The following is a 57,671-nucleotide window of genomic DNA, read 5'->3' on the forward strand; positions in this document are numbered from 1 at the left end:
TTTATCAAAAAAAATCAGAAAATCTTTTAAGATTTCTAATTGTTCTAAGGCGGTTGTAAAATTGTTGTAAATAATTTTAAACTGCTCAAATAAAGATTCAATAGGATTCCTCTGATTTTTATATGTACCTATGAAGTCATAAATCTTATCAATAACATTAGTAATAGGAATGAAATTTAAAAATTTATGAAAATCTATATGCAAAAGACCAACGCATAAGATATTTATTAAAAAGCCTATGTGGGTTTTCTTTTTTAAATCAGTTTTGTTGAAATAAAATTTTAATACCTTGTTTAAGTGCTCATAATGGGTGTAATTAGATGAACCCATGTTTAGCCTAATATTCATAAACTGGGGGACTTTATCCATAATAAATTCACCTGTCTCATTAGAATCATTTCGGGCCCAATTAAAAAGCTTGACAATACGAAATAGTTCTGTTGCTGCGAAAGAATATACATGTTCATTATAGGTATATTCCTTTTTATCATCATTGGAAAGTGTCTTTACATCATTTGTTAGTAAATAGTTTGTAGAAAGATTTTTAGAATATCCATATTCATTTTTGGTAGGGTCTATGGAATAAAGAGGGGTAGGATCAAAATGGTTAGATATAAATATCAAATAGTATGAAGTTTTATAACTTCTTAAATCTATTTGTGAATCAATTCTTTCAATTTTGCCTTCTATTTCTAAATTTCCTCCATATTTATAATAATAAATAATAGATTCTTTAGAATATATAAAAAAACTATCCTTGTTTAGATCCTCCTCCGCGGTCCCATCAGATAAATAATCGATTATATATCTTAATATGGTTGTTTTTCCGGTTCCATTTTTTCCAATTAATCCAGTAAGATTGGAAATATTATCAGCAAAAAAATCAGCTGTATAATTCGGAGTCTCCTTAAAAGTTAGTGTATTTGTATCCTTTTTATAATTAAAACGATACTTATTGCTAAGGTTTACGCCAATTTGTGAAATGCCTTTATAATTTTCAATCCAAATGTATAGTAACTCCATAAACATCATTTTAATGTGGTGGAAAACATAGAGTTAAAGAAGCGTAGAATTATATAATCCCTTTAAATAATATTTTTATTAAACATATTGAAGATTTTTATTAAAAACAATTGGAATGAATAGAACTTTTACTTTTCTATGATGAAAGATTATGTTTATACATCTCATGCGAAAGCAAAACAATATTTGGAACGGGTGCTTACGCAAAGGGTTTCTAGTGTGCCACACAGCCACGGGATATATTAAAGCCAAAAATCCCTCAAAAACTTTCTTACAAGTCTTTGAGGGATTTTTACTGAATTGTGGCTCCGGCGGGAATCGAACCCGCATCTAACGTTTAGGAAACGTCTATTCTATCCATTGAACTACGATGCCGGAAAGTTCTTACATTTAAATAAAGAAATATAAGAATTTTCACAAAAGTCTGAAAAAGTAACCTAATTTGCAATATTCAATTAATTACAAATGAATACTTTAGTCAGGAAAATCAGTTTTTAACATTTTCTGAGTCATTTTGATCTCAGATTTTTTCCTTATTCTGAAAGAAATTCGTCATCATTTACAGAATAATCCTCTGTATTAAGCCAGTTTGGAAATATCTGAAAATGCTTTTCTTTTACCTGAGCCAGTAAAGCGTCTCTCAATTCACCCAGATTCTCACGATATTCTGCCGAAATGAATACTGATTTTGGTTTCGGTGTATCCAGATAAGAATTTTTTAAGAAATCCGTAACTCTTTCCAGCCGGGTTTTTACTTTTTCTCCTTCCGTTTCAATCTGCCATTCTTCCAGTTCAATTTCTTCGTCAGAAAAAAGGTCAATTTTATTGAAAACCAGAATCGTTGGTTTATTCCCTGCCCCGATTTCTGCCAGAATAGTATTTACCACCTCAATTTGTTCTTCAAAAGAAGGATGTGAGATGTCTACCACATGCAATAAAATATCGGCCTCTCTTACTTCGTCTAACGTGGATTTGAAAGATTCGATCAACATCGTTGGTAGTTTTCTGATAAAACCAACCGTATCTGTCAGAAGGAATGGAATACTGTCCACAGTCACTTTACGAACCGTTGAATCAACGGTGGCAAATAGCTTATTTTCAGCAAAAACATCGGTTTTAGCCAGTTTTCTCATAAGGGTTGATTTCCCGACGTTGGTATAACCTACGAGTGAAACCCTCACCATTCTGTCACGGTTTTTTCTTTGGGTAATAGCCTGCTTTTCAATAGTGCTGAGCTTTTCCTTCAGCAAAGAAATCCGGTCTCTGGCCGTACGACGGTCAGTTTCCAATTCTTTTTCACCCGGACCACGCATCCCCACACCACCACGCTGCTTGGTAAGGTGCGTCCACATGCGGGTCATACGCGGTAACATGTATTGATACTGAGCCAGTTCCACCTGTGTTTTTGCCTGAAGCGTTTGAGCTCTCTGTGCAAAAATATTCAGGATCATTAAACTACGGTCAAGAATTTTAACTTCCTTTTGTCTTGATTCAAATTCTGATTCAAGGTTACGAACCTGAGTAGGGGACAGGTCATCATCAAAAACGATCATATCTACCGCATTATCAATGACATATGCGATAATATCTTCTAATTTACCTTTTCCGACGAAAGTTCTCGTATCCGGACGGTCTAATTTTTGTGTGAAAGTCTGAAGTGTTTTTACGCCTGATGTCTCGGCTAAGAAAGCCAGTTCATCTAAATACTCCTGCGTTTTTTCTGCCGGTTGTTTTTGAGTAGTAACTGCCACCAGCACGGCAGTTTCCTGATCTTCTTGAGTGCTATACAACTTATTTCTTTTTTATTTTTCCAGAAGTTTTTGATATTCTGCCAGATGGAGATAGTTTTCTTCTTTGATAATCAATAGGTTACCAAATTCTCTGGCAATGGTAACCACCTCTTCAGGAGTAAGGTTACCTTTGGCATTCAATGCCTTTGCGAGTGTTAATAAATAATCATTATTTTGAATTAAAAGTTCACGTATTTCTTCCGTACAGGTTCTGATCATTTTTTCTATGCTCCAGTCGGTCAGACTGGTATCCATTCCAAATACTCCGGAACTTCCGTAAAATGCCTGAAAATTATGATCGAATCCATATCGTCTGACGTAGTCGGCCGCCATGTTTGTGGCATCTTCCAGGTCGGTTGAACAGCTTGGGGTCATATTTTCCTCTCCGAAAACTAACGCTTCGGCCACACCTCCTGCCAGAAAGACTTTAATCTTATCTGTAATATTGCCTTTGGTCAGGTGGATCTGATGAGAAAAAGTAAAACCTCCTGCATAACTTGCCGCAATTTTAGACCTTAATTGTAAAGGAGCCAAACCGAATAGCAAGCCATAAGCTATGGCATGTCCTGATTCATGGACAGAAACATTGGCTACAATATCCGGGAGATTTCCCTGTCTGATCCTGTCAACTTTGCCAATATAGTTAATTTCATGGACTTCAGGGTTTTTACCGAGCATACCGATGATTTTGCCTTTTTCAAAATCGTAATCCATTTCAATTTCAGTTTGCTCTTTTATGAGAGCTTCAAACATGAATTTTGAAAGATTAGACTCAATTATATCGGTAATACTGGAAAACACAGGTCTTACTCCCTGCACGGGAAACACGCCGTTCTGATAAACTAATTGATTGATTTTCTCTGAAATACTTACCGTTATGCCAAAGTGTTCATGATTTTTATGTATTATTTTGTGAATTTCCTGTTGAATTAATTGCTCAAAGTCTCTCTTTCTCAGAGACTTGTAAATTAAATGGATATTCCCGAAACGTGCTACCTGTTCAGGTTTAAATTTACGGGACAAAGCATTTTTTATATCTACAAGCGTAATCTTTTCTGTATAAGCCCTGAAAATATCTGCGTCCAGATCTGTTTCGGCCGTTTCATTCGCCATGCTGTACGCCTCGTCAAGATTCCCGCTGATAATGATGAGCATTTTCGAATGATCAATTGGCTCATAAACCTTTTTCTTTTCCTTTTTAGCCTGTAAAACACCAAGCAATTGCTCTTCCGTCATATCTGCCAGCGTATTGATTTCTCCGTCGAGGTCAAAAATCTTTTTCAGATTTCTGGCCTGCCAGATTCCCACGCCAAATTCTTCCTCCTGTTCCTCCTCTTCAGTATTTTTTTCCTGCCTTTTTCGCTTTTGAATGGAGGAATACAGGAAGTTCTGCAAATAATTATCAATCTCTTCCTTTACATCTCTTTTGGCCAGTTTTCCATCGGAAAGCAATTCCCAAAAATCCTGATAACGAGTACCGGGAACAGGTTTACCTTCAATATCTATGGTGTAAAAACGTTGAATTTCGTCAAATAAAACAATAGACGGTTCATCCGTGGCGATCCCGTTGCTTTCAAAAGTTCTGGCTACAGAGGAACCCCAGGAACTTTCATTATTACTTAGTTCAATTTCAGCAAAACGATCCTGAAATTCTAATTTAGTAACTAATTTCCTGACCAGATCCGTTTTCCCGACCCCTGTCATTCCCCAAAGGTTAATGATAATGGGACGGGTAAGAATTTCCGGCATTAAATACCAGATCCGGAGATAATCAATCAATTCTTCAATAATGTAATCAATGCCAATAAATTCTTGTTTTAACTCCGCCCGGATTTCCTCCAGACGTTGTTTTTTGAAATTAATAGCTTGTAAATCAATGTTTATTTTCGACATATATTGAAATTATAAATACTCTCGATTCAGGGAATTTCAGAGGTTTTTAATCATTTTTAAAGCTCTAGCCCAAATAAAAAGCCTACCCCAAAGAGTAGGCTTTCGGGAATATTTTGCAAAAATAACTATTTCAATGAAGCAATCAATTTTTCATTAAGTGCAACGTAGTCATCATTTTTAGCTTCTTTAGCATACTCAATTGATTTTAAAGCAGTAGCTTTTGCCCCCGCTTTGTCATTAAGTTTCGCCTGAATTTTAGCTTTAAGGTGATAAATCCAGAATGCCTTAGCATTTTGTTCGATTGCTTTATCAGCCCATCCAAGTGCTTTATTCAAATCTTTTCCTGCTTCAAAATAATAAGAAGCTGCCTGAAAATACGGTTTTGAATCAACATTCAGTGCTTTGTCAATCTGGCTCATAATTTTGCCGTCTATATCAGCAGTTACCGGAAACGATACAAGGGTTTTATCCCATAAAATATGAAGGTCAGTAGCTGCCGGCTGAACATTTTCAAACTGCATCGTGAAAGTTTCAACCGTAAAAGGCAATGCAATTGGCTTAACTTTAAATCTTGCAACATCCTGTTCTGTTTTATAACCGTCAACTCCCCAGTTTTCAAGGCCTTTATTCAAAACGATTTCCCACTCATCTTTGTTTGGTATGGTATAAAGCACATAAGTTCCGGCTTTTACCTGAATACCTCCGACTTTTACATCTTCACCAAATGTTAATTTAGTAGCAGCATTGGCTCCTGTTCTCCATACTTTTCCAAAAGGTACTAAATCACCGAAAATCGTTCTGCCTTTAATGTTTGGTCTTGAATAGGTTAATTCAATCGAAGAAAGTGCAAATTCCTGTTTGATGGTTTGTGTAGTACTGGGTGACGGAGTTTTGATGCCTTGTGCTGAAACGCCAAAGCTTGCCAGAAATGCTCCTGCAAGTGCATAGATTAATTTTTTCATTTTTTTAATAAATTAAAGTTTGTTTTGAGAATTTGAAATTGTAAAGGTTTTTTTAAAAACTGAACGGGTAATATTTCAGGGGAAAAATGAATCAGAATATCCGCAAATTTAGGCTACAAAAAGGAGAAAAAAAATCACAGTTTCTTTTTATAGGAAAGCACCCGGCATACACTTACAGGAAATAGTGCCTGAGATGTTAATTTCGAAGTTAAATTATTTTATAAGTCATGAAACCTCAGCTTCAGAAACTCCCTTTACCCTTCGATTCATCCTTTGTACTGGTTGATTTTGAAGTACCCTATTTTGAAACACCCTGGCATTTTCACCCTGAATATGAAATTGTTCTGGTAACAGAAAGTGTAGGACAAAGATTTATCGGAGAACATATGCAGGATTTCAAAGCAGGTGATTTGTGCTTTATCGGACCGAATGTGCCTCATTTGTACCGCAACACCGAAGACTATTACAAGCAGAATGCAGATTTAAAGGCTAAATCGATTGTGATACATTTCAACGAGGATTTTTTGGGAAAGGATTTTTTCAACATTCCTGAAATGCAGCATGTTAAGGTATTGTTTGAGAAATCACTGAAAGTGCTGGATATTTTCGGTGAAACAAATGCTTTTATTGCTGCCAGACTGAAAGAAATGTTTCATGAGAATGCTACAAAGAGGCTATTGTCTTTGCTTGAAATTCTCGATTTTCTGGGTAAATCTAATGAATATCAATTGCTTACTTCCGGTGACAGCTTTGGTACAAATATTAAAGACGCAGAAAGAGTGAATCGCGTTTTTGAATATGTAATGAAAAATTTCCGGAATGAAATCCGGCTGGATGAAGCGGCAGATCTGGTGGCAATGAGTGAGACGTCCTTTTCAAGGTATTTCAAAAGCAGGACCAACAAGAGCTTCTCAGATTTTGTTTCACAAATCCGGATCGCTCATGCCTGTAAATTACTGATTGATTGTAAAATGACTGTTTCCGAAATCGCATTTGAGTCGGGCTTTAATAACCTTTCCAATTTCAACCGGCAGTTTAAAGAACAGATGAATATTACACCGTCGTCCTATCAAAAACAAATTCTGCAAAAATGATGGGATAAAAAAAGCATTTTCTTGTACTAAAAGATGCTGGAATCTTTTAATAATGATTTGATAACCTATTGGTAAACAGTTGTTTAAAGTTGATGCTTAGTTTTGTTACATAAAAATCAGTACTACATGAAACAAAGCTGGAACATATTCAACAAACATGATTGGCGTAATTTTAGAGCAAAAAAACAGGCACATAAAAGATACCTTCATTCACATAGCCTCTCATTAAACGTTAAGTCGACAAGTATAGAAGTTGTATCATTCGACTGGATTATTGACTAACATTTTCCGTTAAACTCTCTGAACCTTTTTTAAGGTCTTACCTCCAATTTCTTCAAGGCTTATTCAGGAAAAATCAGAAAAGCCCTCCTTTTCTACTTCCTTCTGTATTTGAGTACCCTCCTGGTTTTCTCCTGAATAAAAGCCTCTGAGATTTAAGCCTTTGTCGATAAATAACTCTCAATTGTCTCATTTAAGGACTGATTTTCAGACTGTCTGCATAAATATGATTTAAATTATGCAAATTTATGTTGATTTCTCAACTCATCTTTTTCGCATAATAATTTTATGAACCGTAGAATTTTCCTTCAGAATTCGGCTCTCACTTTTGGAGCTATTGCTTTGCTGCCGCATCAGGAACTGATGGCAGGAGTATTTTCAGAAAACCCGTATAAGATCAAAGAACTGAGGGGAGGAGTAAGCGTTTTCACGGAAAAAGGAGGAACAATTGCCTTTTTACAGGGTAATGATGGTTTGGTTGTGGTTGACTCTCAATTTCCGGAGCAAGCCGGGCATTTAATTGAAGAGCTGAAAAAATCCTCAGAAAAACCTTTCCGATATCTGATTAATACCCACCATCACGGTGATCATACAGGAGGGAATATTGCATTTAAGGGCCTTGCGGAGCATGTTGCAGGACATAAAAATTGCCTGATTAATCAGCAGAATTCGGCGCAAAAGCAAAAAACAGAAGATAGACAACTTTATGCTGATCTGACTTTTGATGATACCTGGAAGCAGAAAGTAGGAAAAGAACATATCAAGGCGCATTATTTCGGAGCAGGTCATACCAATGGAGATGCAGTCATTCATTTTGAGAATGCCAATATTGCACATATGGGTGATTTGGTTTTTAACCGCCGCTATCCTTTTGTTGACAGAAGTGCCGGAGCGAATATTAAAAGCTGGATTTCTGTATTGGATAAAACCCTGAAGACATTTGATAAAGAAACTATTTTTGTTTTCGGTCATGCGTTTGATCCTGAAAAAATTACCGGTAACAAAGAGGATTTGAAAGCCTTTCAGGATTATCTGGCAAAACTGCTTGTTTTCGTGGAATCTGAGATAAAATCAGGAAAAAGCAAAGAGGACGTTTTAAAAGCAACCTCCGTGCCTGGTGTAACAGAATGGAAAGGAGACGGCATTCAAAGAAGTTTACAAGCTGCTTATGAAGAACTGACAGAAGTTAAGTAATCATAAGTGCTCAAGATACCTGTAAACCTATGATTAAGCATAAAAATAATCCTGAAAATCTTTTTTCAGGATTATTTTTTTTATAAATTTTCTTGAATTGGTAATAAAAATCACTTTTTGAACTGATTTTTCCTCACATTTTGTTACCGGGTTAATACCAATATTTGCAGTGCAGAACATCTCATCAACTAAATGAAAATCATATGGAAATCTCCTTTCATGGCGCCGCTCAGACAGTTACCGGAAGTAAACATTTACTGACTCTTAAAGATGGGACCAAAATATTACTCGATTGCGGGATGTTTCAGGGTAGGGGAAAGGAAACCGATTCTCTCAACCGGGAATGGGGTTTTAAGCCTGAAGAAATAAATTTTATGATTTTGACCCATGCGCATATCGACCATTCCGGCCTGATACCTAAACTGGTAAAAGAGGGTTTTAAGGGGAAAATTTATTGTACTGGCCCTACCAAAGACCTTGCCCAGATTCTGTTGCTGGACTCTGCCCATATTCAGGAAAATGATGTAAAATTTATCAATAAGAAAAGAGTAGAACAGGAGAAAAACCAACTGGCACCCTTATATGATACGCAGGATGCCATGCGCTGTCTGATGCGGTTTACAACGCTGAAATTGGATGAATGGTACACACTTACGGAAGATGTTCAGCTGAAATTTACGGAAGCCGGACATATTCTGGGAGCAGCAGTGGTAAATCTGAGAATAAAAGAAGATAGTAAAACTACTAAAATTACATTTACCGGAGATATTGGCCGGTACAATGATTCCATTCTGAAATCCCCTGCGGTTTTTCCTCAGGCAGATGTAATTATCTGTGAATCAACTTACGGAGATTCCCTGCATGATGATATGAAGATTTCTGAGGAAAAATTTGTGGAAATCATCATGAAAACCTGCTTTGAAAAAAGAGGTAAACTAATCATTCCGGCGTTTAGTGTGGGTCGTACACAGGAGCTTGTTTACACTTTGAACAGATTATTCAATGAAGGAAAAATTCCTCCGATTGAAACTTTTGTGGACAGTCCTTTGTCGACAGAAGCAACACGGGTTACTTACAACCATCCGGAATGTTTCAACAAAAAGCTGTTGAAATACATGGAAATTGATGAAAATCCATTCGATTTTGATGATCTGGCATATATCACAGACAAGAAAGCCTCTCAATCTTTGAATGAGCGAAAAGAGCCATGTATTATCATTTCTGCTTCAGGAATGGCGGAGGCCGGAAGGGTAAAACACCATATTGCAAATAGTATTCAGAACAAAAGAAATACAATTCTGCTGGTAGGATACTGCGAGCCCAATTCTTTAGGTGGCCGTTTGAAATTACGTCCCAGAATGGTCTCTATCTTTGGAGAAGATTATCAGGTAATAGCAGACATCGATGAAATAAAAAGCCTTTCCGCTCATGCAGATTATGAGGATTTATCACAGTTTCTTGCCTGTCAGGATTCACAGCTGGTTGATAAGTTCTTCATCGTTCACGGAGAACTGTCTGTACAGGAAAATTTTAAAAGGAAATTGATTAAGAAAGGTTATAATGAGGTTTTTATTCCTGCAATTCATCAAAAGTATTCTATTTGATGAATTGCAGGGGGCATGAAATTTCAGCAATTTCTTCCTGAATGCAGAGGAAATTACTTTCCGGGTGTTTGCATAAATGACTCAATCAGCTCTGCCACTTTTGGAAATGGCATTAATTCTGTAAGATAAGTATGAGGACCTTCAGGATCATCCTGCCAGGCATTGTTTCCGCCTTTCATGATAATTCTGCCACGTTTCTGTGAAAAATAAGGCTTAGTTCCTCTGATAGCAACCAACACTGCAGTCTGATCCCAGCTCATACGTCCTTCAGCATCTTCCTTACTCATGGGTATAGTCATGGCAAAAACATCTTTCACCGGACTTTTCAGCTTTTTATTGGCAATAACCCGTAACCCGGTTTTAATTTGCTTGCCAATTTCAACCCCGCTGAAAATGATCGGAGAAGGCCATTGGGTAAATACCTTTTCCGAAGAAAGAGAGTCAATATGTACATTGTATTCCCGGCCGGATGGAAAGGCTCCGGCCATGGAAACCAGTTGTTTTACTTTTTGCTTTACCAGAAGTTTTCCGCTTAACGGAGAAATTTTATCCGGACCGGAATTGAGCAAATCTGCAAGGTTGGTCAGAAAACCAATGGTTACTATTGTTACACTCTTGTCAGGCTGGCTTGTCAGGATTTTCCGGTATGTTTCTACAGCATCGGGAGCTTCAGAAGATTTATTGATTTTATGTGGATATTTGCCCACGAGCATTTCAGGCCATTTTTGCGGAGCACCTATGTCGGCAGCTTTACCCTTAGGTACACCCGAAGGTAAACCGAGGCGTCCGAAATAGGTATTCAATATATCAATCGTCGGAACGGTCAGCTCATTTTTGTTGCATGAAATAACGGCGAGCGGCCGGGCTTCCCCGCGGTCGGAAAGGGCATGGAGGACAGCCATAGCACCTACATCATCATAATCCGGTCCGATATCGGTATCAAGTATAACTGGAACAGGTTTTTGTTTGTGTTGCGCCTGTACGGAAAAAGTGGCAGGAAAAAGAGCCAGAAAAAAGAATGTGTAAGCAGAACGAATTTTGAAAGAAAATCTCATTAATTGAATAGGGATGTTTATAGTTTAAGAAAACATAGGATTGGATTATTCTTTTACCATTTCGGAAATATTTTAAATACCTGCAAAAAGTAAAAGGTTTCCGGATCAATATTGTCTTAATCATTCCGCATAATTTTCCGGCAGAAACCCATCGGTTTTGCTGAATATACGGGAGTGAAAAATTGACGGCATCAATGTATGGACTTAATGATTCAGTTCCTACAATATAGATTTGCGAAGTATGGTAAGGCAGGACAGTATGAGGACTGACAATTTTATGATTTCAGATAGGCACAGGGGATATTTTCAGGTTGATAATCAATGCCATATGCGTGTTTCAGTAATTTTGTCACTACTTTGGAAATGGTTATTTCCTGTCTGTGCATTTGTGGTAACATTCCCATCATTGCATAGCTTACCGGATTTACGGCCGGAATAAGTGTTTCCCATTCAAAGCCTTTTCCCCAGATAATTCCTTTTAGAGTCAGATGAAGATCAGCAGATTTGGCAAGCAGGAAATTCAGCATTTCCTGTGAATTATTATGATTTTGATTTACGGTATGAAAAACAGGAGTTTGTCCGCCAAAACCATATTGATCGGTCCCGGCTCTTTCATTTATATCAGCTCCGAATTTTACCAGCACTTCGGCACAGGAAAGATGATTAAATTCGGCACAAATATGCAGGAGAGATACTTCTTCCAGTGGGGTATAGGTACAGGTGAGACTTCGTTTTTCAGAAATAAGTCCGGGATTGCTTCTCAGGTAATTCTCAAGTGTCCCGGCGTCATCCATTAAAACAGATAAAAGAACCCTGTCCTCAAACTTAAGTCCGAAATCTACAAAAGCCCGTACACAATCTTTAAACCTCGGGCTTCGCATATACATTTCAGTCATTGTTTCGAATAAAGGCTTTTCATTGAAAACCGCATTCGGACTCATTCCTTTCGAAAAGCATTCCCTGATTCCCGTTACGGAATGGATTTCTATCAAATCGGCAATTTCCTGAAAACTATTCATGACAGGATGAGGGGTTTAGTTAAACGAATATTCCTCAAAATAAACAAATAAAATTGAATTTACTCTTTAATAATGAGAGGATTACGTTTTCTGATACCCTTATTTGTGTCATCACAAACGAAGCAAGTATTCCTGAAGATGAGGGAATATTTCAGGTCTTCTTAGTTTCTACTGCTGAATGCCACTTTGAGACCAAGAGCTATTAGAACCGCTCCGCAGGTTTTATTGACATAATTGGTAAGTTTCTTACTACTTTTTAGTTTAGCGAAGATCAATGAGGCCGAATTGGCCAGAATCAGGCTCCAGATTAATCCTGTGCAGGTAAAGGTAATGCCCAATGTAAGAAAGGGGATAACAGTATTGTGAGAGGCAGGATTAATAAATTGAGGTAGAAAGGCAATGAAAAAAAGAGCAACTTTCGGATTGAGTACATTTGTAATGACTCCGTCACGATAAATCTTTTTGAGGTTGACAGATTCTCCCTCAGATAGTGAATTGGTGTTTAATGAAGATTTATCGGTAAGCATCTTGTAACCAATGTATAAGAGATAAAGCGCTCCGGCATATTTTATGATATTGAAGACAAGAATTGATTTAGTGATGATTATCGAAAGCCCGAATGCTGCGAGCACGGTATGGATAACTGAGCCGCTGGCAATGCCTAAAACAGACATAATTCCTGCTTTTTTGCCTTGAGCCATACTTTTGCTCAGAATAAAAATCGTGTCATTTCCCGGTGTGATATTTAACAGGATACCGGTCAGCAGAAAAGTTTCGTAGTTAATTATGCCGTACATAAGTTCTTTCAGGTTAAGTCTGATGAGGTTATTGTTACACAAAAAACCTCTCCTGAAACGAATTCAAAGAGAGGTTTTGTCAACTTAAAATTAAGCTGAAAATATTATTCTGCCGCTAATGCTTCAGCACCACCAACGATTTCAAGGATCTCCTTGGTAATTGCTGCCTGACGTGAGCGGTTGTATTGTAACTTCAATTCTTTCAGCAACTCACCTGCGTTATCCGTTGCTTTATCCATCGCAGTCATACGTGCACCATGTTCAGAAGCATTTGATTCTAACACGGCCTTATAAACCTGCAATTTCAAGGCTTTAGGGATCAGTTCATTGATGATCTCTTCTTCCGAAGGTTCGAAGATATAATCAGCAGTAGTAGTTTTCTGCTTGTTTTCTTCTTTTTTCTCAACCAATGGCAATAATTGCTCTGCTCTTAAAATCTGAGTAGCAACGTTTTTAAATTCGTTGAAAACTAATTCAACCACGTCGAACTCACCTTCAGCAAAACTGTTCATTGCATAATCAGCAGCCTCACGAACAGAGGGGAAGCTTAAACGGGTAAAAATATCTGCATATTTCTGATTAACCTTATAACCACGACGAGTCAGATATTCTGCAGCTTTTTTACCAATCGCCAGAATTTCAACCTTTCCGGCTTCCTGTTGTGCAGCGTATTTCTCGTTGATTAATCCGGCAGTAGTTTTTCCGATATTAGCATTGAATGCTCCGCAAAGACCACGGTCAGAAGAAACAGCAATGATTAATACACGGTTGATTTCTCTTACGACGGTATATGGATTTTCTTTTGCTCCCTCTGCATTTGCCGAAACGGTTGCAATCATTTCGGTCAGCTTTTTCGAGTACGGACGCATCTGAACGATGGCATCAGTCGCACGACGCAATTTTGCCGCCGAAACCATTTTCATGGCCTTGGTGATTTGCTGAGTGGAGTTTACCGAAACAATTCGGTTTCGTACTTCTTTTAATGAAGGCATTGTTCTCTGAGTTATGAGTTATGAGCTGTTTTACATCGTTCAAATGTCATAGCCCAAAAACTATAATACACCTTAATCTGCAATATCAGTCAGAAATTAAGATGTTTATCTTTATTCCCGACTGATATTACAATTATATTTTACACGTATTTCGGAGCTACTTCTTTCGCTACTTTTCTCAAAGTATCAGTAAGAGTATCATCAAATTTACCTGCTGCAAGAGCATCTAAAGTTGATTTTTGAGTAGCCTTCAGAATGTTGATGAAATCTTTCTCAAACTCACGAACTTTAGAAACGGCAACGTTATCAATCAGACCCTGAGTAGAAACATAGATCATTGCAACTTGTTCCTCAACACGTTGCGGAGCAAATTGTGGTTGTTTCAGCATTTCAAGGTTACGACGACCACGTTCGATAGTCAGTTTAGTAGCAGCATCAAGATCAGAACCGAATTTAGCAAATGCTTCCAATTCACGGAATTGAGCCTGATCAAGTTTCAAAGTACCGGCTACTTTCTTCATTGATTTGATCTGCGCGTTACCACCCACACGTGATACCGAGATACCTACGTTGATAGCCGGACGAATACCGGCGTTGAAAAGGTTGGTTTCAAGGAAGATCTGACCATCTGTAATTGAGATTACGTTAGTCGGGATATACGCAGAAACGTCACCTGCCTGAGTTTCAATGATTGGAAGAGCTGTCAATGAACCACCACCTTTTACCAAATGCTTGATAGTATCAGGTAAATCGTTCATGTTACGGGCGATTTCATCCGAAGCATTGATTTTTGCAGCACGCTCCAATAATCTTGAGTGAAGATAGAATACGTCACCAGGATATGCTTCACGTCCCGGAGGGCGACGTAGTAACAAAGAAACTTCACGGTATGCTACAGCCTGTTTAGATAAATCGTCATAAACAACCAAAGCAGCACGACCAGTATCACGGAAGAATTCACCGATTGCTGCACCTGTAAACGGAGCAAAGAACTGCATCGGAGCAGGATCAGAAGCACCGGCTGCAACGATTACAGTGTAATCCATTGCACCTGCTTTACGTAGGGTTTGCTCAACTTGTTTGATAGTTGAAGCTTTTTGACCGATAGCTACATAAATACAGAAAACTGGTTCTCCTTTTTCGTAGAATTCTTTCTGGTTGATGATAGTGTCAATACAAACAGCAGTTTTACCTGTCTGACGGTCACCGATAACCAACTCACGTTGTCCACGTCCTACCGGAATCATTGCATCAATTGCTTTGATACCAGATTGAAGAGGTTCTGTTACCGGTTGACGGAAGATTACTCCCGGAGCTTTACGTTCCATTGGCATTTCGTAAGTTTCACCTACGATAGGGCCATTTCCGTCGATTGGTTCGCCAAGTGTGTTTACTACACGACCTAAGATACCATCACCTACTTTGATAGAAGCGATCAGGCTGGTACGTTTTACGGTATCTCCTTCTTTGATTTCAGAAGAGTCACCTAACAATACCGCACCCACATTGTCTTCTTCAAGGTTAAGGGCAAGAGCTTTCAAGCCGTTTTCAAAGGTGAGCAACTCACCTGCTTGTACTTTCGAAAGTCCGTAAATACGAGCTACCCCGTCACCGATTTGTAGCACGGTACCTACTTCTTCGAGTTCAGCCACTGTCTTAGCGTTTGAGAGTTGTTCTCTCAGGATGGCTGACACTTCATCTGGTCTGACTGATGCCATGTGATTTTGTTTATCTATTTAATTGTTATTCAATTGGTTGAAATGAGTTGAGAGGCTCAAAACGAGGCAAAAACGTTCTATTTGTCAAATACCTACTAACTCAATCTGAAAAGGCTTGCTTTTTCGGGTGCAAAATTAGTGATGAAATTTCACAATTCCGATATACACAGACGAAATTTATAGCAAAAGATTATACTTTTTTGATATTTCTATGTTTGAGACACAGGATTTAAGGTTCTGTGGCAGAAAACTTTTTAAGTTGTATTCTTTAAAGCATTTTCACAGACAAAAATACCCGGAATATCTCTGATATTATTCAGGGAGTAATTAACTTCTGAGGAAAAAATACCTCATTTGAGAATGAAATCGGGCATTATTCAGCTAAACTAAGAAATATTTACCCTAAAATTAAGTAATCGGAAATCTATTCGGAAAAATAAAAAAATGAGTAGAAACAAGGCCCCGGATAAGCCCTCAAACAGCCCATAAATGATGATTTTAAGAATTTTCACCATTTGTAATATTTTCTTAACCGAATTTTGGATTCTACCCATTTTTCAGGTAATGAAGGTCCGGTTATTTTAAGGAATGCCTCAGATATTTTTGCAGACACATTCTTTGTCTTTAAAGAGAAGCGGCAGAACAAGATATGCCTCATTATAGTTTTTTATTATATTTACAAAATTTTGGAGACCTGTATTTCGTTCTTAAATTCAATTTTAGTAATTTTTATTAAGATTTCAGGATCAGATTTTCAGAATACAGAATTCATCAGATTTAATCTGGATCTGTTTGAATCAGAGTTTTTTAAAAGTTTTTCACAATTAAACAACAGACATGCACTTAAAGAAATTTGTAGTATGTGCGGGTTTAGCGTTAACGCCGGTTCTGGCAAATGCTCAAGCAAAAAAAACAGTTGCTTCTACTAAACCGAAAGTGACCACTAAAACAACCTCGGCCAAGCCTTCAGCCGCAATTCCGGGTACATTAAAATTAAGCAGCTTAAATGATTCAGTGAGCTACGGTATTGGTTTATTGGTGGCACAGAATTTTAAGAGTCAGGGAATGGATCTGAATCCGGATTTACTGAGCAAAGCAATCTCTGATGTTCTTAAAGGAGGAACCCCTCTTCTCAGCGATATGGTTGCCCAGCAAACAGCTAACCGCTATATGATGAAAGTTCAGGAGCAGAAAATGGCCGAACAAGCCAAGCAATTTGAGCCTAATAAACTTGCCGGAGAAAAGTTTCTTGCCGAAAACGCTAAAAAAGAAGGTGTAGTAACTTTACCAAGTGGTTTGCAATACCAGATCCTTAAAGCAGGAGATGGCCCTAAGCCTACAGCTAATGACAAAGTAAAAACGCATTATCACGGAACATTAATTGATGGTACCGTGTTTGATAGTTCAGTACAGAGAGGTGAACCGATTACCTTCCCGGTTACAGGAGTTATTCAGGGTTGGGTAGAAGCCCTTCAGCTAATGCCGGTAGGTTCAAAATGGAAATTATTCGTTCCTGAAAATCTGGCATATGGTATCAGAGGAAGCGGGCCGACTATCAAACCTTATTCTGCACTGGTTTTTGAAGTAGAATTGTTAAGTATAGAGAAATAGTTTTTGGGTTCTTTGGGTGTTGGGTTGAATTTCACCGGAGTAATTTCCGCCGGAATTTAACTCAAACCCGACACCCGGATCCAATAGAACCGACAAGAAATGAAAAAAGTACTTTTCGCCCTCATTCCAGTTTCTATGCTGGTATTTTTGAGTTTGCAGTCGAACTCATCAAGCTCTGGTTTAAAATTTTCACAGGAACATCATTTTAGTGCCGATGATCTCCAGCCTACAGCTACTCAAAAGAAAGTTGAGGAGCTGGTGGCACAGATTCTCGCGAACTATCATTATCGCAGGGTTCCCTTAAATGACTCTCTTTCTTCTAAAGTTTTTGATGCTTATATCAAGGAATTAGATGGAAATAAGGTTTTCTTCCTGGAAAGTGATATTAAAGATCTTGAAAAATACCGCTTCGAAATCGACGATCAGTTACAAAAAGGTGACCTCACAGCTGCATATGATATTTACAATCTTTATAACAAACGTTCTAAAGAGAGATATAAGAATGTATTTACGGTATTGGGCAAGCCTTTTGATTTTAAGGTAGATGAATCATATGCTCCAAACCGTGAAAAAGCGGCCTGGGCAAAGGATTCCAAAGAGCTGGATGATTACTGGAGAAAAGATATCAAACGCCAGATTCTGGATTGGAAAATCGGAGGAAAAGCAGATACTACAGCTGTACGTGAATTGACCGAACGTTTCAAAAGAGGTGAAAAATATGCCAATCGTACTAAGAGTGAAGATGTATTTCAGATTTATATGAATGCCTTCACTGAAAGTGTTGATCCGCATACTTCCTATATGATTCCTAAAGTTTCTGCCCAGTTCAATCAGGAAATGTCGCAATCTCTTGAAGGAATCGGAGCCGTGCTTACTTTAGAAAATGATTACGTAACAATTAAGGAAACTATGCCGGGTGGTCCTGCTTTCAAAAGTAAGCAGATTAATCCTAAAGACCGTATCGTTGGTGTGGCACAAGGTGAAAACGGTGCATTTACAGACATTGTGGGCTGGTTTACCGATGATGCGGTGAAGTTGATCCGTGGCCCGAAAGGTACAACCGTAAGACTAAAAATTCTTGCAGGAAATGCCACAACCAGTGATTTGCCTAAAGAAGTAAAACTCGTTCGTGAGAAAATTAAACTGGAAGAACAGACTGCCAAAAAAGAGATTCTGAAAGTCAACAAAGATGGAAGAGAAGTGAAATTAGGTTTAATAACCATTCCAATGTTCTATCGTGATTTTGAAGGAGCAAGAAATAATGAGTCTGATTTTAAGAGCACTACGGCTGATGTAAAACGTTTTGTAAATGAACTGAAAACTGAAAAAGTTGAAGGGATTGTGATCGACCTTAGAAATAACGGCGGCGGATCATTGGTTGAGGCGGTAAATCTTACCGGTTTATTTATCACGCAGGGACCTGTTGTACAACGTCGTCATCCTGATGGTGAAATTATTCAGGAATTTGATAAAGATCCTTCTCAGATTTATGACGGACCACTTGAGATTCTGGTAAACAGATTCAGTGCTTCGGCTTCAGAGATTTTTGCAGCCGCTATTCAGGATTACAAACGCGGGATTGTGGTAGGTGAGCAGACTTATGGTAAAGGCACAGTGCAAAGTGTGGTTGAGTTAGACAGATTTCTGAAAGGTGAACCTGAGAATGTTGGCCAGCTTAAGATTACCATGGAGAAATTCTACCGTATAACAGGAAGCAGCACGCAGCATAAAGGTGTTACGCCTGATGTGGAATTGCCATCTGCTTTCAGTGCCGCTGAATACGGTGAAAGTTCACAGCCAAGTGCGTTGCCCTGGGATATGATTGCTTCAACTAAATATAGTACTTATAATGATATTAATGACCAGATTTTATATAAAATCCGTTCGAAATACCAGGAGAGAATAAAGACTGATCTGGAATTGAAAAAACTGAAAGAAGATTTCGAAAACTGGAAAAGACTAAAGGAAAAGAATTCAATTTCTTTGCAGGAAGACAAACGTAAGAAAGAGATTGATGAACAGAAAAAGAAATCAACTCAGCCTGAAACTGCGGTAGCAAACAGCTCAGGAGAAATCCTTCCGGATGCAAAAGCAGATGATGCAAAAAATGATAAGCATTCAAAAGATACTTATCTGAAAGAATCAGAGAAAATATTACTTGATCTGATCGCCAGTTATCCTGGTTCAGGGATTAAAGTGACGCAGGTCGAGAAGAAATAGTTTGAGTAGAGAGGGTTGTTCAGGCAACCCTTTTTTTTATGTCTTTTTCTTGAAATTTACTTGAAAAATGAGCATTTACGGCTTACATTCGTAATATGAACTTAGAAGAAATCACCCTGAAAGTAGCGGCACTTGCCAGTGAGACCGCTGTATTTGTGAAGCAGGCCGCTTCGGAATTCAAAAAAGACAATATTGAATACAAAGGTTTGAATGATCTTGTTTCGTATGTAGATAAGGAGACGGAAGAAAGGCTTGTGAAGGGTTTATCAGAAATTATTCCAGAAGCGGGTTTTATTGCAGAAGAGGGTTCTGGTCAGAAGTTTACCAATCAGGCTTATGCATGGGTAATTGATCCGGTTGACGGTACTACCAATTATATCCACGGATTACCTGTTTTTGCCATCTCTATTGCTTTAATGCATAAAAAGAAAGTGGTTGCAGGCGTGGTGCATGAAGTTAACAGAAATGAATCATTTTATGCCTGGAAAGATGGAGGCGCTTATTTAAACGGTGAGCAAATCAAAGTTTCTGAAGTGGCTGAATTAAAAGATGCTCTTCTGGCAACTGGTTTTCCATATTATGATTTTGAATTGATGGAAAACTATCTCAGGATTTTAAAGGAATTAATGCAGAAATCACACGGTTTACGGAGAATGGGTGCTGCCTCTGTAGATTTGGTATATACAGCCTGTGGCAGATTTGAAGGATTTTTTGAGTATAACCTGAAACCCTGGGATGTGGCAGCCGGCACATTGATTGTTCAGGAAGCGGGAGGATTTGTCTCAGATTTTGGAGGGGGAAAAGATTTTATATTTGGCCGTGAACTAATTGCAGCCTGCGGGGTGTTCCCTGAATTAAAGGAAGTGATTCAGAGAAACTGGACCAAACTTCAAATGGCAGAATTTATTTTGTAAAACGTAGTTTCGAGGCGCTTAAGATTCTGATTAGGATATGGAAAATATAATCATAGTACTTATTTTTCTGGCTTCCCTGGCTTATCTGGGAAGTCTGGTCTGGAAAAATTTCAATCCGAAAAATAAAGCAGGTTGTTCAAAAGGCTGTGGCGCCTGTGGGAATGTTGATTTTGAAAAAATTGCCGCAGAAATGGAGAAAGCCCGCTCTTAGTAAATTCAGTTCCCGGCGTTTTACTGCTTCAGAAATGAACTTACTTCTTTTTCCCATAAAGCTTTTTCATTTTTACAGAAAGACTGGTGTCCCGAATGCTCAAAAATCACCAGTTTTTTCGCTGCAACCGGAATGTTATTGAAAATCTGATGGGTTTCTTCTATTGTTACCCGTTTGTCATTTTTACCCCAATTCAAAAGCACCGGACATTTTACCGATTTGGCATATTCAGCCGGAGCATGGTCAAATGCCCAGAAATGTCTCTCCAGACTGCCCCAGAATAATAATATTTCAGACAAAGGAGTAGGTGGAATGCCCATTGTACGAATCCTGCCCCTTGTGGCATCTAACATAGAACCGAAAGGACACTCAATGATAATTTTCTGAGGCCGGATGTCATAATCCTTTATACTTTTCAGAATGGTTGCTGCTCCCAGTGAAATACCCCAGAGAATGATGTTTTTTTCTCCTTTGCTGCGAATAAAGTCATAAGCACGTTTTACATCATCCGACTCAAAGTACCCGACCGTACACACGTTACCCTCAGAGTTCCCATGTGCACGTAAATCTACTGAAAAGGTATTGTAGCCCAGTTTGTGGAAAAAATAAGTCTCTGCCAGTACTTTTTGTTTGTTATTAGCATGACCATGAAATAAAATTACAGTTCCTTTGGAAGCAGAATCCGCCTTTATCCACCAGCTTTCAAGCGTTGGCTGATTGACCTCTTTAAGTTTCACTACCTGGTAAGGAACAGAAGGGAATGTATCAATTTTTCGTTTAGGGAATTTAAATCCGAAAATAGAACCGGTAATCTTTTCTGAAACAGTCATTTGCTCCGGTTTGCGGAATGCAACAGTTCCTGATTCGTAAAAATAGGTAAGACGATAGGCCTGAAAAGCTAAAAGAATATTGAATATTATTAATAAGATACCTGCAAAGAGCAGGAGTCTTTTCCACAAATTAATTTTTCTTTTACTTTTCATAAAAATATATCGTTTTATAAGAACATGAGTAAAACCATTTAGTATTTATTGCCGGTACGTTATAATAAACCTGAAGAATTAAATTTTCTCAGGTAATTTACCTATAACAAACTTAAAATTATAAACTATTTGAGCCGGGGGTTTGTTAATTTTGAGTATAAATTCGGTTGATTAAATATAATCTGATAAAAATTGAGAAAAGAAGAAAAAAGCGGACAAATTTTTGACCTCACTATACTCCGTAGAATTTATGGTTTTCTGACACCCTATCGGGGACGTTTCTGGATGCTCGTCTTCCTCATTATGATGATGGCGCTTGTAGTACCATTAAACCCCTTGCTGATTCGTCATACCATTGATACTTATATCTTCGCCGGAGATTACAACGGACTTTCGGTTATGCTTCTTATCATGATCGGAGTTTTGCTGGTTCAGGGATTTTTACAGTTTATCACCGCTTATATGGCAGGCTGGCTCGGTCAGACGGTTATCCGGGATATCAGGGTACAACTTTATGAAAAGATTCTGATGCTTCGCTTAAAGTTTTTTGATGATACCCCGATCGGTCGTTTAGTAACCAGAACCGTTTCTGATATTGAAACACTTAACGATGTGTTCTCAGAAGGTCTGGCCTCAATTGCGGGAGATATATTGCAACTGACTTTGATTATCGGAGTAATGTTTTATACCGACTGGCGTCTTTCCCTGATTAGCCTTTCAACGATTCCTTTCATGCTTGTTTCTACATATATTTTTAAGGAATATATCAAGAAGTCCTTTACAGAGGTACGTATGGCTGTGGCAAATCTGAATTCCTTTGTACAGGAGCATATCACAGGAATGAATATTGTTCAGATTTTTAATGCGGAAAAACTTGAATATGAGAAATTCGTAAAGATCAATAAAGAGCACAGAGGTGCCAACATTCGTTCAATCTGGGCTTATTCAGTTTATTATCCCGTAGCAGATGTTATTTCAGCAGCTGGAACCGGTTTGATTGTATGGTATGGTTCAAGAGAAATATTGCATGAAACGCTCACTTTGGGGACGCTCACTGCATTTATCATGTTTATCAACCTCTTTTTTCGCCCGATAAGGATGCTGGCAGATCGGTTTAATACCCTCCAAATGGGAATTGTCTCGACAGAGCGTATTCTGAAATTGCTTGATTCTGAGGAATATGTGGCAAATAATGGTCATTTTGAAGCTGATAATCTTCAGGGAAATGTCCGTTTTGAAAATGTATGGTTTGCTTATAATGAGGAGGAATATGTATTGAAAGATATTTCATTTGAGGTAAAACAGGGTGAAACAATTGCGCTTGTCGGAGCAACCGGTGCCGGGAAATCCTCAACAATTAACCTCCTGAGCCGTTTTTATGAGATTAACAAAGGGAAAATTTTTATTGATAATGTTGACTTACAGGATTATGAACTGAAAAGCCTGAGGAGTAAGATCGGAGTGGTTTTGCAGGATGTATTCCTTTTTTCAGATACCATAGAAAACAACATTACCCTCGGAGATAAAACAATTACAAGAGAAAAAATTATAGAAGCTGCCAAATTGGTAGGGGCTCATGAGTTTATCGACCGTCTGCCTGAAGGATATGATTATAATGTGATGGAAAGAGGAGCCTCACTTTCTGTGGGACAAAGACAATTGATTTCATTTGTAAGGGCTCTGGTTCATGATCCGAAAATTATCGTTCTGGATGAAGCTACTTCTTCTGTTGATACCGAAACGGAAGAAATGATTCAGAATGCGATTGCGAAACTGATGAAAGGAAGAACGGCAATTGTGATTGCCCATCGCCTGAGTACTATTCAAAACGCCCATAAAATTCTGGTTCTTGACAAAGGTGAAATTAAAGAGTCCGGAACGCATGAAACATTGCTGGAAAGGAATGGATGGTATGCTCAGCTTCATAAGATGCAATACAAGGAATTTGCTTCTTAGAAAAGATAAATACCGGGAGATAACAGTTCTATGTGTTGAATATTATAAATTTAAGTTCAAGCAATCTGTCAACTATAAACCCCTTTAATTATGATCGGAAGAATTACATTTTTAGCCCTTTTATTGGGATTGTCTTCAATTTGTACCTTTGCCCAGAATGCTGCTGAGGAGGAAAAAGCGATTAAGGCAGTAGTAGATCAGTTATTTGAAGGAATGAAAAAAGGAGATAGCACACTTGTAAGAGCTGCTTTTCACCCAAGTGCAAGAATGCAATCTGTACTTTTTAGTCAGAAATCACAGAAAATGATTTTAAATACTGAAAATGATGTAAGCGGATTTGTAAAAGCAGTAGGAACGCCGCACAAAGAAGTCTGGGATGAGCGGGTGTTGAGTTATGATATCAAAATAGACGGCAGTCTGGCCACTGTCTGGACTCCCTATGAATTCTGGCTGGATAATAAACTCTTACATTGCGGAGTAGATGCCTTTCAGTTTTATAAAGCCGAAAATGGCTGGAAAATTATTTCAATTGCTGATACAAGAAGAAAAAATTGTAAGTAAAAACAATTCTGAGAATATTGAGAAGTCAGTCCATAACCCGGGCTGACTTTTTTATTGGCAGAAGAATTGCCGGGCTATGGTATTTGCTTTTTTGAAATTTGTATTACTTTCGTTCAGAATAAACATGTACTTATTGAATGATATTCTTCTGCTTATTTTTATCAGGTAAACAGAAAAACAGGATGCTTAAAATATGATAAATTTCCCTAAATTCTTCAAAAGTATGAGATTTGCTTTAAGTGGAATTTTAACAATGCTGAAGTCTGAAAATAATGCCAGAATCCATCTCCTGGCATCAGTCGTTGTTATTTCACTGGGTTTTTATCTGAAATTAAATACTACTGAATGGCTATGGATTGCGCTGGCTATTGCTTTGGTATGGATTATGGAAGCTGTTAACACCGCTTTTGAAGCAGTGATAGATTTGCTGTCTCCGGATTTTCATCCATTGGCAGGTAAAGCAAAAGATATAGCCGCCGGAGCGGTATTAATGGCTGCGATATTCGCAATAGTTGTTGCTGTGGTGGTGCTTTTGCCGAAGTTTTAGTTTTTAGAAGAGATTCCGCTGAAGTTAAGATTAGAAGCAGGGGGTAAAACGGGCTTATGCAAACGTGGTGGGCTATTCACCCACCACGGTATTAAAGTTTATCTCACAATATTCTCTACCAGATAATAGCCCGGTCTTTCTGAGGAAGAAACATTTTATCTTTGTCAGTGATGCCGAATGCTTTGTAGAAAGGCTCAAAGTTTTTCAAAGGGCCATTAACACGATATTCAGCCGGAGAATGAGGGTCAATATTCAGGTATTGTTTCTGTGCTTCATCTCTTAATTTTAGTCTCCAGACCTGTGCAAAACCGAGGAAAAAACGCTGATCCGGTGTAAAACCATCAATTTTCTCATCAGATTGACCTTGTTTGGTCAATTTGAAGGCTTCGTATGCTAAGTTAATCCCTCCGATATCTGCAAGATTTTCGCCCAGAGTCAAAGAACCATTTACATGCAGGCCTTTGAATGGCTCAAATTGATTGTATTGGTCTATAACCATCTGAGCTTTTACCTTGAACTTATCTGCATCAGCTTTTGTCCACCAGTCTGTTAAATTTCCGTCGGCATCATACTGACGGCCCTGATCGTCAAATAAATGAGTCATTTCATGGCCGATTACCATTCCGATTCCTCCGTAATTAATGGCATCATCAGCATTATTGTCGAAGAACGGGAATTGCAGGATTCCGGCAGGGAAAACAACCTCATTGAAAGAAGGATTGGCATAAGCGTTTACTGTAGGAGGTGTCATGGTCCACTCGTCCTTATCAACAGGTTTGGCAAGTTTGGCAATCATTTCTTTATAATCGTGGTGCGCAATGCTTCGCATATTTTCGAAAAACTTATCTTTCGAAATTTCTACGTCATCATAGTTTTTCCATTTGTCAGGATACCCGATTTTTTTAGAAAATTTGTCCAATTTAACCAATGCTTTTTGTTTGGTTTCGGGCGACATCCAGTCCAGTTTTTCAATTCTTCCTCGATAAACTTTCTGAAGATTTTCCACCAAAGTCAGCATTCTTTGTTTGGCTTCCGGAGTGAAGTATTTTTTTACGAACAATTGCCCCAGTAATTCTCCTAAGCCACTGTCCACATCGTCAACAATTCTCTTCCATCTTGGCGTAGGAGTTTGTTGTCCGTTCAGCACTTTACCATAAAAATCGAACCTGGCGTCTCTGAAAGGCTTACTCAGATTGTATGCGGAATTACTGATTGTGGAAAACTTTTCTTTATTTTTGAAAACATCAACCGGCGTACTGTTCAGGAGTTTACCTAAGGCAGTATAGTACTCAGGTTGTCCCATCAGGATGGTATCAGTTTTGATTTTCATGCTTTCCAGAAACTTATTCCAGTCGATAGAAATTACCTTATTAAGCTCAGAAACAGCGAATTTATGGTAGTTTTTAACGGGATCTCTAAGTTCTGTCTGTGATTTATGAGATTTGGCAATGAGTGTTTCCAGGGCTAAAATCTCGGCAGCCTGCTTTTTGGCAGACAAGGAATCTGTTCCGGTTAATGTAAATACTTTGGCAATATATTTCTGATATTCATCCCTGATCTTCTTTGATTCAGGATCTTGTTTCAGATAATAGTCTTTTTCAGGAAGATTCAGACCAACCTGGGAAAACTGCACTCTGTTTTTGGTAGAATTTTTATCGTCCGGACCTACAGAAAAACCAAACAGACTTCCTCCATAATTATCCTCATTTGCTGCTAAAAAATCCAGCAATTGTTTGCTGTCTTTAATAGCGGCAATCTTTTGTAAAGTTGGCTTAATTGGTTCATAACCTAACTTTTCGATCGTGAGTGTATCCATGCCGGAAGCATATAAATCTCCGACTTTTTGCTCAGGAGTGCCTTTTTTACTGTCAGTTTTGGCGGCTTCATCAATGATAGCCTTGATTTTTTTCTGATTTTCATCGTAAAGCTGATAGAACGAGCCCCAGCCGGTCTGATCGCCTGGAATAACAGTTTTTTTCATCCATTTTCCATTGGCATAAAGGAAAAAGTTATCACCGGGTTTAGTGGTCGAATCCATTCCGGAAAGGTCAAAAAAGGCGGTTCTGGCAGTTTCGTCAGCAGATTTTTCAGACCCGCAGGCAGCAAGACAAAGCCCGGCGAGGAGTAGGGCAGAGATTTTTTGAAGCTTCATAGTTATGTTGAAATGTGATATAATCTTGCAAGATAAGAGATAAAAAAGTTTAGAGACTAACCGTTCATATAAAAGTATTTCTTCAGATTTTATAAATTCAAGGGCTTGGCAAATCAATTTCAATAAATATTCCTATTTTTGCCTGAGAGTTAAGTTTAGCGGTTTGCTGACAAGGTTGAAATACGGGCATTTTAACTTATATTTATTACCTTGATACAGACAATTCTTCTCCTAAAGGTTTTATTAACGAAACGTCGCTGAAAATACAGGCTTTATTTCTGCGAATTTGTATTTGAGGCGTTTTAAGAATTATCCGTTCGACTGTATCTTTAACAAAACAGAAGCTTACCCGATGAAAGAATACGGTACAAACGTCCAGAAATTAGTTGATCATATCCTGACAATTCAGGATCGTGATAAACGTACGAAATATGCATATCTGCTGATTGAACTGATGAAACAGGTTCATCCTAATATGCGGGACAATCAGGATTACTCTAACAAATTGTGGGACGATTTATTTATCCTGTCTAATTTTCAGCTTGATGTAGACAGCCCTTATCCGCCACCATCACCAGATGCGGTAGGAAAACGTCCTAAAAGTGTTCCGTATAATGTTCACCAGCTTAAGTTTCGTCATTATGGCAGAAACGTAGAGTTGCTGATTCTCAGAGCTATTGCTGAAAGTAACCCGGAAGACAAAAAGCTTTTGGTTGCCCATATCGGTAAATTGATGAAAACATTTTATCAGACCTGGAATAAAGAAGTGGTGGATGATGCCGTGATCTGGGAACATATGAGAGAGATGTCTGAGAATCTTCTTGCTAAAACGATTGAAGAAGTGGCAGGGGCTTCAAACCTCGGATACACGCGCAATACTACCCGTCCGAATACCTACAGCAATGATAGCTCGAACGAAAGAGGCAGAGGTGGTAGTTTCAGAGGAAATAATAACGACCGGAACAACAATCGTAATAACAATAATAACAACGACCGGAATAATCGTAACAATAATAACAACGACAGAAACCGCAATAATAATAACAACAGAAACAATAACGGAGGACGCAGATAATTGTTCATTAACACGATATGGCATCATTTAAAGTAACAGGTGGTCGTCACCTTAAAGGCGAAATTATCCCTCAAGGAGCAAAAAACGAAGCTTTACAGATCTTATGTGCAGTGGTTCTTACCAGAGAACCGGTTACAATCCATAATATTCCTAATATTCGTGATGTAAATCAATTGATTGATTTACTGGGAGATATGGGCGTTCGTTGTACCCGCCTGAGTGAGTCTTCTATTAAATTTGATGCCTCGGAAGTTAATCTTGATTACCTTAATTCTGAAACCTACAAGAGAAAAGCTGCTGCTTTGAGAGGTTCGGTAATGTTGTTGGGTCCGACGCTCGCTCGTTTCAAAAAAGGCCGTATACCTTCTCCGGGAGGTGATAAAATCGGTCGCCGCCGTTTGGATACCCATTTCTACGGTTTCATGAAGCTGGGAGCGAAGTTTACCTATAGCGCAGAAGAAGGCGGTATTTATGAAGTGGATGCTTCCCAATTACATGGTGCTTATATGTTATTGGATGAAGCTTCAGTAACGGGAACTGCCAACATTGTAATGGCTGCGGTTTTAGCAGAAGGAATTACAACAATTTACAACGCTGCCTGTGAGCCTTATCTTCAGCAATTATGTAAAATGTTGAACAGAATGGGAGCAAAAATCTCCGGAGTCGGTTCTAATTTGCTTACAATTGAAGGTGTTGAAGAATTATTCGGGACGGAACATACCATGTTACCGGACATGATTGAGATTGGTTCATTCATTGGAATGGCTGCCATGACTCAGTCGGAAATTACAATCAAAAATTGCTCAATTCCTGATTTAGGTATAATTCCTACAGTTTTCCAGAAACTGGGAATCAAACTGGAAATCAAGGGAGATGATATTTATATTCCAGCTCAGGAAAACTACGAACTTGAAACATTTATTGATGGTTCTATGCTGACTGTATCGGATCATCCCTGGCCGGGTTTTACGCCGGATTTGCTAAGTATTGTATTGGTAACAGCAATTCAGGCAAAAGGAACAGTATTGATTCACCAGAAAATGTTCGAAAGCCGTTTATTCTTTGTGGATAAACTTATTGAGATGGGGGCACAAATCATTCTTTGTGATCCGCACAGAGCAACAGTTGTCGGCTTAAACCGCCAGCAGCAATTGAGAGGTATCAGAATGACTTCTCCGGATATCCGTGCAGGAGTATCATTGCTAATCGCAGCAATGTCTGCCAGAGGAACTTCAATCATTGAAAACATCGAACAGATTGATCGTGGTTATCAGAACATTGATACCCGATTGAATGCCATTGGTGCAGAAATCGTAAGACTTTAGCAGAATACACTGATTTCAGCAATTCATATTCGGAATACTGAAACTAAAATCAATGATTCTGACAAGGATATAAGCGGTTAGTTCTCAGGAGCTAACCGCTTTTTTTGTATATTTAATTCTCTGAAATAAAAACCAATTCCTATGAAAAACAAACTTCTGTTAATCAGTGCATTACTTTGCCTTTTTGTACAAAAAACAACCGCACAATCTTCTGAAACCTATGCTGAAAAACTTGGTTTTCCAAAGGGAGCAAAAGTAATCATTCTCCATGTGGATGATGTGGGGATGTCATATGACTCCAATAAAGGTGCTTTTAAAGCGGTAACTGAGGGTGTTGCGACATCAATGAGCGTAATGATGCCCTGTCCCTGGGTTTCGGGATTTCTGAAATTTTACAAGAATAATCCCAAAACTGATGCCGGATTACATTTAACCCTTACCTCTGAATGGCAGGATTATCGCTGGGGACCGCTTTCAGGGAAACCTTCAGTACCTAATCTGGTTGATGAAGAAGGAGCCATGTGGCGGAGTGTAGAGCAGGTCGCAACGCATGCTTCTGCAGATGATATAGAAAAAGAAATCAGAAGTCAACTCGACCGCGCCAGAAAGATGGGTTTTGAGCCGACTCATCTGGACTCACATATGGGAACAGTTTTTGCCACACCCGGTTTTATGGAAAGATATCTGAAAGTCGGGATGGAGCAGAAAATCCCGGTAATGTTTCCCGGCGGACATGATTTCATGATTTTACAACAATTAAAAAGCACAGGCTTCAAAGCAGAGCAGGCTTTGGCAATCGGTCAGCAGCTTTGGAATGCCGGATTACCTGTTTTAGATGATTTACACAATATCAGTTATGGCTGGAAAGCTCCTGAAAAAGAGAATATGAACGATGCTGCCATTCAGAAATTTCATGCGCAGAAATACATAGAGTCTTTTAAAGATCTGAAACCGGGTGTTACCATGGTAATTATGCATTGCACAGCTCCAACGGAAGTTTTTGAACATATTTCAGATTCCGGAAATACCCGTAAAGGCGATCTGCTGGCAATGCTTTCTCCTGATTTAAAGAAATATATTCAGGAAAACGGCATAATCCTTACCACCTGGAGAGAATTGAAAGAAAGAAGAGATAAGGTAAAGTAAAGGAAGATTTCGGATCTAAGACCAGATATATATTTCCCCTATGTGTCGGTTACAAATCCTATGTGCCCTATGTTTCTATGTGGTTGCAACGGTTACAAATTCTATGTGCCCTATGTTTCTATGTGGTTACAACGGTTACAAATCCTATATGTCCTATGTTTCTATGTGGTTGCAATGGTTGCAAATCCTATGTGCCCTATGTTTCTATGTGGTTGCAAATGGATATTGACAAAGCAAGTCAATATCCATTTATCAGTAAAAGTTATACTTTTCTGGACAAATATGTACCATAATCGGTCAGCATAGATTCGTATTCCTGACTCATCAGGGGAGAGGTCAGCATAAAATCTGCAGTAGCCCTGTTACAAGCCATCGGGGTATTCCAGACCACGCCTAATCTCAGAAGAGCCTTGATGTCAGGATCATGAGGTTGAGAAGCCATAGGATCCCAGAAGAAAATAATCAGATCAACTTTTCCTTCGGCTACTAAAGCTCCGATTTGCTGATCGCCTCCCAAAGGGCCGCTTAAGAGTTTTTTTACAGGACGATCTAATGTTTCTTCAACCAATCGCCCGGTGGTACCAGTTCCTAAAAGCTCATGTTTTGATAAAACCTCACGATTATAATAAATCCAATCAATTAGTTCAGCTTTTTTATTGTCATGAGCAATTAAAGCAATGCGTTTTCTTGCATTAAATTTTCGAATGATCGACATTTTTCCAGTGTATAGATTTAAAAACACAAATGTCATCACTTTTTCGGAAACTGTGTCATTTTTCTTTTAAACATCAGGAAATGCGGTTTAAAATTTAATAACTTCATCAGAATCTCTTAAAAAAAACCTTAAAATGAAAAGATATCTGTTCTTAACCTCCATATATTTATTGGTAATACAGCTTGCTTTTGCGCAGGAAGAAGAGGTAAACCTTTGTGCAGAAGGGAAAATAAAAACCTGGCAAAAAGCGGTAAGTAAATCGAGACTGGCTGCAACAGCATCTGCAGACAATAATATTGATGTGGGGTATTATAAACTCAATCTGAACGTCACTTATGAACCTAAAAATATTAAAGGAGAAGTAACCATTTCTGCCAGGAGCAAAGTTGACAAGCTGAACCGCATATTTATTGATCTGACTGATACACTTACGACCGATTCGATAAAAGCAGGGGTGAAAAAACTTAGTTTCTCCCGCAAAAATGCCCAGATTAGTATTCAGCTTGATAAAGATTACAGATTGGGGGAATTGATTAATATAAGAATTTACTATCATGGAATTCCCGGAACAAGCGGGTTCGACAGTTTTGTTTTCGGGAAACATAATAATGGTCAGGATTTATCTATTTGGTCATTATCAGAGCCATTTGGGGCCTCAGACTGGTTCCCCTGCAAAAATGCAGTTGATGATAAGGCAGATTCTTCAGATGTCTGGGTTACAGCCCCTTCTTATTTTGTTACGGCTTCCAACGGAATACTGGAAAAAGTAACTGATAATGGCAATAATACCAAAACCTATCAATGGAAAAACAGATATCCGATTGCCCAGTACCTTATTTCGCTGGCAATGAGTAATTATAAAGAATACCGGAATTACTACAAATACTCAGTAAAGGATTCTATGCTTGTTCAGCATTTTATTTACCCGGAACAACTTACCGAACAAAATAAGACTTTGCTGGATGGTACGGTGTACATGATTGATCTGTTTTCGAAAAAGTTTGGATTATATCCTTTTATCCATGAAAAATACGGGCATGCCCAATTTGGATGGGGTGGAGGAATGGAGCATCAGACTTGCACTTCAATTGTGAGTTTTGAGCCGACTCTGGTAGCACATGAACTTATGCATCAATGGTTTGGAGATAAAATCACCTGCAAAAACTGGGAAAATATCTGGTTGAATGAAGGTTTTGCTTCTTATGGGGAATGTATCTACGTAGAAGCTTCCGGCGGAAGAAAAAATTATGATAGTTATATCGCTAATAAAATGGTCGGGGCCAGGAAAGCCTCCGGAACAATTTATGTTCAGAATCCTACTGATGTCAGCAGCATTTTTAATACGAACCGGACTTATTCAAAGGGAGCCTCGGTATTACATATGTTGCGGGGAATACTTGGAGACGAAGTGTTTTTTTCAGGCATGAAAAAATATTTAGCCTCGGGGTTAGCCTATTCCAATGCTACTACAGAGGATTATCAGGCAATTATGGAAAAAGAAAGCGGAAAGGATTTAGCTTATTTTTTCAAACAATGGATTTACGGATTGAATTATCCTAAATACAATGTGGTTTGGGAGGTTAAACAGGTTGATAACGATCAGACTAAACTGGGCTATAATATTACACAAACCGTCAATATAAATCCTCAGTTTTTTACAATGCCCTTTGTGTTAAGAGTAAAGTCGCTGGTTGGTAAAGACACAGTATTTACGGATTTTAAGGATATCAATAATCAGCTCACACAGGATTATTTAATCAGTGTAAAAGGGAAACCCTTGTCGGTACAATTTGATCCGGATAATCTGATTTTGAAAGATGTACAGGTTACACAAAAACTTCCTTTGGGAATTAATGAAGCTTCTCAGCCATTTGAACTGAGTCTCGGGCCAAATCCGGCAGAGGATATTCTGAAAATACGGTTTAATCTCACAAAAACTGCTGAAATTCATTTGGAAATACTTAACCTTTCCGGAAACACGATTTTTAATTCAGCAGACGAAAGATTACAGGCTGGAAGCTACGAGAAAGTTTTGGACCTCAATACCATAGAAAAAGGGAATTATCTTTTACGTTTTTGGGTGGATGGAGAATCACAGACCAGGAAATTACAGATCCGTTAAAAAAAAGGACTGACAGCCGCCACCATCAGCCCTAAGAAAAAAGCACAAAAGCGTGCTTTTTTGAATTTTAAATTTATGTGATTAAACCAAGAATAAAAATGATTTTTGTTAGGAAAATCGTCAGTTGTTTATTTTCTTTCTTATTCTGCTCAGGCTTTCGGGAAGTATTCCAAGATAAGATGCAATATCTTTCACAGGAATATTACTGGTTACTTCCGGGTGTTTTTTGATAAGATATAAATAATGTTCTTCCGCATTCTGACTCAGGAGCATCATTTCTTTTTTTACTTTTTGTGAATATAAAGCTCCTACTGTAAGTCTGGTGAGTCTTTCGCTGTTTTTTGAGGAACTATTAAAACGTTCAACCAGTTCTTTTGTAAAGCGGATTACTTTGACAGGCGTGATTGTCTGAATGGAAATATCGGAAGGCTTTCTGTTTTCAAATGAAATGAAGGAACATATCAGACTGTTAGGGAAACCAAAATCTATACATATTTCCCGGTCCTCTTTAGGAAAATAAACCCTTACGATTCCCGAGTAAATGAAATATAAATAGTTTTCAACCTCACCCTTTTTCAATAAATACTCTTTCTTCTTGTATTCTACATACTCGGCTTGTTGCATGTAGAATTGAATTTCCTCAGGCAAAAATGAAACCAGTTTCATCATTTGCATTTGGAATGCTTCCAAAGCTAATTCTCTCATAAAAGATGAAACGTTACGGGTTAAGGAATAAACTATTACAGGCGCAATAACAGAAATCGAACCCCTTTTAAAGGATAAGACATCTAAAATAGGGCTTTTTTCGACAAACACAATGAATTTCGGGGAATTATGTTTGAACGCATTAAAGCATCCTTAAAGTAGTGATAATAAGCTCCCCGTTTTTTTTAAGTATCTTTGTACAATCATCAAACAATCAAAAACCTTTGAAAAATTTATATTTAAAGTATCGTCAGGAAGTAAAAACCACCTTTGAACTTGCATTACCGATAATAGTTGGACAATTAGGCATTATGCTGATGGGGCTTGCAGATACCATCCAGGTAGGTCATATGGAGGATGGAAACGCAGCCCATGCATTGGGAGCGTCAGGGATGGCAAATAGTATTTATATCACCATCGCAATAATAGGATATATCACATTACAGGTAGTAGCTCCAATGGTTTCCAAGGCCGAAGCTCAAAGAGATTATTCTCATTGTCATAAGCTATTGAAGGCCAGTTTGAGAGTGGCAGTTCTTATGGCCCTGTTATGCGGGACAATCATCGGTCTTCTGGCATGGCAGTATGAAGTTTTCAGACAGCCTTCCGAAAATGAAAGACTTGCCCCGGGTTTTCTATACATTATTATGGTTTCGATACTGCCTTCTTTCATTTTTACCGCCACAAAAAGTTTCACAGACGGCTTATCGAAAACGAGAGTAGCCATGGTAATTACGGTTACGGCGTTGTTACTGAACATTATACTGAATTATTTTCTGATTAACGGAATCTGGATATTCCCGAAATGGGGGTTGAACGGAGCAGGGGTATCAACCTTATTTTCAAGGATATACATGGCCTGTGCAATTTTAATCTATGTTTACCGGGGAAAAGAATTTAAAAAGTTCTTCGAAAAAAAGGAAAAATGGTTTCCGGATAGCTGGAACCTTGAACTGGAAATCCTGAGAATAGGGGTGCCAAGTGGTTTTCAGGGCTTTTTTGAAATTGCAACCTTCTCAATGGCAGTTGTGATGATGGGGTGGCTGGGTGTTTATCAGCAGGCTGCGCATATGGTGGCCATCAATATGGCTTCTCTTACTTACATGGCTTCTACAGGTATTGCCGCAGCAGGCGGTATTCGTGTAGGTTCCGGACTGGGACTGAGAGACCGGAGTGCCATTCTGAGATCGGGGAGTTCGGCATTGATGATTGTGCTTTTCTTTATGGGGAGCTGTGCTGTCATTATGTTTTCAGCAAATGATTGGCTGGTAAGTCTTTATACCAAAGATATTAATGTAGCGCAGATAGCAGTGTCATTAGTGATCTGGGGATGTTTTTTCCAGCTTTTCGATGGCGTTCAATGTGTGAGCCTGGGGATATTAAGAGGTATTCAGGACGTAAATATTCCTACCGGGATAACCGTTTTTGCTTATTGGGTAATTGGTATTCCAATGAGTTATTTTTTTGCATTTACTCTTAAAATGGATGCACCGGGAGTTTGGGTAGGTCTGACGCTGAGTCTGGTAACTTCTGCCTGTCTTTTGAGCTGGAGATTTTATAATAAGGTAAAATTAATGGAACTTTAACCTTATTATCAGTAAAAGGCCGGATAAGAGGTCTTTATATTTTCAGTACGTTTGTTAACCATTTAAAAAGAAAGAAATGCATAAATTCCGGTTGTTGTTAGGAGTAGTATTGTTAAGTCTGTCTGCTCAGTTGGTTCATGCCCAGGAGGCATCTCCTTTACAAAAAGTCCCTGTTTTATCCTATAACCATGTCGGACTGGCCGTTAAAGATTTGAAGGCAAGTGCTACGTTTTACAGAGAAGTTATTGGTTTGGAACCACTGGATGTGCCGGATAATTTACTGGCAATCAGGAGATGGTTTAAAATTGCTCCGGGTCAGGAATTACACTTACTTTTAGGCAGAGAACAGCCTGTTGCGAATAATGATAAAAACGGAGCGCATTTTTCATGGACTATTCCGGCAAATTCGGCTGACGGTATTGAAGCATATCTGAAAACTAAAGGTCTGCCATACCACCGCCAGAAGCGCTTTGACGGAGCTTATCAGATTTATATAACCGATCCGGATGGTTATGTGATAGAATTAAACGAACCGAAAATTCAGAAATAGATAAAACAGAGCGATTCAATTACCTGAATCGCTCTGTTTTTTTAGTTACAGCTAAATATTACAAGGAATTTACCCTTTACTTCTCTAAGATCCAGAGAAATACTTTCTGTCTCGGAAGCCGCATAAAAAGAAGGGATTTCTGCCGAAGTATTTTCAATTTCCCAGTTTTTACTTTGGGCATAACTTCTAAGTTTTGAAGATAATTCTTTATGAAAAGATTCTGCTTCAGATTTTGTTGTTGCCTCAAGCAGATTTGATTTATAGATAAATGCACTCCCTCCGTTTTCTACAATAACAGTGCCTTGTTTCCCATCAATCAGCTCGAAAGAAGATTGAAAGTATATTCTTTGTTCTCCGGTTTCAATTTCTTCCTTTAACTTCTCTTTGATAACATCAGAGAATTTATTCTTCCTGTGATAAATTAGCCGGTTTAATTTATCAGCAAGCGGATTTGAGGATTCACCGGGTTGAGCTTCAGCACGTGTAATGGTCTTTTTTAATGAATATCTTCCTGATTTTGCGGGATCGGCAGAGGTACTGAAAAGTGTATAAATACCGGTGACCGGAGCAATATAATAGAAAGTATTTTTACTGTTTCCTGCAAAAACAGCCTGATCGTAACTGAATTCCGTCTTTTTTAGCGGAGATACCAGACTTAACATTACTCTGAAGTCTGATGATTTATGCTCAATCGCAACTTCCTCCCCTTTATTCAGAAAAATCCTAAAGGTATCATAAAATCGTTTTTCGCCCTGTTGGTTGACTGTCGAACGATCATTTTGTGATAAAAAGGCAGTTACTTCATCAATGGCAGTGCTGGTATTGGGGTTGATTTTGTGCAGATTTAGTCTTTCAGTAGAATCTGCAGAACTCAATGCATAAATGGCTTGAGTGGAAATTAATAACAGAAGTAAGAACGGGAGATTCTTTCTCATGATGTAGAGTTTAATTTATGTGTATAAGAAGTGTAAAAATAGTACGTTAATAAAAATAGTATGTTAATAAAATAAAACCCTTTGTACAAATTGCTCAAATTTGTCAGAAAGTTCGTCGAAACCTGTTTCTGTAATTAGCTGAGGATTAATGATCCATTCGTATTCACTTTTGTAAGGATTCCAGTTTTTATATCCCTCACTTTCCCGCACATACAACCCAAAAACCGGTACATGACTGGCAGATGCCAGATGGACGGCAGAAGTATCCGGTGTAAATAGTAAATCTACTTTTTGAATCATGGCTCCGAAGACTTCAAATGATTCTGAACAGGAAATGTATTTCTCTTCTACAATCTGACTGGCAAGATCAAGGTCATCTTTGGCACAGATCAGAATATAATGAAGGTTAGCCTTTTCCAGCCAATTGATAAGTTTTCTGAAGTTTTCATGACCCCAGTAACGAGCTCTGCTTCCGGCTGAAATGTTTACTCCCACAACCCTGGTTCCTTCAGGATAAAGATTTCTGATAAATGCTTCCGCTTTCTCTTTAGCCTCTTTTGAAGGTTCAAAAACCACATTCCAGCTGTCATTTTTAGTAATGCCCAAAGGCTCAAGACTTGCTGCCATCCTTTCTACCACATGATGTTTTAAGGGATCCGGCATCGGGACAGTATGTGAAAAAAGCTTACTGTTACTTTCGTCATATACTGATAGTTTGTAACGGGCATCAATGAGTCCGGTAAGAATACTGCCGGTTGTAGTTGGCCTGTCGTGTAAGTTTACAAGAGCTACCGGATGATGTGCATTTACAGCAGCGGCAGTTTGCATCATACCTTTTAGACCTTTTTTGTAAATCACCACTTCATCCACAAAAGGATGTTTATGAAATACAAACCAGTTCCTCTTGTCCGCAATCACAATCACTTTACAGCCATATTTTTCCTTCAGGGCTTTAATTCCTGCGGTACTGACAAGCGCATCTCCGATTTTGTGCAAACGGATAAAAACCACAGTATCTTCCGGAGTTAAGGCTGGAATATCACCGGACTTTGCCGGAGACTTAAACATGACAAAAGTATTGAGCAGCAGATTTTTGAAAACTCGTTCCAGTCCGCTTAATTGTTGGATACGCATAGGATCAACAGGAAAGTATCAGATTTGTATAACACAATCTGAATGGTGATAAATGCAAACAGAGAGTCAATCAAAAAGAAGTATTTGCTGACTCTCTGTTTCTTTAATCAATGATTTATAGTACTACGTTTACAATCCGTTTTGGCACAACAATGATCTTTTTAGGGGTTTTGCCTTCCAGCCATTTCTGAACAACTTCATTGGCCAGAACACCCGCTTCAATGTCAGATGGCGGAGCATCTGCTGCAAAAGAAAGATTGGTTCTTACTTTTCCATTGATCGAAATAGGATAGTCGAAACTTGCCTCAACCAAATAGGCAGAATTAAATACAGGGAATGCTGCAAATGAAACCGAGCCGGCTGCATTGCCCAGTGCTTCCCATAATTCCTCTGCAAAATGTGGGGTATAAGGCGAAAGTAAAATAACCAGATCCTGTAAAATCGCTTTTTTATGGCATTTCAAAGCTGAAAGCTCATTTACACAAATCATGAGTGTTGATACAACGGTATTGAAGGAATAACGCTCCAGTTCTTCTTCCATTTTACGGATAGTGCTGTGTAATACCTTCAACTCTTCCGGAGTTGGCTGCTCATCTTTAACTTTGAAATTACCATTCTGGTCATCAAAGAACAAACGCCAAACTTTACGAAGGAAGTTGTGCGAGCCAGAGATACCATTGGTGTTCCATGGTTTGAATTGTTCCAAAGGTCCGAGGAACATTTCGTATAAACGCAAGGTATCTGCTCCGTATTTCTCAACAATTGTATCAGGGTTTACGACGTTGAATTTAGATTTCGACATCTTTTCAACCTCTGCACCGCAAACATATTTTCCATTTTCAAGAATAAATTCCGGATTTTCGCCGATATCGTTTCGGGAAGATTTAAATGCTTCCACATCAAGAATATCATTATCAACAATATTCACATCTACGTGCAAGGCAACAACCTCATAATCTTTGCGCAGGTTATATGAAACAAAGGTTGGGGTATCAGCATTTTTCAGACGATACACGAAATTGGAACGTCCCTGAATCATACCCTGGTTGATGAGCTTCTTGGCAAATTCTTCTTCCTGAACATAACCTAAATCTTTCAGGAATTTATTCCAGAAACGACTATACAACAAATGGCCTGTAGCATGCTCAGAACCTCCGATGTATAAATCAATTGCTTTCCAGTAATCAACAGCTTCTTTTGACGCAAATTCCTGCTCATTTTTAGCATCCATATAGCGATACCAGTACCATGAAGAACCAGCCCAGCCAGGCATCGTACTTAATTCATATTCGTACTGATCCTGATATTTCCAGTTTTCCGCACGACCCAGTGGTGGTTCACCTGTTTCCGTAGGAAGATATTTATCAATAGCAGGCAATTCCAAAGGTAAGTCAGACTCATTTATCAGATATGGCAAAGGTTCTCCATTGCTGTCAGGTTTGAAATAAACCGGAACCGGTTCGCCCCAATAACGCTGACGGCTGAATACAGCATTTCTGATACGGTATTGAACTTTACCTTTTCCAACGCTTTTTTCTTCCAGCCAGTTAATCAGGGTTTCTGTGGCTTTTTTATAGGTCATGCCATTGATAATCCCTGAATTAATGTATTTGCCTTCTTTGGTATTATCAGCTTGTTTTTCAATATCTGCCTGTGCATCCAGGATTGGAACGATCGGCAGATTGAAATGAGTCGCAAAATTCCAGTCACGCTGATCTCCGGAAGGAACCCCCATTACAGCACCGGTTCCATATCCAGCCAGTACATAGTCTGCCAAAAAGATCGGAACTTTCTCTTCATTCAGCGGATTGATAACATAGCTTCCTGTAAATGCTCCTGAAACGGTTTTTACTTCCGACATCCGATCCAGTTCTGAGCGGGATTTTGCCCATTTTACATAAGCATCAACCGTTTCTTTTTGTTCAGGTGTGGTAAGTTGTTCAACCAATTCATGTTCGGGAGCAATTACCATAAAAGATACTCCGTAAATCGTATCAACACGGGTAGTGAAAACCTCAATTTCGGAAGTATCATCCGTTGATTTTACGTCGGCAATTTTAAAACGGACAGAAGCCCCCTGAGAACGGCCGATCCAGTTACGTTGCTGTTCTTTCAAGGATTCAGCCCAGTCGATTTCATCCAGCCCATTTAACAGACGGTCTGCATAAGCTGTGATCCGCATCGACCATTGACGCATTTTTTTCTGCTCAACAGGATATCCGCCACGTTCAGAAACACCATCTTTTACCTCATCATTTGCCAGAACGGTTCCCAAAGCAGGACACCAGTTTACTACAGAATAATCAAGGAAAGTGAGACGGTATTTTAAAAGTAATTTATACTGGTCTTCCTCAGATTTGGCATTCCACTCTTCGACTGAAAAAGGGATACAATCTTCATCACAAACAGCATTTACACCATTCGTTCCGTTTGCCTCAAATTTAGCAGTCAGCGTAGAGATATTTTCGGCTTTGTCAGTGTCCTTATTATACCAACTGTTAAACAATTGCATAAAAATCCACTGAGTCCATTTGTAATAATCAGGATTTGAAGTTCTGACTTCTTTAGACCAGTCGAACGAAAATCCTATATTTTTAAGTTGTTCGATATAGCGGGTAATATTCTGTTCGGTAGTCAGGGCAGGATGTTGCCCGGTCTGAATGGCGTATTGTTCTGCGGGAAGTCCGAAAGAATCAAAACCCATCGGATGCAAAACATTAAAGCCTCTGAGACGCTTATAACGTGCCACAATGTCTGAGGCAATGTATCCCAGTGGATGCCCTACGTGCAAGCCGGCACCTGAAGGATACGGGAACATATCCAGGACATAATATTTTGGTTTAGCATGATTTACTTCGGCTTTGAAAGTCTGGTTTTCTTCCCAAAATTTCTGCCATTTCTTTTCTATCGAACTGAATTTGTATTCTGCAGACATTTTTTTAATGTTGAATGAGTGGATACTGGAATGTAGAGATGACACCCCATGCTCATATTTTTTGCAAAATTACGGCTTTTTAGGGAAAGTTGAGAATTTGAAAAAATTTGATCGGGTATTTCGTAAAAAATGTCTGAAAATGAGTGGATAGCAGAATGGCGTATATTCAAAACGGAGACAACAGAATTATTTGAGAAAGCCATTTGCGTATAGATAGATATTGCTGTAGTTTTGCACAGATATAACCCATAAAATATTTCAATCTACGCTTTATCCGGCCCATGAGAAAACTTTACACGTCATTACTACTAACAATTCTATCTTGTTTTTCCTATTTTGCTGGTGCACAGACAATTTCGGTTACAAAAATTGAGGGAAGTTTTTGTCTGGGAACGAGAATCCAGATTTACTATTCAGCGGATGAAAAGTTTGAGGCCGGGAATGTCCTTAAGGTTCAGTATTTAGATTCTAATCTAAATAGCTGGAAAGATATGGAAACCAGTGATATGAATGGGGTATTATCTGCTAAAATTCCGGAAAAGGTTTCTGCTAACAATTCTTATGTCAATTTGAGAATAATTAATAGTAGTAAATCTGAGTCAACAAAAGTATTATACACTACTTGGAGACCTTTTATTAGTCCCGCTTTTGTAAGTTTTTCAACTGATAAAACTGTGGCTGTTAATCCATATGAGAGTATATCGATTCCTGCAATTATTTCCGGAGAGATACCTATTACACTCACATTTACAGATAGCTCTAAATACGATATTAATTCGGCGAGCGCTGCAATTACATTTTCTCCTGACAAAACAAAAACTTACACTATTGCAAAGGCAAGCAATATTTGCGGAATAGGGCAAGGTAAAGGTAGTACTTCTGTACAAGTGAATCCTGTAGGAATAAAGGTGGTATCTGTAGCTCCCGAACTATTGTGCCAGGGGGATAAAATTTATGTTAAATATAGTACGTCAGATGAGTCTAATCAAATCTATAAACTCAAAATACGATTAAGTCCTTCAAATGACAATTCGATATCGTATGACTTTGATGCAGTTGATAATAGCGGAACTTTAACTGGAATTGTACCTCTTGAAGTACCCAAAGGGAGTTATCGATTAAAAGTAATATCATCAGAGATTGAATTATCTTCTTCTCAAGGAGCGTTGATACAAGTTGCTATGGCGCCCAATGTCTGGTGGTATTCTAAAAATCAAAGTATTCCGTTTGGAGCAAGTGTTGATCTGAATTTTGGTTATACAGGTATTGGCCCAACGTATATTACATTTAGTGATGGAAGCACATCTTTTAGCAGAAGAAATGGTTTTTTTGAATACGCTTTTCAAGATGGACAAACAATAAAACCAGAAAATAATACCTTATTCTGGATTACTTCTCTCAGTTCTGGCTGTAATACTTCTACATTTACGAAAGAGAAAATAGAAATTACGGTAAAGGATGGTATAAGAACAGATTCAGTATTAACGAATGAAGTTTGTACAGGACAAAAAGTGAGAGTACGGTTTACTTCTAATGCCAAGTTTAATCCTTCCAATACATTCAATGTTAAATTAGATGAAAGCTTTCCTGAATTAACAAATATTCCGGCAATCCTTGTGGAGCCTGGAGTACTGGAATTTGTTATTCCGCTTAATTCGTATGGTAAAAATGGCCCTTGGGTTCCTGGCGGAGTTTCGGTAACGGTGAATTCAACTAGTCCTAGGCTCATCGGAAGTAAAAGCCCGAATACGATTAGTGTCAGAGATCTGCCTTTTATCGAATTTAAATATCCTTCATATCATATTGACAAACCTAAGACAATAGTATTGGATGTAGATGCTTATGGAGGTGGCCCCTATAAATTGCGGATGAAAGATGGTTTGGAGTTCACGCTAATTAAAGGATGGGTTTACGGTAATTTTTCAAGATCTTTCTCGTTAAAGGGGACGAACTCCAAAGTGTTTGAATTATCAAGTGTAAGTAATTCATGCGGAACCACTAGCTTAAATTCAAGCTTATCTTTAATTGTTGATAATCCAGGTAAAGATCTGCTGGAACTTGGGGAGTTGGATAGAGATGGTATTTTTTGCGAGGACGAAAAGAAAGTAATCTCATTTAAATCAGGAAGTAATTTCCAATCTGATAATGAGTTTCGTGTTGAACTGGTTAACAATTCTAACGATGGCCAAGTTATTAAAACATTGGGAGTTTCTAAATCAGATGGTCGGATTGAGGTTCAAATGCCCAAATTATTAACAGAAGGGTACTATTATTTAAGAGTAAGCTCAACCAATCCTATTGCATATAGTAATTCGCGGGAGGTGCACATTCAAAAGAAACCTGAACTGGCTAAAGCTACATCATCTACTACTGCCATTTTTTTGGAAGACAGAGTTACTATTTTCACCCCAAATGTTATAGGAGGATCGCCAATTAAGATTGAATTCAACGATGGAAGTTCTATCATTAATGATGGTATTAGTGATGATGCTCATATTTATCAGAAAGAGTTGTCATTCACCAAGGTACCAACAACTTATCCACTACTGTATTATGTAAAATCAGTTTCAAATAGCTGTGGTACAACCTTTATTGATACACCGAAGAAAATAGATACAATATTTGTAGATGCATACAGGATTTATGCTTTGGGAGATGATGGCTTTCCTTATAGTATAAGTGCGTGTAAAGGGGGAAAAGTCGCTATACCCTATTACATCAAGGGAAATCCACCAAAAGATGCAAAGATATATCTTGAAATTTCACCAACATTTGATGGTATCTTCAAAACCATTGCTTCAGATATAACCACTAATCCTTATATATTTGAGATACCTGATACTTTAAGTAATTCACTCTATTCTTTAAGATTAAGGATAAATAATAATCAGCCAAAGTTATCTGATGGAAGAATTTTCATGACTCTTACTGAAAAACCATCAACAGAATTGTTTTTTGCTGACGATACTAAAACGCAAACTATTACTTCAATTAATTCAGGTCCGTCAATAACTATTAAAGTTAAATCAAAAAAAGGGGAGCCAGCAAAAGTAATTCTGGGAGATGAAGCAGGAAATGTTTACCCGCTAAATGCTAATATCTATAATAATTATACAAATATACCTATAAAAAAATCCACAACATTTACACTGAAATCTGTTTCAAACAACTGTGGATATGAAGTTGGAAATACTCAAAAACTAACCTTAACTGTTAATCCTGATTTTTCGGCTTCACTTGCTGAAAATAAAAGCAGTGTTTGCGCAGGAGGAACATTTGATATAAATATTGCCACCATTGGTGATTTTGGTAAAGACAATAAGTTCTCGTTTTACTTTTTTAAAACTTCAGATATTACCAATCCCAAAACGCTTCTGGCTTCGGAATATCTGGGAGATAATAAGTACAGGATTACAGTTCCTTCAGATACTCCTGTCAATCCATATGCAATATTTGTAAATTCCTCAGGTACAGGCATTCAGAAGGACTATCAGAACCTGATTTATGTACATAAAGCTCCGAATATTGTTTTGAGCGGTACTGCTACAATGAATCCCGGGCAATCTGGCAATGTCTCTTTGCAACTTTATAACAGTTCAATGCGAATGTTTGGAGTATCAAATGGATATTCTAACTATGATTATGAGATTTCAAATGGTATTAAAGGCTCTGCCAACTATGGAAACAGCGTGACCAGCATCAATATTCCTGCTCCTTTAGCTACCACAACCTATAAATTGCTTTCTGTAAGAAATGCTTGTGGGACAGGCGATATATCGGGTAGTGCGACGATTAATGTTATTCCTCCGTCTCTGAAAAATATTCAGATACCGGATAATGCATTTTATTATATATGGACCTGTACAGGAGCTTCCTTATCCGTTCCATTTAAAACGTTAGGAACATTTAGTCCGGAAAATAAATTTACAGTTCAATTGTCTGATGAGATGGGGTTGAATTTTAAATCTTTACCTACGGAGGGCAAGGTAAGTCCTTTAAAAGTGATTATTCCAGATAGTATAAAAGCAGGAGTTGGATACAAGGTAAGAGTAGTAGCAAGTGACGATAATGTAAGTAGTAGTACCAATCTGGATTTATTGCAGATTTTTAAAGGGCCAACCGCAGCAGTAGATAGAGAGGTTTATTCTTTTGAACAGGGGAAACCCGTATCCATTAAATTAAACTTTACCGGAACACCTGGCTGGGCTGTTAATTTTGGAAGCAATGAGTTTTCGGCAAGATCATATTATACCTTAGATAATCCTTTAATAATCAATCTTACCCCTGTTTCTAATGCAACTTATAAAATATTTTCAGTTTCAGATCTTTATTGCAAAGGGGTAATCCCTTCAGCAAAATCCACCACCCGCTTGGAATTAATTACAGCGACAGAAGAATTTAATGAAATGGGGACAAAGGTATTTCCTAATCCCACTGCAGAGTATATTAATCTGGCTTTGGAGAAATCACAGCCAGCGCTGGTGCGTCTGACTGATTCTATGGGGAAATTAGTATTGGAAACTTCTGTTTCAGGTTATGAAAACAAACTTGACGTCTCTAAATTATCTTCCGGGACGTATCTTTTACTGGTAGAACAGGGATTGAATAGATCTGTTTTTAAAATCAGAAAAGACTAACAGAAAGGGCTCCGGGATTTTCCGGAGCCCTTTCTGTTTAAACAACCCACCTCTGTATTTCGATTTTTTCAGAGGCAAATTCCGACCTGATTCTTTGCTGGTCTTTAAAATTAAAAACCTGTCCGTCATCCCTGACCGTTTCAATCAGAGAGAAATCTAATGCTTGTATCAGCCATCCTTCTTTCTGAGGCTCCATTGTCTGAATAATTCCCTCCTCCGGAAGATTTTTATCCGGAGTGCTGTAGGCAGCAGCGAAGCCATAATTAATATCCACCGCAGGTGACCATAGGGCATTTCCAATGGTCTGGGAAACCAATGTATAAGCCTGATTTTCCATTGCACGGGCTCGCGCCCCTATATGTACACGGGTGGCCCCTCTGATGGTTTCTGTACAACTTGGCGCCAGAATCAGAGACGCTCCCGCTGAGGAAAGTGCCTGAGAACCCAATGGAAATTCTACATCATAACAGATTTGAACACCAAAATTGCCCCAGTCTGCCTCAAAAAGCGAAAGTACCTTTGCTCCGCTTTCTATTCCCCATTCCTCATTCTCAAATCGGGTCATGAAAAATTTATCCTGAAAACCGGCCAATCCTTTTTCCGAAAAAACAAAAACCCGGTTTCGGGGTCTTCCATTTTCAATTACCGGGAAGCTGGGAGCTACGATAATGACCTGATATTTCTTTGCCAGTTCTGTAAAGACCTGACAGAAATCTGATTTTAAACGATCCAGTTCTATTACCTGCCGACGGATGTCTGATTGTATCTCCTCAGGAAATATACTCACCAGTTCCATCGAACCATATTCGGGAAAAAGGAGCAGTTTTGCCTTATTTTTAACAGCCTGGCTTATCCAATTTTCAGTATGAATTACCCAATTCCTGAATTGATGGTGTTGTGAAATGGGATACTGGGCGGCGGCAGATATAATTTTTGTCATAAATACTATTCCGATTTACCTGAAAGTATCAGATTAATCAGGTCGTTTCTGATTATAATGTTTTCATCCAGTATGTCATGGATTTAGGGGTTGAGTCTGTTTCGCCAGAATCCGGCCATTCAAATATGCTTTTCAAAGTTTCATTTTTCTTATAGCCTCTTTTGAGCCAGAATACGTCATTTGGCCGATAGTCATCAGGTCTGGAAGGATGATTGTCCGGACGATCTACTGCACAAAAACAAGTATATTGATATTGGTTGAAACTGGCAGCATGAGCTTCCCTTTCGTCAAAGAAACGATGGCCGAGCCCCAATCCTCTGTACCCGGGAAGCAGAATACTTTCCCCGAAATAAAAAACCGAATCCAAATCCAGCTGAGCTTTTGCAAAAGGCTCCCGGACTTCTTTCGTTTCATCCTTTAACGGAAGACAGGTTGTGGCACCAACCATTTCGGATCCGTCATATACTGCCAAAAGAAATGCTCTTTCAGATTTAGCATAAGTTTGAAGATATGCTATCTCATAATCAAGACTTCCTTCATATAAATACGGAAAATCCCTGAAAACCTGGATCCTCAATGTGCCTAAACTTTCAAAAACCGACTCTATCTGACTGCCATTTTTTCTGATAAAAGTTAAATGATCTGTTCCCATATCAGTTTTATACCTCTTCGGAAACGAGTTTAATCCATAAAGGTAAATTGTAATAGGTAGTTACCCGGATAATTTTTTCATCCGAAAGTTCCAGAAAAGCTGCGGCAGGAAGCACATATTTCTGATTTTTTGCAGGGGGTAAACCTTCTTCTCCTTTTTTGTAAATACCGTTTACCGTAAATTCAACAGCTACTCTTTTACTTTCAGGTTCCGTGAAAAATACCATGTCAGTCAGGTTTTCATGATAAGACTCGTCCATATGCTGCAAAAATTCTGTAAATTTTTCCAAACCGGTTCTTACTTCACCCTGATTGGTTTCATGACGGACTTCAGCATGCAGGAGCGCAAGCATTCCTTTCCAGTTTTGTTGATTAAATGCAGAATAGTATTGTTTTACGATTTCTAATGAAGTCATTATTGAAAACAGGATTTTTGATTGAAATTAAATTTCTGTAAAAATAGAAATAAAAACGACCTGCATCAGGACTTCATTTTTATTTATAAGCAAGTATCTCCGAACTTATCATTTGTGATGGTCGTATTTGTAAGCTATCAAAGAAATCGGGATACCAACCAAAGCAATAAGGATACCCATTGCAATGGCTGCTTTTCCGATATTGAACGGAATTTCGGGCGCTCTTGAAAGCGGAAGAATCAGCAGATTCATGACGAGCCAGATAAAAATACCATATGTAATTCCGGCAGTCCATGGTCCTTTGAATAAGATTTTTATCCTTGGGTAAATCATGAAAAACAGAAGTGTCCAGATAAATGCAATGATAAAATGAAGTAACAGGCCCAGTATGATAGTTCCGAAGCCTCCTGAAAATAAATCAGCTCCTAAAACTGCACTGGCAATAAACTGTAATATTTTGCCCGGATTTGAAGAGGGAAGAAGTGCTGCCAGTATATCAAGTGTGCCGGCAAGAAGGCTGGTTAAGAAGATTACTTTATAGTTTTTGCTAAATGTATCAGGCATTTTTATCAGGATAAGTTGGTTTGGAGTTAATTCGCTCATTATCAATGTTAAATATAATAAAATTAAGCAATAATAGGTATTTCGGGAATAGCGCAGATCTTTTGATCGAAGCCTGTAATATGGTTTTTCCTTATCCGGTTTAAACAGACAAAGAATATTTTTTTAAAAATAAACTCTACTCGTTTTGTAGATTTGTTTAACTCTATTAATTTTGTAGGAATAGTCGGGAAGAAACGCCTAATACAAAGACACTCATATAATTGAAAAATATAAATACCAATAATCAATGGAATTAGAATCGGAAGTTACCAGATCGGATAAGCCTGTTGTGAAAAAGTCTTCAAAAAATCCGTTTGAAGTAGCTATAGTGAATATCTGGAAGCGCGATCGCAGTGCTGCTGAGGTAATCATCCATATTTTCAATGCAATTGCTTTAATGATTGTCGGACATTTATTATTCAATTTCCTGACAGTCAAAAACATAACAACGGCTTTTAGTTCTGTAACTTCGGATATTCTGTATTATCTGCTGGGAGGTTTTATCGCTCAGATGATTGACGGAGCGTTGGGAATGGCCTATGGGGTAACAGCTACGACCTTTTTATTAAGTGTAGGTATCACTCCTGCGGCAGCAAGTGCGAGTGTACATGCCTCTGAGGTATTTACCAGTGGTGTTTCGGGATATATGCACCTGAAATTTGGAAATGTTAACTCAAAATTGTTCAAAACCTTGCTGATTCCGGGAATTATCGGAGCTGTTTTAGGAGCTTATATCATTTCTTCTCTCGAAGAATATGCCAGTATGCTTAAACCGATTATTTCAACTTATACCTTGATTTTGGGAATTATCATTATTAAAAAGGCATTGAAGAAGCGTCAGGAAAAACGAACTTTGAAAAAAGTAGGCTGGCTGGCAATGTTTGGCGGATATATGGATGCAATTGGCGGCGGAGGCTGGGGTCCCATTGTTTCATCGACACTTATCGCTTCCGGACGTCATCCGAGATATACCATCGGATCTGTGAACTTAGCTGAGTTTTTTATTTCACTGGCAAGTTCAATCACTTTTGTAACAGTAATCGGATTAGGCTATTGGCAGGTGATTGCAGGGTTGATTTTAGGGGGAATGGTTGCTGCACCGATTGCCGCAAGATTATCAAGTAAATTACCGGTTAAAACGATGATGATTCTTGTAGGAATGGTGGTAATTATTGTGAGTTTAAGACAGATTGTAATGGCTGCCATAAAATATTTGTAATTTCTGCCTTCTATTTCAGATATAAGATAATGAAAAACTCCGGCTTACAAGGCCGGAGTTTTTTATGCACTTCCTGTAAAATTCAGGACCTAGAATTCTGCAGATTTTGGAGTTCTCGGGAAAGGAATCACATCACGGATGTTAGTCATTCCGGTAACAAACAACACCATACGCTCAAAACCAAGACCGAATCCTGAGTGAGGAGCAGAACCATATTTGCGGGTTTCAAGATACCACCAGATAGTGTCCTCATGGATACCTACTTCCTTGGTACGTTGTAAAAGTTTCTCATAGTCATCTTCACGTTGAGAACCACCAATGATTTCACCGATACCCGGGAATAAAACATCCATTGCTCTTACCGTTTTTCCGTCTTCATCCTGTTTCATATAGAACGCTTTGATGTCTTTCGGATAATTGGTAAGAATTACCGGTTTTTTGAAGTGTTTCTCAACAAGATAACGCTCATGTTCCGACTGAAGGTCAATGCCCCATTCAACAGGGTATTGGAATTTGCCTTCTTTATGTCTTTTTGAGTTTAACAGAATTTTGATCGCCTCGGTATAAGTCAGTCTGACATAGTCATTGTCGACCACAAAACGAAGTTTTTCAATAAGTGACAATTCTGACTGCTCTTCTTTTTTCTTGTTCTTTTCTTCTTCTTTCAGTCGATTTTCTAAAAATACTAAATCATCATAGCAATTTGTCAGGGCATAATTGATGACATATTTGGTGAAATCTTCCGCGAGGTTCATGTTATCCTCAAGTTCGAAGAAAGCCACTTCCGGTTCAATCATCCAGAACTCGGCAAGGTGACGGGTTGTATTGGAATTTTCTGCTCTGAAAGTCGGGCCAAAAGTATAGATTTTAGACAAGGCCATAGCACCAAGCTCACCTTCCAGCTGACCTGAAACGGTAAGATTGGTTTCTTTACCAAAGAAATCTTCTTTGTAATTTACCGAACCATCTTCATTCAGAGGAGGTTTAATCGGGTCAAGTGTGGACACTCTGAACATTTCTCCGGCTCCTTCAGCATCTGAACCAGTAATAATTGGTGTATGAAGATAGAAGAAACCGTTGTCATTAAAATATTTGTTGATGGCAAAAGCCAATGAATGACGAACACGAAGAATGGCCGAGAATGTATTTGTTCTTGGGCGTAAATGGGCAATTTCTCTGAGAAATTCAAGAGAATGTTTTTTCGGCTGAAGCGGATATTTTTCAGGATCAGCTGTTCCGTAAACGAATACTGATTTTACCTGCAATTCAACTTTCTGGCCTTGTCCCTGCGATTCGATTAAAGTTCCGGTAATAGCAACACAAGAGCCTGTAGTAACTAATTTAAGGGTTTCTTCATCAATAATACCTGTTTCTGCTACTGCCTGGATATTATGAATAACTGAGCCATCATTAATATTTATAAATACTACATTAGAACTAACACGTTTAGTCCGGACCCAACCTTTTACAGTAATTTCTTTACCAATCTCAGCAGTTTGTAGGATTTCTTTGATTTGCATTTTTTGAAATTTTTATTCTAAAATGTTACCCTTGCGGAATAATTTAAATGAATATAGTTGTTAGTTATTATAATAAAATTCAGTGATAGCTTAACTTAATACTCCGGAAAAAAAATAAAGAGTCCATAAAACCGGCATACAAATTAATGGAGGGAAGGCTTTTAACACCTGCAAATGAGCACTATGTTTTGAGATATTATGCCATTTAATGCCCCGATATAATTTTAACAGATCAAAATCTGTGCTTTCTCTATTATTCAAAATTAATCACAAATCCGTCAAATACCGAATTAATGTAATTTTTTCATGTAATTTTCTGTTTTTTATGAATAAATAAAAATATTTAAATTGTTGATAGTCAGTGTTTTGGTGTTTTTTGTTAAAAAAAATAGAAGAAAAATTTCGGTTGTTTTTAATTTAAAACTATTTTTGGCAAGGAAATTGTTAATCAGGCTGAATGGTTGATCAGTCCATAAAATCAAATACCTAACCTGTACACTTACTCTACCTTCTTTTCTCTATGCAAAAGTTATCTTTAAATCAAACGATTCAGCAAAGGCTCTCTCCTCAGCAAATTCAATTTGTCAAATTGCTGCAAATCCCTACATTTGAGCTCGCTGCCAGAATAGAGGAAGAATTAGAGATTAATCCGGCACTGGAAGAAGGAACGGATATGGAGCTGAATGATAAGGAAAAGGATGAATTCGGAGATGAATTTGATGACGCCGGAGATAGCTATGATGAGTATGATACCTTTAATGACCGGGAGCTGGACGTGGAATCTTATTTGCACGATGATTACTCCGGTTACAAGATGCAGGGAGATGGCGGCGGCGGAGATGAAGAAGACCGTGAAATCCCTATAGCTACTTCCCTTAGTCTTACAGATCACCTGACCTCTCAATTAGGCTTTCTTCGCTTAAATGATCACGATGAACTAATCGGAAAACAGTTGATAGGCTCTGTTGAAGCTGATGGATATATCCGCAGGTCATTACAGGCAATTGTTAATGATATGGCATTTACTCAGGGTGTTTATACCGATGTAGATGAAATTGAAAAAGTTTTGAAGAAAATTCAGACTTTTGATCCGCCGGGTATTGCAGCCAGAGATTTAAAGGAATGCCTGCTGCTGCAACTGGAAAGAAAAGATAGTTCCGACATAAATGTGCAGTATTCCATCAGAATTATTGATGAGTATTTTGATGAATTTTCAAAAAAGCACTACGATAAGATTCAAAGACGTCTGGAAATGTCGGATGAGGAAATAAGAGATGCCATTAAAATCATCACTAAATTAAATCCGAAACCAGGAAGTGCAGATGAAGACGGAACAATTCAGTATCTTATTCCTGATTATATCCTGACCAATAATAACGGAAAACTGGAACTTACGCTTAATTCTAAAAATGCACCTGAACTAAGAATCAGCAGATCTTTCCATGAAATGCTTGATACATATGATAAAGGGGATAAACAGAATAAATCTGTTAAGGAAACAGTAACTTTTATCAAACAGAAACTGGATTCAGCAAAATGGTTCATTGATGCCATCAAACAAAGACAGGCTACTTTGATGAAGACGATGTCTGCCATTCTGAAATATCAGTATGATTTTTTTCAGGAAGGAGATGAGACGAAGCTGAGACCCATGATTCTGAAAGATATTGCTAATCAGATTGATATGGATATTTCTACTGTTTCAAGGGTTGCAAGTTCTAAATCGGTTCAGACGGAATTTGGGATTTATCCTTTAAAGTACTTTTTCTCTGAAGGAATTGCTACTGATTCAGGAGAAGATGTGTCAAGCAGAGAAGTAAAAAATATTCTGAAAGAGCTTATTGATAATGAACCGAAGAGAATTCCGTTATCAGATGAAAAACTGGAAAAATACCTCAATGAAAAAGGATACAATATCGCCAGAAGAACAGTAGCGAAATACAGGGAACAACTGAATATCCCTGTTGCCAGGTTACGGAGACAACTTTAATTTACTATTAACAGATTGTTGGTAGTCTCAGGTCATTAAATTTGTAAATTACTACTGTACATAACTAAAAGTTTAGCAATAACTTGAATACTTCAGTCGCCAGGTTTCTTTCTGTAGTGCTGCATCCTTTAATGATGCCGACATTATTGTTTACAATAATATTCTATTTTGCTCCCGGAGCAATCAGTAATCTGGAGTTATTCAATGGCGCATCCAAAGTGGGTGTTATGAGCCTGAAAGAGGGTTTACTTCTTTTGATCTTTCTGCTTACTTTCGTCATACCTTCATTTTTCATTTACTCTCTTTATAAATTCGGATTTATTCAGACGCTTACGATGAATACGCTGAGAGAACGCCGCATTCCATACCTGATTACAGTGGTGATCTATACAATGGTGGCAGCTTTCTTTACTTTTAATGTCAGACAATTGCCCGAAATTGCCTTGATTCTTACTTCAATGGCTTTTTCAATTGCGTTGGTCGCTTATATCAGTCTTTATTGGAAAATTTCAGCGCATTCCGTAGGAATTAGCGGAGTTGCGGGAGCTTTGTGGGGGATTTTGATCCGTTTCCAGGAACAAACGCTGTTCTATCCGGCTTTGGGAATCATTCTTATAGCGGGTTTTCTGATGTCTGCCAGGCTTTATCTCAATGAACACAACATCGAACAGATACTTGCCGGAACCGTTCTTGGGCTGCTTGTCAGTTTATTTGTGGTAATAAAATTTGTTTAATCATTTTTGAAATAAGTAAAAAGGGATGAAATTTTACCGGAATTTCATCCCTTTTACATTTTGTTTTACCTGAGCCCCGGCTCTTTCGGGAAGGAGTAAGGAAAGGCTGCTTTCCGGATTCAAAAAAGAATTAAAAGGTTACATCACTTTGTTTTCTTCCTCAACTCTTGATAGTTTTGCAACCCCTTGAAGGGAAAAATAATGGGTTAAATTCTCAAAATCAATTTAAAATGGCTACTTGGTATTTAGGAAAAATACGTTTTCAGAAAGAGGACGAAGCAGGATCATTAAAAACAATTAACGAAGCCTATCTGGTAGATGCTGTTTCATACACAGATGCGGAGGCAAGGATGTATGAAGTGGTAGCAAGCAATACCCCGGATTTTCAGCTGACAAATTTATCTAAAATGAAAATCAGTGAGGTTTTTAATGTAGAAAATGGTTCTGAAATATGGTATAAGTCTAAGGTACAATACATTACATTTGACGAAAAGTCTCAGAAAGAGAAGAAAACACCTCATGTGATGCTGATTAATGCTGAAAATCCAAAGGAGGCTTATGAGTTGTTGGTACAGAATCTCGGAACGGTTGATGACTACCAGATCACAGATATCAATATTACGTCAATCCTGGAGATTTTCCCTTACGAGCCTGAAAATGAACTGCTGAAGAAAGGGAATTTCCGTCCGGTAGCAGAAGTTCTTGCTGAGCAGGCCGAACAGGCTAAACAGTAATGATAACTGAAAATAGGCTTTTGCAATAACTTTAAGCAGTTTATTGTTGTTGAGAAAGAAAAGGTGGTTTAAAGCATTACAAAGACGATATGAAAATTCTTTTAATTGAAGATGAACAGAAAACCGTTCAGTCCCTGAAACAAGGTTTGGAGGAGAATGGATTTGAGGTGGAGTTTTGTTATGATGGCCTGATGGGGAAGCATCTTGCAAAGAAAAAGCAGTTTCAGCTGATCGTCAGTGATGTGATTATGCCTGGACTCAATGGAATAGAACTTTGCCGGGAACTCAGAAATGAGGGAGTTCAGACTCCCATATTGCTTCTGACAGCCCTGGGGGAATTGGAGGATAAATTACTCGGTTTTGAGGTAGGAGCAGATGATTACCTTATTAAACCTTTTGAATTTCAGGAACTTCTGGCGAGAATTAAAGCCATGTCAAGGAGAATGCAGGGAGTTCAGATGGGAGGAAATCTGCTTCGTTTTGCAGATCTGACCCTTGATCTGGATGCCAAGACTGTTTTCAGGTCGGAGAAAAAGATAGAACTGACCGCAAAAGAATTTGCTTTGCTGGAATATCTGCTCAGAAATCAGGGGAAAGTATTGTCAAAAGATGATATTGCTGAAAAGGTCTGGGATTATGAATCAAGTACCAACCTCATCGAAGTTTACATTACTTTGCTGCGAAAGAAAATAGACAAAGATTTTCCGACCAGGCTGATCCACAATGTTTATGGAATGGGTTATGTGCTTAAATCGGAATAGAATTTCTGAAAGAATACCTTAAAATCATGTAATTATTCCGGAAAATTCCCAATTGTTCCCAATCAAAAATACATAAGGAAAAATGAGTATCAGGACCAAACTTACTATACAGTTTACATTGCTGGTTTCAGCAATCCTGGTATTTTCATTTTTGGGAATTTATTTCTTTGCCAATTCTTTTGTGGAAAATCGTTTTTATAACCGCTTGAAATTCAAGGCAATTACTGCGGCAGATCTTCTGATGAAGGTGGATGAAGTCGATAGTAAATTGCTGAAGGTCATTGCCAATACCAATAAAGATGCGCTTTACAAGGAGAATATTTCGATCTACAATTACAAAAACGAGAAAATCTATAAAAGCAGTGATTCTGTTGTTTTTCACATAGACAGAGCTTTGATTAATAAAGTTCGATTGGAGAAAGAGCTTCATTTTACACAAGGTGAACACAGAATTCTGGGGCTTTATTATGTCAATGAATATAACCGGCTGGTTGTATTTGCCGGAGCTATCGATTTTTACGGAGGAGCTCTTACAGAGGATTTAAAGCAAATTCTTATAGGGTTGTTCTTTTTTATGGTATTCGGAGTAGCAATCTTAGGCTGGCTTTTTGCAGAAAGAGCTTTGCAGCCAATCTCCAAGGTCATATCTGAAGTTAAATCCATTTATCCCCAGAATCTGAGCAGGCGATTAAGTGTTGTCAATGAAAATGATGAGATCGGTTCTCTGACTACCACCTTTAATCAGTTGTTAGACAGAACTGAAACGGCTTTTAAACAACAGCGTTTTTTTATTTCAAACGTTAGCCATGAATTGAGAAATCCACTCACCAGAATTATAGCCCAGCTTGAAGTTAATTTGTTGAAAGAAAGAGAGTTGTCTGACTATCAGCGGACAATGAAGTCTATTTTGTCTGACGCCAAGGAATTGAGTCAGCTTTCCAATACGCTGCTTGAACTTTCCAAAGTAAGCGGCCAGCAGGATGCTTTTTTGTTTTCAAACGTAAGAATTGATGAAACCATTTGGGAAGCAAGAGATCATTTGCTGAAAATTCAACCGAATTACAAAATTGAAGTGGATTTTGAGAATGAACTCGAGAATGAAAAACAGCTTTGTGTGCTGGGAAATTCTTACCTGTTAAAAGTAGTAATTACCAACCTGATGGAAAACGGATGTAAATTTTCAGATGACAATACCGTAAAAATCTGGTTGTATTTTGAAAAAACGAAACTGAGAATCTCTTTTAATAATAAGGGAAAAGAGATTGACTCAGAAGATATTCCTCATCTTTTTCAACCATTTTTCCGTTCGGAAAACAATACCGAAACCAAAGGTTATGGCGTAGGATTGTCGCTGGTCGAAAAAATCACCAAGCTTCATAAAGGAACGATCGAGCTAGGTTCATCACAAGCCGAAAACATTTCCTTCGTATTTACCATTCCATATAATTGATTTTGAATAAAGGTTACGGAAAATTCCGGGAGAATCCTGTTGTTCTGGCTTTTCTGAGAGACAGGATTTTGTGTAATCTGTTGACAGTCAGTATTTCATAAGCTATTTTATTTTCATTAAGTACATTTTAATTTTTCATTCAGTAGTTTTTTAAGGTTCGTTATCAATTTTGTGACGCAATAATTGAGTAGTTCTCATGGAAAAGCATGATAACTTTTCATTCTTTCGATACCGGACATGGATGTGATTTGAGATTATATCCATGTTTTTAAACCTCTATCAGTATGGAAAAATCAACAAGCTATTTTGAATACAGTAAAATTGTTTTAAAAAAGGTAAGTTTTTCAAAAGATCTTTTTCAGAAAGAATTACAGAAGGCAATGGCCTTGTGCAAACTGGAAGAGAGGATAAAACTCAAAGTCTGGTGCGTTGAGCAATTTGGGAAGCCATTTGAAATTATTGTTGAAAGGGTTTATCAGAAAAAAATATACAATGTTTACCCGATTTAATAAATGTCATGGAATCAATGGTTTTAAGGAGAATTCAGTTGAAAAGAACTCCGCTTATTAACATTGTCCTGGTTACGTTATTAATACTTTTGACAGTTGCCAATGTGTTTTGGTATGCTTCGTATCAACGTGTTAGGGCAGATTTGGATGAAGCGATTATTCGTCAGGATTCCACTCTGGCAAGTAAACTTGAGATGGAAAAGTTACTGATTAAGGCAAATGACCGCCTTAAGAAATACAGCAGAGAATCAAGAAAACAGTAAAATTAGAAGAGTTTAGTATTATAATCCGGACTTGTTTTAATTCAGTAGGTTAGAAAACAAAAGCTTGATTAATAGTTCAGATTGAGTTTTCCCGGAAAATTGAACGGGGTTGCAGAGGGAGATAATTTTCCGGGAAATTAAATGTAAAAGGTGGTTCCGTGATTTTACCAAATGCCGGGATGACTGATAAATTGTAAAATATGGTAAGAAAAGCAGGGCTTTTTATTTTCACGGCTCTGTCTGTTTTAATGTTTTCCTGTGCAGAGTCTAAGAAAATGGCGGTGTTGCAGACTGAGACAAACAAACTTCAGGCAGAACTTCAGCAACTGCAAAAAGAAAAAGCGGTTCAGCATGCTGAAAGGGTAAAACTGGAAAATGAATTCAAACAAAAAACGGATGAATTTCTTAAATGCCAGGAAGATAACAAAGCTACAATGGAGT

General features: G+C 38.2%; 47 protein-coding genes and 1 tRNA gene (2 of these 48 only partly in view). 26 read left to right on the forward strand and 22 right to left on the reverse strand.

Translation table 11 applies throughout. The features are described from left to right. From BM179_RS04450 to BM179_RS04470, 5 genes are all read right to left on the reverse strand, one after another. On the reverse strand, positions 1-1,023 hold the 5' portion of the coding sequence (locus BM179_RS04450) for an AAA family ATPase (protein WP_177219300.1). It extends 804 nt beyond the left edge of the window; the window shows 1,023 of its 1,827 coding nt (coding positions 1-1,023); the start codon lies at positions 1,021-1,023; its stop codon lies beyond the left edge, outside the window. A gap of 303 nt (positions 1,024-1,326) precedes the next feature. Then, a tRNA-Arg gene (locus BM179_RS04455) sits at positions 1,327-1,398 on the reverse strand. Between the two features lie 158 nt (positions 1,399-1,556). Next, complete coding sequence (hflX, locus tag BM179_RS04460; protein WP_092012828.1) at positions 1,557-2,813, reverse strand: GTPase HflX; 1,257 nt, start codon at positions 2,811-2,813, stop codon at positions 1,557-1,559. A gap of 12 nt (positions 2,814-2,825) precedes the next feature. Further along, positions 2,826-4,706 (reverse strand): ClpB D2-like domain containing protein, encoded by a 1,881-nt coding sequence (locus BM179_RS04465; protein ID WP_092012831.1) that lies wholly within the window; start codon positions 4,704-4,706, stop codon positions 2,826-2,828. A 125-nt stretch (positions 4,707-4,831) separates the two neighbouring features. Further along, a complete protein-coding gene (locus BM179_RS04470; protein WP_092012834.1) occupies positions 4,832-5,668 on the reverse strand; it encodes a DUF2911 domain-containing protein in 837 nt (278 codons plus the stop codon). Between the two features lie 227 nt (positions 5,669-5,895). Between BM179_RS04470 and BM179_RS04475 the strand changes: the two genes are divergently transcribed. The 3 genes from BM179_RS04475 (at position 5,896) to BM179_RS04485 (ending at position 9,839) form a co-directional block, all read left to right on the forward strand. After that, the gene (locus BM179_RS04475; protein ID WP_092012837.1) at positions 5,896-6,762 is read left to right on the forward strand and encodes an AraC family transcriptional regulator; all 867 of its coding nucleotides are present in this window, start codon (positions 5,896-5,898) and stop codon (positions 6,760-6,762) included. A gap of 567 nt (positions 6,763-7,329) precedes the next feature. Beyond that, a complete protein-coding gene (locus BM179_RS04480; protein ID WP_092012839.1) occupies positions 7,330-8,235 on the forward strand; it encodes an MBL fold metallo-hydrolase in 906 nt (301 codons plus the stop codon). A 203-nt stretch (positions 8,236-8,438) separates the two neighbouring features. After that, on the forward strand, positions 8,439-9,839 hold the full coding sequence (locus tag BM179_RS04485; protein WP_092012842.1) for an MBL fold metallo-hydrolase: 1,401 nt from the start codon (positions 8,439-8,441) through the stop codon (positions 9,837-9,839). 53 nt (positions 9,840-9,892) lie between these two features. Here the strand turns inward: BM179_RS04485 and BM179_RS04490 are convergent, their stop codons facing one another. From BM179_RS04490 to atpA, 5 genes are all read right to left on the reverse strand, one after another. After that, positions 9,893-10,894: a nucleoside hydrolase gene (locus BM179_RS04490; RefSeq protein ID WP_092012845.1), complete on the reverse strand. Its 1,002-nt coding sequence runs from the start codon at positions 10,892-10,894 to the stop codon at positions 9,893-9,895. Between the two features lie 275 nt (positions 10,895-11,169). Continuing rightward, positions 11,170-11,913 carry an ankyrin repeat domain-containing protein gene (locus tag BM179_RS04495; protein ID WP_092012847.1) on the reverse strand — a complete coding sequence of 248 codons (744 nt, stop codon included), beginning with the start codon at positions 11,911-11,913 and terminating at the stop codon, positions 11,170-11,172. Positions 11,914-12,074: 161 nt separating this feature from the next. After that, positions 12,075-12,710: a LysE family translocator gene (locus BM179_RS04500; protein WP_092013649.1), complete on the reverse strand. Its 636-nt coding sequence runs from the start codon at positions 12,708-12,710 to the stop codon at positions 12,075-12,077. A gap of 104 nt (positions 12,711-12,814) precedes the next feature. Then, positions 12,815-13,702: an ATP synthase F1 subunit gamma gene (atpG, locus tag BM179_RS04505; protein WP_092012850.1), complete on the reverse strand. Its 888-nt coding sequence runs from the start codon at positions 13,700-13,702 to the stop codon at positions 12,815-12,817. 140 nt (positions 13,703-13,842) lie between these two features. Next, on the reverse strand, positions 13,843-15,420 hold the full coding sequence (gene atpA, locus BM179_RS04510; protein ID WP_092012853.1) for a F0F1 ATP synthase subunit alpha: 1,578 nt from the start codon (positions 15,418-15,420) through the stop codon (positions 13,843-13,845). 837 nt (positions 15,421-16,257) lie between these two features. On the opposite strand from atpA, the gene bamJ reads away from it, so the two are divergent. The 4 genes from bamJ (at position 16,258) to BM179_RS04530 (ending at position 20,376) form a co-directional block, all read left to right on the forward strand. Beyond that, complete coding sequence (gene bamJ, locus BM179_RS04515) at positions 16,258-17,031, forward strand: BamJ family beta-barrel-assembly machinery protein (RefSeq protein WP_092012856.1); 774 nt, start codon at positions 16,258-16,260, stop codon at positions 17,029-17,031. Between the two features lie 99 nt (positions 17,032-17,130). Further along, the gene (locus BM179_RS04520) at positions 17,131-19,251 is read left to right on the forward strand and encodes a carboxy terminal-processing peptidase (RefSeq protein ID WP_092012859.1); all 2,121 of its coding nucleotides are present in this window, start codon (positions 17,131-17,133) and stop codon (positions 19,249-19,251) included. Between the two features lie 95 nt (positions 19,252-19,346). Then, positions 19,347-20,165, forward strand: a complete 819-nt coding sequence (locus BM179_RS04525) for an inositol monophosphatase family protein (protein ID WP_092012862.1) — start codon at positions 19,347-19,349, stop codon at positions 20,163-20,165. A gap of 37 nt (positions 20,166-20,202) precedes the next feature. Continuing rightward, positions 20,203-20,376 carry a FeoB-associated Cys-rich membrane protein gene (locus BM179_RS04530; RefSeq protein WP_092012865.1) on the forward strand — a complete coding sequence of 58 codons (174 nt, stop codon included), beginning with the start codon at positions 20,203-20,205 and terminating at the stop codon, positions 20,374-20,376. A gap of 20 nt (positions 20,377-20,396) precedes the next feature. Here the strand turns inward: BM179_RS04530 and BM179_RS04535 are convergent, their stop codons facing one another. After that, on the reverse strand, positions 20,397-21,359 hold the full coding sequence (locus BM179_RS04535; RefSeq protein ID WP_092012868.1) for an alpha/beta hydrolase: 963 nt from the start codon (positions 21,357-21,359) through the stop codon (positions 20,397-20,399). Positions 21,360-21,551: 192 nt separating this feature from the next. Here BM179_RS04535 and BM179_RS04540 point away from each other — a divergent pair, with 192 nt between their 5' ends. The 3 genes from BM179_RS04540 (at position 21,552) to BM179_RS04550 (ending at position 24,423) form a co-directional block, all read left to right on the forward strand. Further along, on the forward strand, positions 21,552-23,315 hold the full coding sequence (locus tag BM179_RS04540) for an ABC transporter ATP-binding protein (protein ID WP_092012871.1): 1,764 nt from the start codon (positions 21,552-21,554) through the stop codon (positions 23,313-23,315). 90 nt (positions 23,316-23,405) lie between these two features. Beyond that, positions 23,406-23,876 carry a nuclear transport factor 2 family protein gene (locus BM179_RS04545; protein ID WP_092012874.1) on the forward strand — a complete coding sequence of 157 codons (471 nt, stop codon included), beginning with the start codon at positions 23,406-23,408 and terminating at the stop codon, positions 23,874-23,876. Positions 23,877-24,099: 223 nt separating this feature from the next. Further along, on the forward strand, positions 24,100-24,423 hold the full coding sequence (locus BM179_RS04550; protein WP_218159161.1) for a diacylglycerol kinase family protein: 324 nt from the start codon (positions 24,100-24,102) through the stop codon (positions 24,421-24,423). 115 nt (positions 24,424-24,538) lie between these two features. On the opposite strand, the gene BM179_RS04555 is transcribed toward BM179_RS04550, so the two are convergent. Then, on the reverse strand, positions 24,539-26,575 hold the full coding sequence (locus BM179_RS04555; protein WP_092012880.1) for a M13 family metallopeptidase: 2,037 nt from the start codon (positions 26,573-26,575) through the stop codon (positions 24,539-24,541). A gap of 352 nt (positions 26,576-26,927) precedes the next feature. Between BM179_RS04555 and BM179_RS04560 the strand changes: the two genes are divergently transcribed. From BM179_RS04560 to BM179_RS04570, 3 genes are all read left to right on the forward strand, one after another. Beyond that, a complete protein-coding gene (locus BM179_RS04560) occupies positions 26,928-27,650 on the forward strand; it encodes a DUF4290 domain-containing protein (protein WP_092012884.1) in 723 nt (240 codons plus the stop codon). A 17-nt stretch (positions 27,651-27,667) separates the two neighbouring features. Continuing rightward, on the forward strand, positions 27,668-28,975 hold the full coding sequence (gene murA / locus BM179_RS04565) for a UDP-N-acetylglucosamine 1-carboxyvinyltransferase (RefSeq protein ID WP_092012887.1): 1,308 nt from the start codon (positions 27,668-27,670) through the stop codon (positions 28,973-28,975). 141 nt (positions 28,976-29,116) lie between these two features. Continuing rightward, positions 29,117-30,121, forward strand: coding sequence for a polysaccharide deacetylase family protein (locus BM179_RS04570; RefSeq protein WP_092012890.1), 1,005 nt, complete (start codon positions 29,117-29,119; stop codon positions 30,119-30,121). Positions 30,122-30,383: 262 nt separating this feature from the next. Here BM179_RS04570 and BM179_RS04575 read toward each other — a convergent pair whose 3' ends face one another. Further along, positions 30,384-30,836, reverse strand: a complete 453-nt coding sequence (locus BM179_RS04575; RefSeq protein WP_218159162.1) for a methylglyoxal synthase — start codon at positions 30,834-30,836, stop codon at positions 30,384-30,386. A gap of 133 nt (positions 30,837-30,969) precedes the next feature. Here BM179_RS04575 and BM179_RS04580 point away from each other — a divergent pair, with 133 nt between their 5' ends. After that, positions 30,970-32,958 carry a M1 family aminopeptidase gene (locus tag BM179_RS04580; protein WP_092012893.1) on the forward strand — a complete coding sequence of 663 codons (1,989 nt, stop codon included), beginning with the start codon at positions 30,970-30,972 and terminating at the stop codon, positions 32,956-32,958. Positions 32,959-33,078: 120 nt separating this feature from the next. Here the strand turns inward: BM179_RS04580 and BM179_RS04585 are convergent, their stop codons facing one another. Then, complete coding sequence (locus tag BM179_RS04585) at positions 33,079-33,663, reverse strand: Crp/Fnr family transcriptional regulator (RefSeq protein WP_092012897.1); 585 nt, start codon at positions 33,661-33,663, stop codon at positions 33,079-33,081. Between the two features lie 224 nt (positions 33,664-33,887). Here BM179_RS04585 and BM179_RS04590 point away from each other — a divergent pair, with 224 nt between their 5' ends. After that, complete coding sequence (locus BM179_RS04590) at positions 33,888-35,249, forward strand: MATE family efflux transporter (RefSeq protein WP_229632894.1); 1,362 nt, start codon at positions 33,888-33,890, stop codon at positions 35,247-35,249. Between the two features lie 76 nt (positions 35,250-35,325). Beyond that, positions 35,326-35,799, forward strand: a complete 474-nt coding sequence (locus BM179_RS04595; RefSeq protein ID WP_092012900.1) for a VOC family protein — start codon at positions 35,326-35,328, stop codon at positions 35,797-35,799. A 41-nt stretch (positions 35,800-35,840) separates the two neighbouring features. Here the strand turns inward: BM179_RS04595 and BM179_RS04600 are convergent, their stop codons facing one another. From BM179_RS04600 to leuS, 3 genes are all read right to left on the reverse strand, one after another. Next, complete coding sequence (locus BM179_RS04600) at positions 35,841-36,734, reverse strand: hypothetical protein (RefSeq protein WP_092012903.1); 894 nt, start codon at positions 36,732-36,734, stop codon at positions 35,841-35,843. Between the two features lie 63 nt (positions 36,735-36,797). Then, on the reverse strand, positions 36,798-37,868 hold the full coding sequence (locus BM179_RS04605; protein WP_092012906.1) for a glycosyltransferase family 9 protein: 1,071 nt from the start codon (positions 37,866-37,868) through the stop codon (positions 36,798-36,800). 115 nt (positions 37,869-37,983) lie between these two features. Further along, positions 37,984-40,803, reverse strand: a complete 2,820-nt coding sequence (leuS, locus tag BM179_RS04610) for a leucine--tRNA ligase (RefSeq protein WP_092012909.1) — start codon at positions 40,801-40,803, stop codon at positions 37,984-37,986. A 281-nt stretch (positions 40,804-41,084) separates the two neighbouring features. On the opposite strand from leuS, the gene BM179_RS04615 reads away from it, so the two are divergent. Further along, entirely contained in the window at positions 41,085-45,440 is a 4,356-nt protein-coding gene (locus BM179_RS04615) for a T9SS type A sorting domain-containing protein (protein WP_092012912.1), read from the forward strand. A gap of 37 nt (positions 45,441-45,477) precedes the next feature. Here the strand turns inward: BM179_RS04615 and BM179_RS04620 are convergent, their stop codons facing one another. The 4 genes from BM179_RS04620 to BM179_RS04635 all read right to left on the reverse strand — a co-directional run bounded on the left by BM179_RS04620 (position 45,478) and on the right by BM179_RS04635 (position 48,050). Next, entirely contained in the window at positions 45,478-46,380 is a 903-nt protein-coding gene (locus tag BM179_RS04620; protein WP_092012914.1) for a carbon-nitrogen hydrolase family protein, read from the reverse strand. 52 nt (positions 46,381-46,432) lie between these two features. Further along, positions 46,433-47,032, reverse strand: coding sequence for a GNAT family N-acetyltransferase (locus BM179_RS04625; protein ID WP_092012919.1), 600 nt, complete (start codon positions 47,030-47,032; stop codon positions 46,433-46,435). A gap of 7 nt (positions 47,033-47,039) precedes the next feature. Continuing rightward, a complete protein-coding gene (locus tag BM179_RS04630) occupies positions 47,040-47,447 on the reverse strand; it encodes a nuclear transport factor 2 family protein (protein WP_092012922.1) in 408 nt (135 codons plus the stop codon). Positions 47,448-47,555: 108 nt separating this feature from the next. Next, on the reverse strand, positions 47,556-48,050 hold the full coding sequence (locus BM179_RS04635) for a DUF1440 domain-containing protein (protein ID WP_229632895.1): 495 nt from the start codon (positions 48,048-48,050) through the stop codon (positions 47,556-47,558). A 247-nt stretch (positions 48,051-48,297) separates the two neighbouring features. Between BM179_RS04635 and BM179_RS04640 the strand changes: the two genes are divergently transcribed. After that, the gene (locus BM179_RS04640; RefSeq protein WP_092012925.1) at positions 48,298-49,269 is read left to right on the forward strand and encodes a sulfite exporter TauE/SafE family protein; all 972 of its coding nucleotides are present in this window, start codon (positions 48,298-48,300) and stop codon (positions 49,267-49,269) included. Between the two features lie 89 nt (positions 49,270-49,358). On the opposite strand, the gene asnS is transcribed toward BM179_RS04640, so the two are convergent. Further along, on the reverse strand, positions 49,359-50,789 hold the full coding sequence (asnS, locus tag BM179_RS04645) for an asparagine--tRNA ligase (RefSeq protein ID WP_092012928.1): 1,431 nt from the start codon (positions 50,787-50,789) through the stop codon (positions 49,359-49,361). A 520-nt stretch (positions 50,790-51,309) separates the two neighbouring features. Here asnS and rpoN point away from each other — a divergent pair. The 8 genes from rpoN to BM179_RS04685 all read left to right on the forward strand — a co-directional run. Then, the gene (gene rpoN / locus BM179_RS04650) at positions 51,310-52,779 is read left to right on the forward strand and encodes an RNA polymerase factor sigma-54 (protein WP_092012931.1); all 1,470 of its coding nucleotides are present in this window, start codon (positions 51,310-51,312) and stop codon (positions 52,777-52,779) included. Between the two features lie 83 nt (positions 52,780-52,862). Next, the gene (locus tag BM179_RS04655; protein WP_229632896.1) at positions 52,863-53,513 is read left to right on the forward strand and encodes a phosphatase PAP2 family protein; all 651 of its coding nucleotides are present in this window, start codon (positions 52,863-52,865) and stop codon (positions 53,511-53,513) included. Between the two features lie 230 nt (positions 53,514-53,743). Next, positions 53,744-54,247 carry a DUF4494 domain-containing protein gene (locus BM179_RS04660; RefSeq protein ID WP_092012938.1) on the forward strand — a complete coding sequence of 168 codons (504 nt, stop codon included), beginning with the start codon at positions 53,744-53,746 and terminating at the stop codon, positions 54,245-54,247. 89 nt (positions 54,248-54,336) lie between these two features. Next, a complete protein-coding gene (locus BM179_RS04665) occupies positions 54,337-55,008 on the forward strand; it encodes a response regulator transcription factor (protein ID WP_092012941.1) in 672 nt (223 codons plus the stop codon). Positions 55,009-55,090: 82 nt separating this feature from the next. After that, a complete protein-coding gene (locus BM179_RS04670; protein WP_092012944.1) occupies positions 55,091-56,458 on the forward strand; it encodes a HAMP domain-containing sensor histidine kinase in 1,368 nt (455 codons plus the stop codon). 284 nt (positions 56,459-56,742) lie between these two features. Beyond that, a complete protein-coding gene (locus BM179_RS04675; protein ID WP_092012947.1) occupies positions 56,743-56,967 on the forward strand; it encodes a hypothetical protein in 225 nt (74 codons plus the stop codon). Between the two features lie 8 nt (positions 56,968-56,975). Further along, a complete protein-coding gene (locus BM179_RS04680; protein ID WP_092012950.1) occupies positions 56,976-57,230 on the forward strand; it encodes a hypothetical protein in 255 nt (84 codons plus the stop codon). A gap of 200 nt (positions 57,231-57,430) precedes the next feature. After that, positions 57,431-57,671 carry the 5' portion of a hypothetical protein gene (locus BM179_RS04685; protein ID WP_092012953.1) on the forward strand. Its footprint extends 191 nt past the window's final position, so 241 of the gene's 432 nt are visible here — the first part of the coding sequence; it begins with the start codon at positions 57,431-57,433; its stop codon lies off the right edge, out of view.

It is taken from the genome of Pseudarcicella hirudinis (genome assembly GCF_900115665.1).
Classification (GTDB): Bacteria; Bacteroidota; Bacteroidia; order Cytophagales; family Spirosomataceae; genus Pseudarcicella; species Pseudarcicella hirudinis.

What these genes read in the sequence shown, in the direction of transcription:
- BM179_RS04465 (WP_092012831.1), bottom strand. Translation starts at nt 4,706, where the DNA reads ATGTCGAAAATAAACATTGATTTACAAGCTATTAATTTCAAAAAACAA.
- BM179_RS04470 (WP_092012834.1), bottom strand. Translation starts at nt 5,668, where the DNA reads ATGAAAAAATTAATCTATGCACTTGCAGGAGCATTTCTGGCAAGCTTT.
- BM179_RS04475 (WP_092012837.1), top strand. Translation starts at nt 5,896, where the DNA reads ATGAAACCTCAGCTTCAGAAACTCCCTTTACCCTTCGATTCATCCTTT.
- BM179_RS04480 (WP_092012839.1), top strand. Translation starts at nt 7,330, where the DNA reads ATGAACCGTAGAATTTTCCTTCAGAATTCGGCTCTCACTTTTGGAGCT.
- BM179_RS04485 (WP_092012842.1), top strand. Translation starts at nt 8,439, where the DNA reads ATGGAAATCTCCTTTCATGGCGCCGCTCAGACAGTTACCGGAAGTAAA.
- BM179_RS04490 (WP_092012845.1), bottom strand. Translation starts at nt 10,894, where the DNA reads ATGAGATTTTCTTTCAAAATTCGTTCTGCTTACACATTCTTTTTTCTG.
- BM179_RS04495 (WP_092012847.1), bottom strand. Translation starts at nt 11,913, where the DNA reads ATGAATAGTTTTCAGGAAATTGCCGATTTGATAGAAATCCATTCCGTA.
- BM179_RS04500 (WP_092013649.1), bottom strand. Translation starts at nt 12,710, where the DNA reads ATGTACGGCATAATTAACTACGAAACTTTTCTGCTGACCGGTATCCTG.
- atpG (WP_092012850.1), bottom strand. Translation starts at nt 13,702, where the DNA reads ATGCCTTCATTAAAAGAAGTACGAAACCGAATTGTTTCGGTAAACTCC.
- atpA (WP_092012853.1), bottom strand. Translation starts at nt 15,420, where the DNA reads ATGGCATCAGTCAGACCAGATGAAGTGTCAGCCATCCTGAGAGAACAA.
- bamJ (WP_092012856.1), top strand. Translation starts at nt 16,258, where the DNA reads ATGCACTTAAAGAAATTTGTAGTATGTGCGGGTTTAGCGTTAACGCCG.
- BM179_RS04520 (WP_092012859.1), top strand. Translation starts at nt 17,131, where the DNA reads ATGAAAAAAGTACTTTTCGCCCTCATTCCAGTTTCTATGCTGGTATTT.
- BM179_RS04525 (WP_092012862.1), top strand. Translation starts at nt 19,347, where the DNA reads ATGAACTTAGAAGAAATCACCCTGAAAGTAGCGGCACTTGCCAGTGAG.
- BM179_RS04530 (WP_092012865.1), top strand. Translation starts at nt 20,203, where the DNA reads ATGGAAAATATAATCATAGTACTTATTTTTCTGGCTTCCCTGGCTTAT.
- BM179_RS04535 (WP_092012868.1), bottom strand. Translation starts at nt 21,359, where the DNA reads ATGAAAAGTAAAAGAAAAATTAATTTGTGGAAAAGACTCCTGCTCTTT.
- BM179_RS04545 (WP_092012874.1), top strand. Translation starts at nt 23,406, where the DNA reads ATGATCGGAAGAATTACATTTTTAGCCCTTTTATTGGGATTGTCTTCA.
- BM179_RS04550 (WP_218159161.1), top strand. Translation starts at nt 24,100, where the DNA reads ATGAGATTTGCTTTAAGTGGAATTTTAACAATGCTGAAGTCTGAAAAT.
- BM179_RS04555 (WP_092012880.1), bottom strand. Translation starts at nt 26,575, where the DNA reads ATGAAGCTTCAAAAAATCTCTGCCCTACTCCTCGCCGGGCTTTGTCTT.
- BM179_RS04560 (WP_092012884.1), top strand. Translation starts at nt 26,928, where the DNA reads ATGAAAGAATACGGTACAAACGTCCAGAAATTAGTTGATCATATCCTG.
- murA (WP_092012887.1), top strand. Translation starts at nt 27,668, where the DNA reads ATGGCATCATTTAAAGTAACAGGTGGTCGTCACCTTAAAGGCGAAATT.
- BM179_RS04570 (WP_092012890.1), top strand. Translation starts at nt 29,117, where the DNA reads ATGAAAAACAAACTTCTGTTAATCAGTGCATTACTTTGCCTTTTTGTA.
- BM179_RS04575 (WP_218159162.1), bottom strand. Translation starts at nt 30,836, where the DNA reads ATGTCGATCATTCGAAAATTTAATGCAAGAAAACGCATTGCTTTAATT.
- BM179_RS04580 (WP_092012893.1), top strand. Translation starts at nt 30,970, where the DNA reads ATGAAAAGATATCTGTTCTTAACCTCCATATATTTATTGGTAATACAG.
- BM179_RS04585 (WP_092012897.1), bottom strand. Translation starts at nt 33,663, where the DNA reads ATGAGAGAATTAGCTTTGGAAGCATTCCAAATGCAAATGATGAAACTG.
- BM179_RS04595 (WP_092012900.1), top strand. Translation starts at nt 35,326, where the DNA reads ATGCATAAATTCCGGTTGTTGTTAGGAGTAGTATTGTTAAGTCTGTCT.
- BM179_RS04600 (WP_092012903.1), bottom strand. Translation starts at nt 36,734, where the DNA reads ATGAGAAAGAATCTCCCGTTCTTACTTCTGTTATTAATTTCCACTCAA.
- BM179_RS04605 (WP_092012906.1), bottom strand. Translation starts at nt 37,868, where the DNA reads ATGCGTATCCAACAATTAAGCGGACTGGAACGAGTTTTCAAAAATCTG.
- leuS (WP_092012909.1), bottom strand. Translation starts at nt 40,803, where the DNA reads ATGTCTGCAGAATACAAATTCAGTTCGATAGAAAAGAAATGGCAGAAA.
- BM179_RS04615 (WP_092012912.1), top strand. Translation starts at nt 41,085, where the DNA reads ATGAGAAAACTTTACACGTCATTACTACTAACAATTCTATCTTGTTTT.
- BM179_RS04620 (WP_092012914.1), bottom strand. Translation starts at nt 46,380, where the DNA reads ATGACAAAAATTATATCTGCCGCCGCCCAGTATCCCATTTCACAACAC.
- BM179_RS04625 (WP_092012919.1), bottom strand. Translation starts at nt 47,032, where the DNA reads ATGGGAACAGATCATTTAACTTTTATCAGAAAAAATGGCAGTCAGATA.
- BM179_RS04630 (WP_092012922.1), bottom strand. Translation starts at nt 47,447, where the DNA reads ATGACTTCATTAGAAATCGTAAAACAATACTATTCTGCATTTAATCAA.
- BM179_RS04635 (WP_229632895.1), bottom strand. Translation starts at nt 48,050, where the DNA reads ATGAGCGAATTAACTCCAAACCAACTTATCCTGATAAAAATGCCTGAT.
- BM179_RS04640 (WP_092012925.1), top strand. Translation starts at nt 48,298, where the DNA reads ATGGAATTAGAATCGGAAGTTACCAGATCGGATAAGCCTGTTGTGAAA.
- asnS (WP_092012928.1), bottom strand. Translation starts at nt 50,789, where the DNA reads ATGCAAATCAAAGAAATCCTACAAACTGCTGAGATTGGTAAAGAAATT.
- rpoN (WP_092012931.1), top strand. Translation starts at nt 51,310, where the DNA reads ATGCAAAAGTTATCTTTAAATCAAACGATTCAGCAAAGGCTCTCTCCT.
- BM179_RS04660 (WP_092012938.1), top strand. Translation starts at nt 53,744, where the DNA reads ATGGCTACTTGGTATTTAGGAAAAATACGTTTTCAGAAAGAGGACGAA.
- BM179_RS04665 (WP_092012941.1), top strand. Translation starts at nt 54,337, where the DNA reads ATGAAAATTCTTTTAATTGAAGATGAACAGAAAACCGTTCAGTCCCTG.
- BM179_RS04670 (WP_092012944.1), top strand. Translation starts at nt 55,091, where the DNA reads ATGAGTATCAGGACCAAACTTACTATACAGTTTACATTGCTGGTTTCA.
- BM179_RS04675 (WP_092012947.1), top strand. Translation starts at nt 56,743, where the DNA reads ATGGAAAAATCAACAAGCTATTTTGAATACAGTAAAATTGTTTTAAAA.
- BM179_RS04680 (WP_092012950.1), top strand. Translation starts at nt 56,976, where the DNA reads ATGGAATCAATGGTTTTAAGGAGAATTCAGTTGAAAAGAACTCCGCTT.